Raw genomic sequence first — 56,016 nt, 5'->3', positions numbered from 1 at the left:
GGCCCTGGATGTCGCCCCTGTGCATGCGGGAGAAGATGTCGTTGATGCTCTCGAGCTGTTCGGTCTCGATTGTCGCCCTGACCTTGCCGTCCCCCGCAAAGTCCAGCGCTTCCTGCAGGTCGAGCCGTGTCCCGACGATCGAACCGCGGACGGTCACGCCGTTGAGCACGGTATCGAAGATCGACAGTGGGAAATCGCCTGGCGGCAGACCGTTGAGCGACACCGTCCCTCCGCGGCCGACCATTTCCGAGCGCCTGCTCGAAGGCTTTCGGCGACACGGCGGTGACAAGAACCCCCTGGGCGCCGCCGACCTCCTTCTTGACGAAGGCGGCGGGATCGGCCTGGCGGGCGTTGACGGCCAGCGCGGCGCCGAGGCGTTTGGCGAGGTCGAGCTTCGCATCGTCGATGTCGACGGCAATGACGTTCAGCCCCATCGCCTTCGCATATTGAACCGCCAGGTGGCCGAGCCCGCCGATACCCGAGATCACCACCCAGTCGCCAGGCTTGGTGTCCGTGACCTTGAGGCCCTTGTAGACGGTGACGCCCGCGCACAGGATCGGCGCGATCTCCGTGAATGATATGTTGCCCGGCAGATGGCCGACATAATCGGGATCGGCAAGGACGTATTCGGCAAAGCTGCCGTTCACCGAATAACCGGTGTTCTGCTGCTCCTCGCAAAGCGTTTCCCACCCGCCGAGACAATGTCTGCAGTGGCCGCAGGCGGTATAGAGCCAGGGCAAGCCGACGCGATCGCCTTCCTTGACGTGCTTGACGCTCGATCCAACCGCCACGACGTGCCCGACACCCTCATGTCCGGGAATGAAGGGCGGCTTGGGCTTCACCGGCCAATCGCCTTCGGCGGCGTGCAGATCGGTGTGGCACACGCCGGTGGCCGCGATCTTGACGAGGATCTGGCCGGCTCCGGGCGTCGGCACCGGAACCTCTTCGATCACGAGAGGCTTGCCGAACTGGCGAACGACGGCGGCTTTCATAGTCTTGGCCATAGGAATACTCCTGGGTTGTGAGTGGATCCTATTTCAGGAACTGGCGGAAGCGCCCGAGCGAGAACGCAAACAGGAGCGCGCTGATGACCAGCAGCGCCACGAGCTGCGGCCACACGACATCGAGGCCCGCACCGCGGAACAGCACCGCCTGTGCCAGCATGACGAAATGCGTGTTGGGCGCTGCGAACATGATGGCCTGGATGGGGAGGGGCATGCTCTCGCGCGGCGTGACGCCGCCGGACAGCACCTGCAAGGGCAGAAGCACCATCATCAGCAGCAGGCCGAATTGCGGCATGGACCCGGCGACGGTGGCAAGGAATATCCCGAGGCAGGTCATGGCGACTATGTCGAGCGCCGCGCCCACCATGAACAGCGTGATCGATCCATTGATGGGGACCGACAGCAGTCCCTGGATGACGAAGACGAGCGCAAGGCCGGATGCTGCAAGCACAACGATGCTCATCGACCAGATCTTGCTCGTCATGATCTCGAACGGGGTGACGGGCATCACCAGGAGATGCTCGATCGTACCGTGCTCGCGCTCGCGTATCAGCGCCGCGCCGGTGAGCACGATCGACAGCATGGTGATGGAGGAAATCGCGTCGGTGATGGCGCCGAACCAGCCCTTGTTGAGTTCGGGGTTGAAGCGCGCCCGCAGGTCGAGGTCGACGGGCAGGGAGGCCTCGGCACGGTAGTGGTCGAGGAATTCGTTCACTTCTCCGGAAACGATCGACTGGATATAGCCTCCGCCGGTAAAGGCCTGCGACATCCGGGTGGCGTCGACGTTGAGCTGAACCGTCGGCGAGCGGCCGGCCAGCAGATCGCGCTGGAAGTTCGGCGGAATATCCAGCGCGAAAGTATCCATGCCTGAATCCATCCGACGGTCCATCTCGGGCTGGGAGATGAGCAACGGTGCGGTGAAGTAAGGCGGATAAAATGCCGTGACGATACGCGACGAGACCGGCGACTGATCCTCGTCGACGATGGCGATCGGAGCGTGATTGAGCGTCTCGGGCATCGCCTTCGAGGCGGTGTAGATGGCGGCGGTGAAGGCATAGACGATCAGCACGAGCATCATCGGGTCCCGCATGAGACCGCGCAGTTCCTTTATGCCGAGATTGTATATGTTGGCGATGCGCATCAGCGGGCCTGTTTTTTCAAGAACGCCGCTCCAAGGCCGAGCAGCACCGGAATGGCGACGAGTAGCGGCACGAACGCGCCGGACAGGTCGGCAAAACTGAGCGCCTTGGAAAAGACGCCGCGCGAGATCGTCACGAAATAGGTGGTCGGATAGATCCGGCCGACGAATGCGCCCACGCCCTGGAGCGACGACACCGGGTCGATCATGCCCGAATATTGGGTGGCGGGGATCATGGTGATCAGCGCGGTTCCGAAGATTGCCGCGATCTGGCTGCTCATGAAGGTCGACAGGAAAAGCCCCATTGCCGTCGTGGCCGTGACATAGACAAGGGCGGCGGCGGCAAAGGCCGGAAGGCTGCCGGTCAGCGGCACGCCGAAGAGGAAGACGGCGAAGCCTGTCAGCAGCACGAAGTTGAGCATCGCGAGGGCGACATAGGGAATCTGCTTGCCGATCAGGAACTCCAGCCGGGTGACGGGCGTGACGTAGAAATTGATGATGGAGCCGAGCTCCTTCTCCCGCACCACGCTGAGCACCGCCAGCATCGCCGGGATCAGCAGCAGAAGCATCGGGATAACCGCCGGAACGATGGCATCGAGACTTCGGACGTCGGGATTGTAGCGGTAGCGGATGTCGAGCTGGAAGGCGCTGGCGGTGGCGGCGTCGCCATAGAGTTCACGCGCCTTCTGCGTCAGCCAGCCGGCATGCATTCCCGAAACATAGCCTTGCACGGTTTCGGCCCGTGTCGGCATGGCGCCGTCGATCCAGGCGCCGATCGTGACGTCGCGGCCGCGCGCGAGGTCGCGCCCGAAGCCGGGCGGGATTTCGATCGCGAGGCTGAGTTCCCCGTCCTCCATGCGCCGGTCGAGATCGGCATAGTCGATGATCGGCGCCTTCTCGGTGAAATAGCGCGAGCCGGCGATCTGCAGCACATAGTCCCGGCTGATCGTCGTGTCGTCGTGATCGAGGACGGCGAAGGAGAGGTTTTCGACGTCCATGTTGATGCCGTAGCCGACGACGAACATCAGGATGAGGCTGCCGACGGTCGCCAGCGTGGCCCGGATCGGATCGCGCAAGAGTTCAAGCGCCTCGCGCCGCGTGTAGGCGAACATGCGGCGCAAATCGAATGAACGGCCTGTGCCGCGCCTGCCAGGACGACTGGTCGGCGCTTCCGGGACCGGCATCGTCCCGGCCGCCACGCTCGGCGTTTCTGCCTGCGTGCCTGTCGCCTCCTCGAGATATCCGACGAAGGCTTCCTCCAGCGTTGCCGCCGACCGGCTTTTGACGATCGCGGCAGGCGTGTCGCTGACCAGGACCCTGCCGGCATGCATGAGCGAGATGCGATCGCAGCGTTCCGCCTCGTTCATGAAGTGCGTGGACACGAAGATCGTCACGTTGCGCTTGCGCGAGAGGTCGGCAAGAATCCGCCAGAAGCCGTCGCGGGCAACCGGGTCGACGCCGGAGGTCGGCTCGTCGAGGATCAGTATCTCCGGAGAATGGATCATCGCCACAGCCAGCGACAGCCGCTGGCGGATGCCGAGCGGGAGCGCTTCGGGTAGCGTGTCGACATTGGCGGCGAGGCCGAATTGCTGCGCGACCTCCTCGACCCGGGGCGGGATCGCCGCATCGGTCATGCCGAAGAGACGGGCATGGAGCTCGAGATTCTGCCGGACCGTCAGCTCGGAGTAGAGCGAGAACCCTTGCGACATGTAGCCGACGCGCCGACGCACCTCGATGTCGCGGGTGTCGATCTCGCGCCCGAACAGCCGTGCCTTGCCCTTGGACGGCTCAAGCAGTCCGGTCAGCATCTTCATCGTGGTCGTCTTGCCGCAGCCGTTCGATCCGAGGAAACCGAAGATCTCGCCGCGGCCTATGCGGAAGCTCACGTCGTCGACGGCGGTGAAATCGCCGAAGTGCATGGTGAGGTGTTCGGCCTCGATGGCAGGTTCGCTGTCGGCGTCGGCGGGCCGCGGAGGGATCACCACGGCCTCGTGGCTGTCCCGCTTCTCCGGCGGGAGAAGGGCTATGAAGGCGGCGTCCAGGTCGGGCGCGCCGGTTCTTTCGAGCAGGTCGGCCGGGGTTCCGGAGGCGAGCACGCGGCCCGCGTCCATGGCCACCAGCCAGTCGAAGCGCGCGGCCTCTTCCATATAGGCCGTGGCGATGATGACGCTCATGCCCTCGCGACCCTTGCGGATCTCGCCGACCAGTTCCCAGAACTGGCGGCGCGACAACGGGTCGACGCCGGTGGTCGGCTCGTCCAGGATCAGGAGGTCCGGATCGTGGATGAGGGCGCAGCACAGGCCAAGCTTCTGCTTCATGCCGCCCGAAAGCTTGCCGGCCTGCCGCTCGGCGAAAGGCGCCAGCCCCGTTCGCTTCAGAAGCTCGCCGATGCGGCGCTCGCGCTCGCGCCGATCATGCCCGAACAGGCGGCCGAAGAAATCGATGTTGTCGAAGACCGACAGCGTCGGATAGAGGTTCTTGCCCAGGCCTTGCGGCATATAGGCGATCCTGGGGTAGGCGCTCTGCCGGTGGCCGAGATCGGCCATGTCGCCGCCCAGCACCTCGACATGCCCCTGCTGGATCGTCCGTGCTCCGGCAATCAGGGAAAGCAGGCTGGATTTGCCGACGCCGTCCGGCCCGATCAGGCCAACCATGCGGCCGGCCGAGAAATCGAGCGTTATGGCATCGAGGGCCCTGACCTTTGCGTAAGCGTGGCCGACATTCTCCAGCCGTGCCACGTAGCTTGACGGAAGGGCCGCGCCGGCGTCCGGCCGCGCGTTCATTGCACGAGCTTTCCCTTGAGGCTCGCCGGCCATTCGGCCTGGGGATCGAGCCGCACATAGGCCACGCCGGGCAGGCCGGTCTTCACCTGCTGGATATATTTGCGGAGCAGCTCCGGTGCGATGTGCGCCTTGATCCGGAACATGAGTTTCAGGCGCTCCTCCTCCGTTTCGACCGTCTTGGGCGTGAACTGCGCGACGTCCGCGACGAAGGTCACCTTGGCGGGGATGATGTATTGCGGCGCCGCGTCGAGCACGAGGCGCACATCGGAGCCGATCGCGACACGTCCCGCCTGCGCGGTCGACAGGAAGAAGGTCATGTAGACATCGCCGAGGTCGACGAGGTTGAGCACGCGCCCACCGCCCGCCAGCACCTCTCCGGGCTCCGCCACGCGGAACTGGATGCGCCCGTCACGCGGCGACGCCAGCGTGGCGTCGCCGATATCGGCGTCGATGCTTTCGATCGCGGCCTGCGCCGCATCGACCGCGGCCTTGGCATCGACCACCTGCGCCCGCGCGGCGTTGATGGCTGCTTCACTGGCGGCGAGCTGGGCCTGCGCGGCGGCGACGGCGGCTTTCGCGCTCTGCTCGGCCGCGCGGTCGTTGTCCAGGACCTGCTGGGAGACGGTGTTGTTGACCGCAAGCTGCTGCGAGCGCGCCAGGGTCCGATCGGCGGCGTCGAGCTCGGCTTCGCGCTGCGCGACGACAGCGCCGGCCGCCTTCTTTTCAGCCTCGCGCTGCGTCACCAGGCTGCCAGCGGTCTCGACCCCGATGGTGGCGCGCTGAAACTGCGCCTCGGCCTGACGGCGCTGCGCCTCGAGCTGTGCTGTGTCCATGCGGGCAAGCATCTGGCCGGCCTTGACGAAATCGCCTTCGCCGACAAGGATTTCCTTGATCCGCCCCGCCGCCTTCGTCGAGACGTCGATTTCGACCGCCTCGATACGGCCATTGCCGCTGGCGATGCCTTCCGGCAGTTGCCCGTCCTTGGAGCGCTGCCACGCATAGTAGCCGCCTGCTCCGATGGCGATCAGGGCGCCGAGGATCAGCCATCGCGGGGAAACCTTCATAGCCGGCCTCCTGCGTTGCGCGACCCGTCCGGTTCGGCTGGCGTCAGGAACGACCCTTCGGCATAAACCGGTGCCGGAGACACCGGCCCCGAAGCGGAGAAGGGAAGGATCCTTGCCGAGGCAATCTCCCGCTGCCAGGCGCCGATCTGTTCGGCGCTTAAGGTAATGCCGTCCATGTCAGGGGAACTCCGTTCAGGCTGCCAAGTTGGCGCGACCAAAACAGAGACCGGCTGCGGCGACCTTGATCCACATCAATTATGGGGGAAGGGTCCGCTGTGAGCGTCGGGCCTGGAGCAATTTCAGCAAAAGTGTGACGCGGGTTTCCGTCAGGAATTGCGACAAAACCAGAGCCCGCGCCCTTCGCATTAAGCCAATGCAATATGGCGACGACGATGCCGTCTTGAGGGCAGTCGAGCGGAGCTGTTCGGCGGCCGCAACGTCAGACAAATCGCGGGAAAGCGTCCGCATCGGGCGCGTTCGCCCAGCTCTGCAATGTCTGTCCGCCGTCGAGAAGCCAGTCGACGCCGGTGACGTGGCGCGCATCGTCCGAAGCCAGGAAGGCCACGGCGGCGGCGACATCCTCGGGCTGGCCGATACGGCGCAGCGGAATGCGGTCGGCGAAACGGCGAATGCCGGCTTCATAGGCTGCCTGGTCCTGCGCCGGCACGCCGAGCCGGGTCTCGATGACGCCGGGGCAAATCGCGTTGACGCGAATGCCATAGGCGGCGGCGTCGAGGGCCGCGATCCTGGTCAGGCCGACCACGCCGTGCTTGGTCGAGGCATAGCCGGCGCCGCCGGACAGCACGTCCCAGCCGGCCATGGACGAGCCCATATTGACCACCGATCCCTTGATCTTGCCCGCGATCATGGTCGCCAGCGTCGCGCGCAGGACGTAGAACATGCCGTTGAGGTTGATGCCGACGATGCGTTGCCAGTCCTCGGTGCTCAGCTCGTGGACCGGCGCGACCTTTCCGGAAATGCCGGCATTGTTGAACAGCACATCGATCCGGCCGAAGCGCGTAACCACCGCCGTGACCATAGCGTCCACCGCCACGGGTTCGGCGACGTCCACCGCGAAGGCTTCGGCGCGGTCGCCAAAGGTCGCGGCCAGGGCCTGAGCACGAGGCCCGTCGAGATCGGCGACGGCGACTGTAGCGCCTTCTTCGACGAAGCGGCGCACCGCCGCGGAGCCGATGGCGCCGGCGGCGCCCGTCACCAGAACGATCTTGTCCTTGAAGCGCATCTCTTGTCTCCGATAGCCAGATGCCGGTCAGCGATAGTCGCGCCATGAGAAGCGCGGCTCGAATCCCAGCGCCGCTTTGGCCGCCGAGGTGTCGATGAAGGCGGCGTTGCCATCCAGCGGGCGCCTGATCGGAACGTCCGGATAGGCTTGCGCCGCGAGCGTTGCGCTGGGCACGTCCATATAGCTGTCGGCCGCGCTCAGAAAGACGCGCAGATGCGCGTCCGCCGGCCTTTCGACCGCCGCGACGAAGGCAGAGGCGGCATCCCGCGCGTCGAGATAGGCCCAAAGGTCGCGGGCGGCATCTGCCTGCTCCCGGCGCGGCCCGACGGCGGCTTGAAAGCTTTCCGGTGTCTGGATCCAGGGCATGCGCAGGCTCACGGCGGAAAACGCGCCGCGCCGCACCATGGCCTCGACCATCTCCTCGCCGAGCCACTTGGTCGTCGCGTAGACGTCCTGTGGCGCGGCGGGGTGGCCTTCGTCGACCGGCAGATAGGGCGGCACGACAGGTTGCTCGAAGAAGGGATAGCCCAGGACGCTGAAGGAGGACGCATAGACGAAGCGGCCTATCCCCATCAGCCGCGCCGCCTCGGTTACAGCATACATCGCGGCCATGTTGATGCGGAAGACATCCGCCGCCGCCCGCCCGGTCGGTCGCGGAATGGCGGCGATGTGCACCAGCGCCTGACAGCCCTTCACCAACTCGCAGACAGTTGCGAGATCCGTCGCGTCCGCGCTCACATGCCGCCACGCCGAGCCGCCTGGCGGCGGAGCCAGGTCCAGGCCGATGACGTCATGCCCCGCCTCGGCAAGCGCCGCGGCGACATGGCGGCCGAGCAGGCCGCTCGATCCCGTAACCAGGATGCCGCTCATGCCGCGGCCTCATTGAGCGCTCTTGCCGGGAGCGCCTTGATGATGCGTTCGGCAAGTTCGAGATCGTCAAGCCCGCCCTGAAGCGGCGTGAGCGGCATTGCCTCGCCACGCACACAGGCGATGAAATGCTGCCATTGGCGGCGGAAGGCGGTCTCCGGCGTGCCGGGTAGGATGCGCTCGCTCGGGCCTTCGCCCGCGGCTTCGCGCAGGCGCACGATGGCGGCGGCGTTGCGCACATACGGGTTCTGGAAGTCGATGCGCACCTCGTCAGCCTCGCCGTGGACTGTCATCCATTCGTCCCACCATTCATATTGCGCCCCGAACGCGACTTCCAGCAGCGCCGGCACGCGATCGGCAAAGCCCAGCACCGCCATCAGATGGGTGGGGCCGACCGCCTGCGCGTAGGATACGGTCTCGGCCACGCCGAATGCGCCGCGCAGCACGGCGAGGTCATGGCTGCCGAGCATCAGCAGCGTCATATAGAGATCGGCATAGGCTGTGTGTCCGCAGCCCAGCATCGTCGCGACGCGACCGGCCACCTCCTGCTGACCGGCCTTGATCAGGGCGGCGTCGACATCCTGGCCGCGCAGCTGGGTGTAGAGCTGCTGATAGCGGTCGAAGCGGCCGGCGAAATCATGCACCTGGATCATCTTTGGCCGGCCGATCGCCGCGATCTTCTCCAAGGCGAGCCTGTAGCCGGGATCATAGAGCTTCATGTAGCCGACCAGGGCTGTCAATCCGCTGGCAGTGGCCGCGGCCACCAGCGGGCGCGCCTCCTGCGCCGTGAAGGCCAGCGGCTTCTCCACGATGAAGTGCTTGCCCGCCTCGATGGCTGCCCGCACCACCGGTCCGTGGTCGAAGGTGCATATCACCACCGCGTCGACCGCCGGATCGCGAAACAGGTCGTGATAGTCGCGGTAGCGCGCCGCGACGCCGTAGTGATCGCCGAGGCCGTCGAGCACGCTTCGCGACAGGTCGCAGAGCGCGGCGATCTTGAGCTGCGGCAATTCGTGAATGATCGGCAGATGCATGAGCTGCGCGATTTCCCCGCAACCGATGACGCCGATGCCCAGCGGGCGCGTTTGGGGTGCGCTCATCGCAATCTCCGTTCAGGACTTTACCGCGCCGGCGGTCAGGCCGGCGATGAAATGCCGCTGCATCAAGAGGAACACCGCGATGACCGGCAGCGTCGTCAGTGTGAGCGCGGCGAAATACAGGTTCCACATCGAGCCGTATTGCTGAAAGAAGGCGACGAGGCCGAGCGGGATCGTCTGCACCGACGGCTCGCGCAGCAACAGGAAGGCAAGGAAGAAGTCGTTCCAGATCTCGATGAAGGCGAAGATGGTGACCAGCGCGATGCCCGGGCGGATGAGCGGCAGCATCACATGCCACAGCGTCTGCAGCCGGCTCGCGCCGTCCATGCGGGCGGCATCCTCCAGTTCCATCGGCAGCGTCAGGAAGAAGCTGCGCATGATGAAGATGGAAAGCGGCAATGTCGACGCGGCATGGATGATGGCGATACCGACACGGCTGTTGACGAGCCCAAGGTCGCGCGCCGTCATGAAGAGCGGGATCGCCATCACCTGCGGCGGCACCAGCATTGCGGCGACGATGAACGCGATGACGACGTTGCGGCCGCGGAACCTGATCCGCGACAGCGCGTAGGCCGCGGGCGTGGCCGCGAGCACGAGAAGCAGCAGCGCGCCGGCGGTGATGCTCGCCGAGTTGAAGATGCGGGCCCCCATGCCGGAAATCGTCCAGGCTTCCGCATAGTTCGACCACAGAAGCTGTGTAGGTGGTCCCCAGACATTGGTGATCACCTCTTCCTTCGACTTGAAGGAGCCGAACAGAACCCAGATCAGCGGATAGAGCGTTTCGATCAGGACAAGCGCGAGCAGGCCGTAGACGAGGACCAGTTCGCCAATGCTTTGGCCGAAGATGGCGCGGCGCCGCCACCGCATCGGAACGGAGGCGGCTTTGCCGATCGTGACGGCAGGGGCGGGCGCCGCCATCGTCACAGCTCCACCCTGGAGCGGCGCATGAGCGCCAACAACGCCACGCAACAGAGGCCGACGATCAGGAACAGCGTGAAGCCCATGGCGCTCGCATAGCCCATATTGCCGTCCTGGAAGGCGGTCTTGACCATCAAGGTCATCACCACTTCGGTGGCATGGTTGGGACCGCCCTGGGTTAGCACCTGCACGATGTCGAAGTTGCGCACGAAAGCACCCGAGAGGCCGAGGATGACGTTGATCAGCACCACCGGCATCATCAGCGGCAAGGTTATGTGGCGGAAGCGGTGAAACGCATTGGCGCCGTCGATGCGCGCCGCTTCGTATAGCTCGGCCGGAATGGTCTGCAGACCTGCGAGATAGATCACCGCGTGGAAGCCCAGCCACTTCCAGATGTCGACCGCAACGATGGCGTAGAGGGCGATCTCGGCATCGCCCAGCCAGGAGCGCTTCAGGCCGGCGAGCCCGGCAAGGTCCAAGGCCGCGTTGAGCAGGCCGAACACCGGATTATAGATCCATGACCATAGCAGGCCGGTCGCGGCAAAGGACAGCGTGACGGGGATGAAGACGGCGGCGCGGATCGGTCCGCGAAGAAACAGCGCGCGGTCGAGCAGCAGCGCGAGCCCCATGCCAAAGCCGTTCTTGAAGACCAGGATGAGGGCGACGAAGATCAGGTTGTTGATGAGCGCGCCCTGGAACAGTCCGTCGCCGAAGAGCCGGGCGTAGTTGGCGAAGCCGACGAAGACCGGCGCGGAAAAACCGTCCCAGCGTGTCGCGCTGATCCACAGGCCGCGCAGGAACGGCCAGACGAAGAAGAGGCCGAGAAGCAGAGCAGCGGGAGCGACCATGAGGGCGGCGGCGAAAGCATCGCCGCCCATCGCTTCTTTACGCCGCGCGCTGGCCGCCATGTCGCGGTTAGCCCTGTCCGGGGGCCAGCGCCAGACCCAGCGTGCCGGTGAGATATTCGATGCTTTCGAGCGCGCTCTGCTCGGCCGTCTTCTGGGATGCGTCCAGCTCGACGACGGCAAGTCCGTCATAGTCCGCGTCGAGCAAAACGTCGACCAGACCCGGCAGATCCACCACGCCGGCGCCAAGCTCGCAGAAGGCGGCGTAGCGCTCCGGCCCCTTCAGGTTGTCGTCAACATGAGAGTCCTTGAAGTGCATGTAGCGGACCGCCGAGACATAAGTCTTCAGCGCATCGACCGGATCGGAATGCGTTTGCACCAGATGGGCGGGATCGATGCAGAGCCCCGCGTGGCGAATATCGAGCTCGTCCATCATGCGGTCGAGTTGCTCGCGGCGCTCGATGAAAGTGTCGAGATGCGGGTGGTAGACGGTGGCGATGCCGAGATCGGCGGTGCGGCGCCCAATGTCTTCGAGCGCGCGGCAGAACGCCTTGTAGTCCTCGGCGCCATGCGCATTGCCGGACGCCACCGAAGGGCCGCCGCCCAGCACCAGAACCGGCGCGCCAAAACCTTTCAGCAGGCGCGCAAGCGCCACCAGGCAGTCGCGCTCATAGGCCCAAAGGTTGGGATTGATGAAGGTCGCGTTGACATAGAGCGAGGAGAGCTTGATGCCGAGATCGCTCTGGGCTTCCGACAGCAGCGCATAGCGGCGCAGGATGTCGGTGTCGGTGGTGACACCGGGGGGCGGCAGATCGCCGAGCTGCATGTATTTGCGCGCGAACTGGTCGGACAGGCTGGTGAAGGCGAGGATCTCGAACCAGCCGAAACCCTGGGCGGCGAGGAATTCGAGGGCGGGGCGCAGCGGTTGGCCGGTCAGGTCCCAACTGTTGAGATGGTAGCCGATGGAGAACCGCTGTCGGGCAGCGCGCGTCATGGAAGTGTCTTTCTGCCTGGAATGATGCCGCGGGCCGGCCCGAGTGCCCGGCCCGCGGCGGGGGGAGGATGGTTGCTGTGATTGGAAGGGTCCCGGCTCAGTCCTTGGGAGGCCAGTTGCCCTCGTCGACGAGCGTCTTGAACGCCGCCTGCACGCTGGCCGCGGCATCTTCGGGCGTCGTGGTGCCGCCGACGACGCCGGCGATGCCGGAGGCGACCGCCGTTGTCACCTCGCTCGGCCACATCCAGTCGAGGAACTTCACTGTGTTCGGGAAGGTCGTTTCACGCAGCGACGCGGCATAGGGTTCGTTCACGCCATCGACGCCCTTGATGGAGGTTGCGATCGGCTGGTCCGCCGCCAGGTAGATCTTTGCCACCTCCGGCTTGGTCAGATAGGCGATGAAGTCGAGCGCGGGCTTGACCTTGTCGTCCGGGATCGAGGCCGAAAGGCACATGCCGTTGTCGGCGCCGCCGCCATGCTTCGGCTCGCCCTTGGTTCCAGGCATCTTGGGGAAGGGGAACACGCCCCAGGTGAAGCTCTTCACGCTGTCCTTCAGCGACGGCACTTCCCACGTGCCGCCATAATACATCGCGCTCTTGCCGCTGGCGAAGGCGGCGCGCATGCCGTCCATGTCGACCGAGAGCGAATCCTTCGACAGGATGCCGTCATCCACCCACTGCTTGATCAGCCGGAAGGCTTCGACGCTGGCGGGATCGTTGAACGGTTCCTTGCCCTCGAGCTGCGCTTGCGTCAGGGCGATCGGATCGCCGCTGGACTGCGCCAGCGCCTCGAAATACCACATCGGCCACATCACCGCGTTGGCGCCCTGGTGCAGCAGCGGTATGACGCCGGCCTGCTGCAGTTTCGGCACGGCCGCCTTGAGGTCTTCATAGGTCGGCTTCTCGGGAATGCCGAGCTTCTTGAACAGCTCTACATTGTAGAAGATCGTCGAGGTCGACAGCGAGCTGATCGGCACGCCATAGAGCTTTCCATTGACCGTGAAGGCGCCGAGGCTGGTGGCGTCGACATTGCCCGCGAACGGCTTGACCTCGTCGGTGATGGGCTTGAGCAGGCCGCGCCGGACATAGGCGCCGTTGACCCAATAGGCGGAGCAGGCAATGAGGTCCATCTCCTGGCCGGAAAGCTTGGCCGTCACCGTCCGCTGCAGCGAACCCGATTGCGGTCCCTGCGCGTCCCATTCGACGCCGCTGACGTCAGGGTGCTCTTTCAGGAAGCCCGAGACGATCTCGTCGCGGATCTTTGTCTGGACTTCCGGCTTTTCGCGCGGAGCCAGCACGTCCAGCGAGGAGCCGCCGAACACTTTCAGCGTGACGCCATCGGCATGTGCCAGGCCGGAAAATCCCGGGCCGGCGAATGCTGTCGCCAGCGAGACGGCGAACACACCGGTCTTGAGCGACGCGGGGGTAAAGGCAAGGCGCAATCTGGGCATGAAATCAGACATTTCAGGATCCCCTCTGTTGATCCCCGAACCGTCCTGAAGTTCGAGAATTCATTGATTGTCATATGAGTAAGCGGCAAGGTTCTGGCCTTGTCAAGTTGCAAGTTTTGACCTTTTCGGCACTCAACCAGGTGTGATTTTTCGCGATTATCCGAGATTTACGCCGCTGAGCCAAAAATGGCCTTGACTTCACATCCATTCAGCGTCTTGTTTGATCATCAATGATAACCGCCAGACGGCGGCGAAAAGGAGAAGCCATGTCGGTGGATGTCTTTTCCGCGCATTTCCAGGATCGCCAGCTCAGGCTCGATCCCGCGCGCACCGCGCTCGTGGTCGTCGACATGATCAACGAGTTCTGCAAGCCGGGCGGCAAGATGGTGCTTCCTGGTTATGAACGGCTCGTCGCGCCGCAGCTGGCCTTGATCGAGGCCGCGCGGGCGGTCGGCGCGCCGGTCATCTGGGTGCACGACGCGCATCGCCCCGGCATGCGCCGCGAGCGCGAATGGGAAAAGCGCACGCCGCACGGACTGGAGAAGACGTGGGCGGTCGAGATCATCGAGGATCTCGGGGCGCGAGCGGACGAGATCCACGTGGTCAAACGGCGCTATTCGGCCTTCTTCCAGACGGATCTGGACCTCACCCTGAAGGACATGCAGGTGGACCAGCTGGTGATATGCGGGGTGGTGACCAACATCTGCGTGCGCTCCACGGTGCATGACGCGTTCTTCATCGGCTACGATGTGGTCGTTCCGGCTGACGCTTGCGCGGCGACGGGGCCGCGCGAACACGACAGCTCGCTGTATGACATCGCCACGCATTTCGGCGTGGTGTCGGATTCGGCCACCGTCGTCGCGGCGCTGCGCCAGGGCGCGCCGATCGCCAACATGATTGCCGCCTGAGACAACGACGTTTAGCTTCTGCAGTGGAGGGCTCGCGGCCTTTGAACGAACAGAAAAACATGGAAACCGCATTGAGTGGCGAAGAGGAGATAATCGAAGAGACCCTGCCCGCCGGTTCGGGCTCCGCGTTGGATTTGCCGGAATTGGGCCGCGAGGAAATTCTCGCCTTCTATGCGCGCACCGGATATTCGCTGGAGCACCATGCCGCGCATATCTTGCGCAGAGCGCATCAGCGGGCGACGGCCTGTTTCCAGGAAGTGATGCCGCATGCCGACCTGACACCGACGCAGCATGCGGCGTTGGCGACCTTGCTGCGCTATGGTGAGGTCTCGCAGAACCATCTCGGACGGCTGACGCAGATGGACCCCTCGACCATCAGCCTGGTGGTGAAGGCGCTGATGAAAAGGGGACTGATCGAACGCAAGCGCTCGGAGACCGACCAGCGCATGACGATGATCACGCTGACCAATGCCGGTGTCCATTACACCTTGCCCTTGCTCGACCGCAGCATGGAGGTGGTGCGCCGGCTGCTTGCGCCGCTGACCCCGGGAGAGCAGGCGACGCTGCTTGAACTCCTCAACCGCATCAGCGGGTCTGACGAAACGGCATAACACCCCAGGCGAGGGGCCGGCCGGTCCGGCTCTCGCTCCAATCGATACCCCGGCAGAGGTCAGGGTCCGCATGCCTGCATGCCGGACGATCCGTCTGCCTTTGCAAGTCAAGAACGAGGACTTCGGCAGCATGCAGCATTCATCCAAGCCCCGCGGCGCCGCGAGTCGCCTCGTCATCCGCAACCTCGGTCTGGTCCTGACCGGCGACATCGCCCGGCCGGTGGCGGACGCGGATATGATCGTCATCGAAAACGGCCTGATCGCGGCGGTCGGCCGCCAAAGCGCGATCGGGATCGGCTCCGCTGGCGCCGTCATCGACGCCAAGGGTTCGGCCATCATGCCCGGCATGATCGACAACCATTCGCATCCGGTGATGGGCGACTGGACGCCGCGGCAGAACCAGCTTGGCTGGATCGAATCCACGCTCCACGGCGGCGTCACCACGCTGGTCTCGGCAGGCGAGGTGCATGTGCCCGGACGTCCAGGCGACGTCGTCGGCGTCAAGGCGCTGGCGATCACGGCGCAGCGCGCCTTTTCGCGTTTTTCGCCGCTCGGCATGAAGGTGCTTGCGGGGGCGCTGATTCTGGAGAAGGGACTGGAGGAACGTGATTTCGAGGAGCTTGCCGCTGCCGGCGTCACGCTGGTCGGCGAGTTCGGGCTCGGTGCCGTCAAGGACGGTCCCACCGGCCGCAAGATGATCGAGTGGGCGCGCCGCAACGGCATGACCTCGATGACGCATACCGGTGGCCATTCCATTCCGGGCTCCGCGCGCATCGGGTCGGAGACTGTGCTCGAAGTCGATGCAGATGTCGCCGCGCATCTCAATGGCGGCCCCACCTCGCTGCCCGAGGCCGAATTGCGGCTGATCTGCGAGAAGAGCCCGCGCTACCTCGAGATCGTCCACAACGGCAACATGCGCGCCGCCCTTTTCGTGCTGAACGTGATCCGCGAGATCGGCGCGTTCGACCGGCTGGTGCTCGGCACCGACGGCCCGGCAGGATCCGGCGTGCAGCCGCTTGGCATGCTGCGGCTGGTGACCATGCTTGCCTCGCTGGGTGACGTCCCGCCGGAAGTGGCGATCTGTTTCGCCACCGGAAACGTTGCGAGAATGCGCGGGCTGAAGGATCGCGGCCGCATAGCCGAAGGCCTTGCCGCTGATCTCGTCTTTATTGACCAGGCCATGGGCGGCGCCGGCGAAGGCGTGCTCGACGCCATGACGCTCGGCAACATGCCCGGCATCGGCATGATCCTGGTCGATGGCGTCCAGCGGATCGGGCGCAGCCGCAACACGCCGCCTTCGATCATCGTGCCTGAATTCCAGGCTGCCTGACCGGCCTCGACGCGGCCACGTCCGAAATCAGAAAGCCGCTCTCGTTCCGAGCGGCTTTCTCGACCCTTCATCAAGCCTTCGGTCAGCCGGTCGTCAGACCATGCCGTCGACCCCGACGATCCGGTCCTTGGTCAGTCCGCCGACGCGCGGCAGCGGCCGGCCGGAATCGGTGACGGCGACGGCACCGCGATCTCGTCGGCCCGCGGCGCGTCGGCGACGCGAACTTCCATGCCGTCGAAATGGCTGCGCACGCGGGCCGCGTCCTTGTGGCCGAGCGGAATGTCAAAGGCCGCGCCCGGTGCGCCGCGTTTCTTGGAAGATGGAATGAGCGCGGCGCCGCCACCCAGCACATCGCGGAACGGGGCGCCGAGCTCGGGATGCAGCAGGGCGGCCGCGTGTTCCAGTTCGCCATCCTCGCCTACCAAGGCGGCCTTGCCGAAGCTCTCGACCTTGTCGCCCGGAATGCCGAGGGCGGCCACCGCGCGCTCCGGCAGGATGCGGCCGAGCGCCTTGCCGGTTGCCATCAGCGGCGACAGGTCCTCGTGATAGGCGCCGGCGAAAGGATTGGCGATGATCGCCACCGCGGCGGCGCGACGCGTCGGGGTTTCCAGAACACGGCCGCCTTCGATCAGTGTTTCCTCGACGATGGTGACGATGCGGCGCACGCCGATATTCCCGCTCATCGCAAGCCGTCCTCGCCCTTGATCTCGCTGGCCTTGAGGCCGCCGACACGGGCGTGCACGCGCGGGCCCGTGGTCATGGCGAGCGCGACAACCATCTCGCTTGCCCGCGGGGCATCGTTGATGCCCACCTCGATGGCATCGAAATGGCTGCGCACATAGGATGCGTTGATGTGGGTGATCGGCACGTCCAGCCGGGTCCCCGGTCCGCCCACCTTCTTGGTGGACGGAACGATCGCCTTGGCGCCGCCGAGAATCTCACGCATCGAATAGCCGCCGGGATTGTGCCAAAGCGCGGCGTGCTCGAGCTCGCCCGCGGCGCCGACGATCGCGCCCTTGCCGTAGCCCTCGATCGCCGCCGGGTCACCGCCGAGCGCATCGAGCAGGCGCCGGGCCATCTCCAGGCCGAGCGGCTTGAGCTTGTCCATGAACGGCATCAGCTCCTCGACATATCCGCCCGCGAACGGATTTTCGATGACGGCGAGGATGGCTCCGCGCCTGGCCGGGGTCTCGGCCGCCGGGCCGCCTTCATGAAAAATCTCATCGACGGAAACGACGAATTTCCGCACCGCGACCTCTGCCATGTTATGCTCCAGAATTCATTTGAGTAGCAACAGTCTTTCGACGCGCTGCCAAAGTCAACCCTGGTTTCGTTCCGGCGCGGAGCCGGCGCAGAAATCCCGGCCATCGCCTCAGGACCTCAGCGAGAGCCAAGGTTTTTTGCTGAGTCTCAGCGGTTTCATGACTTGCGGGGTCAATTCTAAGATTGCGGTGGGGGATTGACAACGCTTCCGCATTTTTCGATGGTCATATGACCATCAACAAGATCGGCGGTGAGAAGACCGAGTTGATGACACTGCCGACAGGCTACCAGAGGGTTGAACCAAATGAAGACATTCGCTCGCCTTTTGGCGGCCGGTATCGTGCTGGCCGCTTCCTCGCTCCCGTCGCTCGCGGCCGACAAGGTCCATGTGGCCGCGATCTCGGGTTATTTCGCGCAAGGGTTCGGCGTCTCGATCGTCAACGGCCTCAACAAGGCCAAGGACGATTTCGGCATCGATCTCAAGCTGGTCGATACCGGCAACCGCTCGCTCGACTATGAGGAGCAGTTCGCCAACCTCGCCAAGAGCGGGGAATACGACCTGATCTTCGTGATGGGCTGGGAGCTGGTCGACGCGCTGCAGAAGGTCAGCGCGCAATACCCGAACCAGCGTTTCATCTTCATCGACGGCGTGCTCGACAGCAAGTCGATGATCTATGCCAACTTCGCCGAGGAGCAGGGCTCCTTCATCGCCGGCGCGCTGGCCGGCATGGTCGAGGATCTGGGACCCTCCTTCGACAAGATCGGCTCCGGCAAAGCCATCGGTTTCGTCGGCGGCCGCGACATCCCGGTCATCCGCAACTTTCTCGGCGGCTATGAGCAGGGCGTGAAATACGCCGCTCCCGACGTCAAGGTGAACGCCGTCTTCGCCGGCACCTTCGACGATCCGGCCAAGGGCAGCGAACTTGCCCAGACGCTTTACGGCCAGGGCGCCGACATCGTCTACAACGTCGCCGGTCCGACCGGCGAGGGCGTCATGCAGGCGAGCGCCGCGGCCGACAAATACTCGCTCGGCGTCGACATCGACATGTGCTCCTCGGCGCCGGGCAACGTGCTTGCCAGCATGCTTAAGCGCGGCGACGTGGCCGTCTATTCGATCATCAAGGACGAGGTCCAGGGCAAGAAAGTGCAGCCCGGCGCCCGCACCTTCGACCTTGCCTCGGGCGGTGTCGAGGTGAAGCTTTGCGACGACGTCGCGGCGAAACTGCCGCAGGCGATCAAGGACAAGCTCGAAACCTTGCGCCAGGACGTGATCGCCGGCAAGATCACGATCGCCAAGGCGAAATAGGCCTGCCGAAACCGGCGGCCGGCGCCCCGGTGCGGCGTCGGCCCTTCATCTGCCAGCTTTCTTGTTTCGGCTCGTCTTCATTCATGGACATAGCGGTACAGCTTCAAGGCATCACAAAGCGCTTCGACGCGTTCACCGCCAACGACCGCATCGACCTGTCCGTGCGGCGCGGCGAAATCCACGCCATCATCGGCGAGAACGGCGCCGGCAAGACGACGCTCATGAACGTCCTTTTCGGGCTGCTGCAGCCCGATGAGGGCACCATCTCGGTCAACGGCAAGCCTCTCGTCGTCACCAGCCCGGCCGTCGCCATTGCCGAGGGGCTCGGCATGGTGCACCAGCACTTCAAGCTCGTGCCCTCGCTCACCGTTGCCGACAACATCTTTCTCGGCATGGAGATCCGCAAGCGTGGCCTGATCGACCGCAAAGCCCAGATCGAGCAGGCGCGGACGCTGTCGCGGAAATTCGGCCTCAACGTCGATCCCGCCGAGCGCGTCGCCGGTCTTTCTGTCGGCATCGAGCAGCGCATCGAGATCCTCAAGGTGCTCGCGCGCAACGCCCGCATCATCATCCTCGACGAGCCGACAGCGGTGCTGACGCCGCAGGAGAGCCGGGATCTGTTCGCCACGCTGCGCAGCTTCGTGGAGGACGGCATGACCGTCATCTTCATCTCGCATCACCTCGAGGAGGTGATGGCAGTTTCCGATACCATCACCGTGCTGCGCGATGGCCGCGTGGTGGCGACACGCGGCAAATCCGAGCTTTCCAAGCGCGAGCTCGTGCGGATGATGGTGGGGCGCGACGTCAGCTTTGACCGGCGGCCGCGCTCGCCGGGTTCCGGACGCGCGGTGCTGTCCGTCAGCGATCTGTGGGCACGCGACGATCGCCGGCTGCCGGCTTTGAAGGCGGTCAACCTGAGCGTGAGCGCGGGCGAGATCGTCGGTATCGCCGGCGTCGCGGGAAATGGACAGACCGAGCTTGCCGAGGTCCTGTCCGGATTGCGGCCGGCCAGCCATGGTTCGGCGCTGCTGCACGGCAAGGAACTGCTCGAGCATTCGCCGGCTGAGATCCGCGCCCGCGGTCTGGCCCACGTCCCTGGCGACCGCCTGGCGCGCGGCGTCGACGGCAACGCGACGCTGTCGGCCAACATGCTGATGGGGCGCCAGCGCAAGCAGCCCTACAGCCGTCGCGGGCTGATCGACTGGCGCGCCGTGGATCGCGAAACGAAAGCGCTGATGCAGCGCTTCGACATCCGCGCGCGCGGCCCGCGCGACCTCGCAAGCAGCCTGTCGGGCGGCAACATCCAGAAAGTGGTGCTGGCGCGTGAATTTACCGCCGGCGGCGATTTCCTGCTGATCGACCAGCCGACGCGCGGCGTCGATATCGGCGCCCAGGAGGCCATCCACAGCGAGATCATGCGCCAGCGCGCCGACGACAAGGCCATCCTGCTGATCTCGACGCAACTGGACGAACTGGCAGCACTTGCCGATCGCATCCTGGTGATGTTCGAGGGGCGCATCATGGGCGAGATCGACGGAGCGGCGATGGACGAGGAGAGCATTGGACTGATGATGGCGGGAATAGATCCGGTCGCCGCGGCGGAGGTTCAATGATCTCCTCGCTCCTGCCAAGAAACCTCAGGCGCACGCTTGCCGGTCAATTGCTGGCGCTGGCGATCGCGCTTGCGCTGGGCGCCGTCGTCATCCTGATGATCGACGAGAATCCGCTGCGAGTGTTCGCCACGCTGATGCGCGGCGCCTTCGGCGATTCCGAGAAGATCGCCGGCACGCTGCTGCAGACCACCCCGATCCTGATCTGCGGCGTCGCCGCCTGCATCGGCCTGCGCGGCGGCATGTTCAATGTCGGTATCGAGGGCCAGCTCTTTCTCGGCGGCTTCGCCGCGGCATGGGTGGGCTTCTCCTTTGCGCTGCCGCCGGTCCTGCATGTGCTTGTCGCGGTGGCGGCGGCGGTCGCGGCGGGTGCTGCCTGGGTCTCGGTGCCGGCCTATTTCCGTGTCCGGTTCGGCGCCAACGAAGTGGTGTCGACCATCCTGGCCAATTATGTCGCGGTGCTGCTGACGTCCTATTTCACCATCTTCCTGTTCAAGCGGCCGGGCGGCTGGTCGGAAACGCCGCCGATCCTGCCCAGCGCCTATCTGCCGGAGCTGTTCTCGTTCTCCCGGCTCAACATCGGCCTGTTGATCGGACTTGCGCTCGCGGTGGCGACCGCGCTGTTCTTCCGCTTCACCACCACCGGCTACGCCGTCACCATGGTGGGATCGGCGCCCAAATTCGCCGACTATGGCGGCATCAATGTGCGCCGCGCCGGCTTCGGCGTCCTGCTTGCCTCCGGCGCCGTCGGCGGACTGGCGGGCGGCGTCGAGACGCTGGGCGTGCATCACCGTTTCATGGAAGGGTTCGCGCCCGGCTTCGGCTTCGACGGGCTGATCGCGGCCCTTCTCGCCAACGGTTCGCCGATCGGCACGATCTTCACGGCGCTGTTCTTCGGAGCGCTGCGGGCGGGTTCGCTGCTGCTCGAGGTCGACACCACGGCGTCGCGCGAGATCATCACCGTCATCCAAGCCCTGATCATCCTGGCGGTCTCGGCCGATCTCCTGCTGCGCCGCAAAGGTGACCGCACCGGGGGGCGCCGATGGAAATTCTAGCCACCTTCTTCAATGTCGGGCTGGTCGTCGCCACGATCCGAACCACCACGCCCATCCTCCTGGTGGCGCTCGGCGGCTCCTTCACCACCAAGGCCGGCATCTTCAACATCGGCCTGGAAGGGCAGATGCTGATCGCCGCCTTCTTCGCCGTCATCGGCTCGATCTGGACCGGCTCCTCTTTCGGCGGGCTGTTGATCGGCGTGGCCGCGGCGCTCGCCTTCGCGCTGGTCTACGCCGTGCTGGTCGTCAGCTTCCGCGCCAATGAGGTGGTCGTCGGCCTGGCGCTCAACATCCTTGCCGGCGGCATGACGATCTCGCTGATGAAGGCGATCTTCGGCACGCGCGGGTCGGTCGTGGGGCGCGGCATTGTCGGCCTGCCGAAGGTGCAGCTTCCGGGCGCGCGCGACATCCTCGGGCCGTCCTATGCGCAGCTCATTTCCGGCTACACGCCGCTGGTCTATGTCGCCTTCCTCTCGGTTCCGCTGCTGGTCCTGTTCTACGCCCGCACGCGGCTCGGCCTTTATCTGCGCGTCGTCGGCGAGAAGCCTGAAGCCGCCGAGACGCTGGGAATCTCGATCGCCAGGGTCCGCTACATCGCCTCGCTGCTGTGCGGCCTGTTCGCGGGCCTCGCCGGCGCGCATATGTCGCTCGGCTACATCACCATGTTTACCGAGAACATGTCGTCGGGACGCGGCTTCATGGCGGTGGCGATCCTGATCTTTTCCGCCGGCGACCCGCTCAAGGTGCTGCTCGGCTGTCTGCTGTTCGGATTTGCCGACGCCTTTTCGCTGCGTCTGCAGATCCTCAATTTCCCCTCCTACCTGATCCTCGCCGTGCCCTATGCCGTGGCGCTGCTGGCGCTGTTCGCCCTGTCCTGGCGCACGCGTCCCAAGCTGATCCGCGAGACGCTGGAGACGATGCGCAACGCTCTGGCGGAGAAGCCGCAAGACAGCGGCGGCAAGCTGCCCGCCGACAACCGTCCGTAATGCCCTTCAACCTTTCGAGGCTCTTCATGCAACGCATCATCCTGGACGTGGATTCGGCTGGCGACGACATTCTCGCCGTGCTGTTCGCCGCCGCCCATCCGGACCTCAGGCTGGAAGGGGTGACCACGACCACCGGCGCCGCCGGACCGATCAAGCAAGTCACCGACGTGGTGCTCAACACCTTGTCGCTCGCCGGCAAGGACGACGTGCCGGTGCATGCCGGCGCCTGGCGCCCGATCGTCGGCAATTCCAAGCAAGACATGCTGGCGCCGGTCCATTTCGAAAAAAGGCTGACAGCGCGCTTCGGCGAGCGGCTGAAGGCTTTCAACCCGCCGGCGCCGGAGCCGAAGCGCAAGGCGACGCCTGGCCATGCGGTGGATTTTATCATCGATACGGTGAGGTCCGCGCCCGGCGAGATCACGCTGATTACGACCGGGCCGACCACGAACGCCGCGCTGGCATTCCTGCAGGAACCGAAACTGCCGTCGCTGCTGAAGAACATGCTGGTGCTGGGCGGCAATTTCTCGACGCCCGGCAATATGACGCCGCTGTCGGAGTACAACATCTGGGCCGATCCCGAGGCCGCGCGCATCGTGCTCAACGCTGAGGTCGACAAGATCCTCGTCCCGCTCGATGTCTGCGAGGACAACCGCGTCGCCGACTCGATGCTGACCCGCGACGACCTGGCCGACATGGAAGCCGCGGCCGCCGACAGCACCAACCCGGTGGTTGAGATGATCAGCGAGGTCTTTCCAATCTATATCGACATCTGGCGCGAGTTCTTCGGCCTGGTCGGCTTTCCGATGGACGACGTCATCACCGTGGCGCTGGCTGTCGATCCGGGCCTCGTCGAGGCAAGCGCGCCGCTCTTTGCCGACGTTGTGCTGGAGAGGGGCGTGGCGCGCGGCCAGGTCGTCGCCTATCGCGGCCACCAGATCCTGCCTGGCGGCGGCCCCAAGACGACATGCATCGCGACGGGGCTCGACGGCCGCCGCTTCCTTGACATGTTCAAGACCACCATGGCCCGCTACGGCCGGCCCGCAGCCTGAGAGTCCACGCCCATGCCGACACCGATCCTCTACGACTGCGACCCCGGCCATGACGACGCCATCGCGCTGGTCATGGCGCATCGCTCGCCCGACATCGAGCTTCTGGGCGTGACAACCACCTGCGGCAACGCCGAGCTCGAGAAGACCACCGACAATGCGATCCGCGTCCTCGATTTCGTCGGCGCGACCGATGTGCCGGTCGCCGCCGGCTGCGCGCGGCCGCTGGCCAGGCCGCTGGTTCTCGGCACCGCGGATGGGCCGAGCGGGCTCGAAGGCTCGCCCTATCTGCCGCAGCCCTCGCGAGGGCCGATCAAGCAGCATGCGGTGGACTTCCTTGCCGAGAGGCTCGCGGCATCTCCGGAACCGCTATTGGTGGTGGCGACCGGCCCGCTCTGCAACATCGGCTTGCTCGTGCTCAAGCACCCGCACGTGCTGCCCAAGATCAAGGAGCTGATCTGGATGGGCGGCGTGTTCTATCGCAAGAGCGAGATCATCACGCCGACCGAGTTCAACGCCTTCTGCGACCCCGAGGCCCTGAAGCTGGTGCTGGACGCCAGGGTGCCCATCACCATGATAGGGCTCGACGTGACCATGCAGGTGCTGATCGAGGCGCCGCAATATGAGGAACTGGCCAGGATTGACACGCCGCTCGGCCGCGTGGTCATGGACTGGCTGAAATTCTACGAGAAGCTGCACCGCAACTCGATGGGCGTCGGCGGCGCCATGCACGACCCGCTGGCGTTGGCGCTGGCGATCGATCCGACGCTGGTGCGCACGCGTCCGGCCCATATCGGCGTGGACCTGTCCGGCAGCTACACATTCGGCGCCACGGTGGCCGATTTCTGGCATGAGCGCGGTGAGGAGGACAATGCGCGCATCGCCTATGAAGTCGATGCGGATCGCTTCTTCAAGCTGATGTTTGACTTGCTCCGCTAAAGCATGTCTCCCGAAAGTGGGAATTGGTTTCGGAATAAAGACATGCGTAATCAAAAACCTAAAGCGCATGGAGCGAATCTGAAAGATCGCGACGCGCTTTAAGCCGTAGGAAGGCTCACCGCTGCAGGCAGATCGCGACACCCTGGCCGCCGCCGATGCAGAGCGAGGCAAGGCCCTTCTTCGCTCCACGCCGGACCATCTCGTGGAGCAGCGTCACCACGATGCGGCAGCCGGAGCCGGCCAGCGGATGACCGAGCGCGATGGCGCCGCCGCTCATATTGATGATGTCCTCGTTCCAGCCCATCTCGCGGTTGACCGCGATGGCCTGCGCGGCGAAGGCTTCGTTGATCTCCATCACGTCGAGATCGGCATGGCGCCAGCCGGCCTTGTCGAGTGCGCGGCGCGAGGCCGCGACTGGACCGAGGCCCATGTCCATCGGCTCGACGCCGGCGGAAGCGTAAGACGCGATGCGGGCGAGGGGCGTCAGGCCGAGTTCCTTCATCCGCGCCTCCGACATCACAAGCACCGCGGCGGCGCCGTCGTTGAGACCGGATGAGTTGCCGGCCGTGATCGTCCCCGCCGCATCGAAGACCGGCCTCAGCCGGCCAAGGCCCTCCATCGTGGTGGAGGGGTTGGGATGCTCGTCCCGCTCGATGACGAGATCGCCTTGCCTGGCCTCGATCGATACGGGGACGATCTCGTCGTCGAATCTGCCAGCCTGGATGGCGGCGTCCGCCTTCTCCTGCGAGCGCAGCGCGAACCTGTCCTGTTCTTCGCGGGTGATCTGGTAGCGCTGCGCCAGCGCTTCGGCGGTGACGCCCATATGCACCTGATGGAAGGCATCCCACAGCCCGTCAGTGATCATGGAATCCTTGACCGTGCGGTCGCCCATGCGGATGCCGCCGCGGACGCCGGAAATGAAATGCGGCGCCGAGGTCATCGAATCCTGCCCGCCGGCGATCACGCAGTCGGCGTCGCCGCAGCGGATGGCCTGGGCGGCGAGATGGATCGATTTCTGGCCGGCGCCGCAGACCTTGTTAACGGTCATGGCAGGCACGCCGACCGGCAGGCCGGCCTTCAGAGCAGCCTGCCGGGCGGGATTCTGCCCGGCGCCGCCGGTCAGCACCTGGCCCATGATCACCTCGCCAACGGCATCGGGCGCGAGATCAGCGTCGGCGAGCATGGCCTGGATAAGCTGCGCCCCCAGCTCCGCTGCCGACAGACCGGCGAACGCGCCGTTCAGCTTGCCGATGGGCGTCCGCTTGGCGGCAACGATGTAAACGGCGTCCATGTCTGTTCCTCCGGCAGCGCGGTTCGCTTGGGCGTGATCGCCGCTTGACATTCTGGTTATAACCAATAATCATGAAATGGATCGGCAGGCAAGGTCGCGGCATCGAGCCGGGCCTGCATTGCGGGAGGAAATCCATGTCATCCGTGCTTTGGACGCCGGCGCCGGCCGCGTTCCAATCGTCCAACCTTGCGCGCTTTTCGATGGCCAACGGCTTCGATCCGCGCGACTACGAGACGCTGCATCGCTGGTCGATCGGCGATCCCGGCGCCTTCTGGCGAGCGATATGGGATTTCGCCGAGGTCATCGGCGATCCTGGCGCGATCTGCTTCCTGCGCGACGACAATGCACCGATGACCGGGAGCCGTTTCCTGCCGGAAGCGACACTCAATCTCGCGGAAAACCTGCTGCGCGGCGATGAGGCGAGGGTTGCTCTCATCGAGGCCGACGAGAGCGGCCATTTCCGGGCCATCACACTGGGCGAATTGCGCCTGCTCGTCGCCAGGACGGCGCATGGCCTGCGCGCGGCCGGCGTCGGCAAGGGCGACTGCGTCGGCGGTATCCTGCCAAATAGGGTCGAAGGGCTCGTGGCGCTTTTGGCGACGCTTTCCGTCGGCGCCATCTGGTCGTCCTGCTCGCCGGATTTCGGCGCCGCGGCGATCGTCGACCGCCTCGGCCAGATCGGCGTCAAGGTGCTGTTCGCCGCGCCGCGCTACCGCTATGCGGGCAAGGAGCACGACATCTCCGGCAGGCTGGCCGAGATCGTCGCCGCGATGCCGACGGTAACGACGCTGGTGCTGACCGGCGAACCGGGCCCTAGGCCAGACTGCGCGGCGGATTGCATTTCGCTCGACGATTTCGGCCGCGACGCTCCACTCTCCTTCGAGCGCGTGCCCTTCGACCATCCGGCCTATGTGCTCTACACCTCCGGCACGACCGGCGCACCGAAGGCGATCGTCCATCGTACCGGCGGCGTGCTGCTCCAGCACCTGAAGGAGCACCTGCTCCACGGCGATGTCCGCCCGGGCGACGTCATGAGCTGGTACACCAACACCGCCTGGATGATGTATCACTGGCTGATCTCAGGCCTGGCCTGCGGCGCGAGCGTGGTGCTCTATGACGGCGCGCCGATCCTGAAATCGGCCGATGGTCTCGACCCCAGTCCGCTCTGGACGATGGCGGAGCGCGCCAGGGTCACGCATTTCGGCACCAGCCCGAAATATCTGGCGACACTTGCGTCCGAAGGCTACGCGCCGGCGCGCCTGCATGATCTCTCGTCGCTGCGCTCGCTGCTGTCGGCCGGTGCGCCTGTCTCTCCCGGGCAGTTCGACTGGGTCTACGATCATGTGAAGCGCGATATGATCTTCGCTTCGATCTCCGGCGGCACCGAGATCATCGGCTGCTTCCTGCTGGGATCGCCGATCCATCCTGTACGGCGCGGCGAACTGACCGTGAAAGGGCTCGGCCTCGCCGTCGGCGTCATGGACGAGCGCAATGCGCCGGTCATCGGCCGTCAGGGCGATCTCGTCTGCACCGAGCCGTTCCCGTCGATGCCGCTGACCTTCTGGGGCAAGGATGGCGACGAGCGCTATCACGCCACCTACTTCGCCGCGCGCCCGGAAATCTGGACGCATGGCGATGTCGCCGAGATGACCGCTTACGGCTCGGGCGTCATCCACGGCCGCTCGGACACAACGCTGAAGCCCGGCGGCGTTCGCATCGGCACCGCCGAGATTTACGCCGCCTGCGAGAATTTTGCCGAGATCGAGGATTGCCTGGTCTTTGGCGCGCCGGTCGAGGGCGACGAAGAGATCGTGCTCTGCGTCAAGCTCAAGGACGGTTATGCGCTGAGCCCAGAGCTTGCCGCGCGAATTCGCAAAGCGATCCGCGAAGGCGCCTCGCCCCGCCACGTGCCGCATCGCATCCACGCGGTGCAAGCCGTGCCCTACACGCTGAACGGCAAGCGCGTCGAGGGCGCTGCCCGCACCACGCTCGAAGGCAAGCCTGTCAAGAACATGGCTTCACTCGCCAATCCGGCCTGCCTCGAGGAATACCGCGTGCTCGACCGGAGCAAGGCGGCATGAGCCGGGCAAAGGGAGCGATCGTCGGCATCGGCGAGTTGAAGCCGCAGCGCCTGACGCAAGGTGTGACCACACTGGAGATGATCGCCGAGGTCTCGCGCCTGGCGGTATTCGACGCCGGCTTGGAGCCGGCGGCGATCGACGGGCTGCTGGTCGGGCCGCAGGTCGGCGAGACGCCGCAGCATGTTCCGGCGACCATTGCCGAATATCTGGGCCTCGCGCCGACCATGGCCAATGTCGTCGACCTCGGCGGCGCATCCGGCGCCGGCATGGTCTGGCGCGCGGCCGCCGCGATCGAGGCCGGCATGTGCGAGGCGGTGCTGTGCGTGCTCGCCAACAACCGCGAGGAGGTTGCGCCCCGCTCGCCCAACCGCAACCCAATCCGCGAGTTCGACGTGCCCTTCGGCGCCTCGGGCGCCAACATTTCCTACGCGCTGCTGATGCAGGCGCATATGGCGGAATATGGCTCGACCGCGCGTGATTTCGCGCTGATCGCCGCGGCGGCCCGCGCCAATGCGCAGCTCAATCCCGACGCCATCTTCTTCGGCAAGCCGGCAGATGTCGAAGCGGTGCTTGCCTCGCCGATGATCGCCTCGCCGCTGCACCTCCTCGAAATCGTCATGCCGGTCGCCGGCGGCGAAGCGGTCGTCGTCATCTCCGCCGAACGCGCGCGGTCGTTGCGCAGGCCGCCTGTCCATCTGCTCGGCGCCGGTGAGAAGGTCACGCACCGCGCGGTCAGCCAGGCCCCACACCTCACCTCCGGTCCGCTGAAGAGCGCCATGGCGCGGGCCTTCCAACAGTCCGGCACGCGGGCCGATGAGATGGACCTTCTGTCGCTCTACGACTGCTACACGATCATGGTCGCGACCACGATCGAGGATGCCGGCCTCTGCGCGCCGGGCGCGTTCGGCGCGTGGCTCAACGACCACGATCTTTCCCACAAGGGTGACAAGCCGCTCAACACGCATGGCGGCCAGCTCGGCTTCGGCCAGCCCGACCTTGCCGGCGGCATGACCCATGTCGTCGAGGCGGTGCGCCAGCTGCGTGGCGAGGCGGGCGAGCGCCAGATCGGCAACGCCGGGCTCGCGCTGATCACCGGCAATGGCGCGACGATGAGCGAAGCGACCGCGCTGGTGTTGGGAGCCGCCTGATGTCCGTCGATCTCAACACGCTGAAAACCCCTGGCCCGACGATCACCGCGCTGACCAGGCCGTTCTGGGATGCCGCCGCCAAGGGCCGGCTGACCATCCAGCACTGCGAGGATTGCGGCAAGGCCATCTTCTATCCGCGCCCGATCTGCCCGCACTGCTGGAGCAAGCGTCTGGTCTGGAAAGACGCATCGGGCGGGGGACGGCTCAAATCCTTTTCGGAAGTGCACAAGCCCGGCCATCCCAGCTGGCTGCCCGCCGCACCTTACGTGGTCGGCCTGGTCGAGCTCGCCGAAGGCCCGACGATACTGAGCTTCATCTTGCCCGGCACACGGCCGCTACAGGTCGGGGACATGCTGCTTCTTGCGCCGACTGCCATCGGCGGCCGTGTCCTGCCTGCCTTCAAACCAGTCGAACCCAGAGCAGAGGAGAAGCCGCAATGAGCACCGAAATGAAAGACGGTTGGGTGGGTGTCGTGAAAGGTCGTCCGCAGGTCGGCGATTTCGCCGAGCGCACGCGGCGCACGAGGGTGAGCGACATCGAGGCCTTCACCGACATCACCGGCGATCGCAATCCCCTGCATTACGACCGCGCGCTGGCCGAGAAGTCGGTGTTCGGCAAGCTGATCGTTCAGGGCGGCGTGACCTCCGGCATCCTCAACGCGCTGGTCGCCGAGGATCTGCCCGGCCCCGGAACCGTGTTCCTCGAAGTGGCCTGGAAGTTCGTCAAGGCGGTCGGCGTTGACGAGGAGATCACCGGCCGCGTGGAGGTCAAGGAAGTGCGCCCCGACAAGCCGATCTGCAAGATCGAGACCAGCGTGCGCAACGGCCAGGGCGAGCTTTGCCTGACCGGCACGGCCACGGTCTTCACCGTTCCGCTGCAAGGCGCATGAGCACGGCCGGCCGGCTTGGCGTGGCGGCCGACAGCGAACGCTGGCGCGTGCTGTCGCTGCTTTGCCTGGCGGTCGTCCTGTCGCTCACCACCTGGTTTTCGGCGACCGCGATACTCCCGGAACTGAAGCACGAGCTGGCGCTGGGCCCGAGCGCCGAGGCGTGGCTGACCAATGGCGTCCAGGTCGGCTTCGTCATCGGCGCGCTGGCGGCGAGCCTGGTCAATCTTCCGGACCTTGTACGGCTCAGCCGCTTGATGGCGGCCGCGGCCCTTGTTGCCGCTTTGGCCAACGCGACGCTTCTGCTTCATCTTGGGCCGAGCGGCGTGATCGCAGCGCGTATCATCACCGGCGCCGCACTTGCCGGGGTCTATCCGCCGGCGCTGAAGCTGGTCGCCACCTGGTTCACGCGCGACCGGGGGCTGGCGCTCGGCGCGGTCATCGGCGCGCTGACGGTCGGCTCGGCGCTGCCGCATCTCTTCCGCGCGGTCTCGACCGCGCTCGACTGGCGGCCGGTGGTCGCCGCCGCCAGCCTGGCGACGGCGGCGGGCGCGCTGCTCTTCCTGCTGTTCGCCAAGGAAGGACCCTATCCCTTCGGCAAGGCTATCTTCGAGCCCTCGCGCATCGGCCAGGTGTTCCGCGAAAAGCCGCTGCTCCTCGCCAATCTCGGCTATCTCGGCCACATGTGGGAGCTCTATGCCATGTGGGCCTGGCTGCTCGCCTATACGCGCGCGGCCTTCGAGGCTCAGGCGATCGGAACCACCGCCACCGCCTCGCTCGCGACTTTCCTTGTCGTCGCCTCCGGCATTCTCGGCTGTCTGCTCGGCGGCTATCTGTCGGACCGGATCGGCCGCACCGCCACTACCGCCGGCATGATGCTCGTCTCGGGAAGCTGCGCGCTGCTGATGGGCTTTCTGTTTACCGGACCGCTCTGGCTGTTCATGCTGGTGGCGATCGTCTGGGGCGTTTCGGTGATCGGTGATTCGGCGCAGTTCTCCGCCGCAGTCACCGAACTTGCCGACCGCCGCTTTGTCGGCACCGCCCTGTCGGTGCAACTCGGCGCCGGTTTCGCGCTGACGGTGCTTGCCATCTGGCTGACGCCGCGCTTCGCTGACTTCATCGGCGGCTGGCGCTGGGCCTTCCTGCTCCTGGTTCCGGGGCCGCTTCTGGGGGCCGCCGCCATGCTATGGTTGCGAAACTTGCCGGAGAGCGTGAAAATGGCGGGCGGCCTCCGGTAGGGTGGCGCTGCCGCTTTTTGAGTCGCGGCAAAACGATTTGCGGCGGGACCCGAATGGAACAGGCAACCAGAACGCGCGGGCGTCCTCGTTACGATCAGGAAGATGCCGAGGCCGCCGCAGCGTTCCGCTCGATCGGCTCGAAAGTCCAGCTCAATCGCGACGAGGCGGCCCCGCTCTGGGTGCAGCTGCGCAACCAGGTCGAGGAGGCGATCAACACCGGCCTGCTGGCAGCCAATTCGCGCATTCCCTCGGAACAGGCGCTTTGCGATTTCTTCGGCGTCTCTCGTCCCGTCGTGCGCGCCGCGATCGGATCGCTGTCCAATGAAGGCCGCATCATCAAGATGCCGCGCAAGGGCATGTTCGTCGCCGCTCCCCGCGAGCATGTCGACTTCATGACCGCCAATCTCGGCGTGTTCGACGATTTGACCGCCAAGGGCCACAAGGTCTCGACCCGCACGCTGGAGATCTACCGCTGCCCGCCGAGCGAGAAGGAGTCCAAGGTCTTCGGCATTCCCGCCAATGGCAGCGTGGTCCGCATCAGCCGCGTCTACATGACCGACGGCACGCCGATCACCATGACGCGCATCAGCCTGCCGGGGCATCGGGTGCCGGGTCTGGAGAACATCCTGTCGGAAAACCAGTCGATCTTCGGCACCATCCGCGCCGTCTTCGGCCTGACGGTGAAGCGTGCCGACCGCTGGCTGCGTGCCGCGCTTCCCACCAAGGAAGAAGCCGATGAGATGGGTGTCGCTGCCAACACGCCGCTGATCGAGATCGAGTCGATCGCCTATGATTCCGACGGCGCCGCGCTTGAATATTACGAGGCCTTCTACAACTCCTCCGTCGCCCGCATCCACATGGCGGTCGAGCAGCCGTCGGCGACGGTGAACGGTGTCGATCGCACCTGAATTGCACTCATCCAAAAAAGATTCCGTTTTCTGGTTATAACCAGATTGACTGACCCAGGAAGCTTCTGTAACGTCCTTGTCATGGGGTCGGGAGGAGCCTGACCCCGGAGGCATTATCAGGACTGGTCGGCTTGCGGCGCTGCTTCGGCGGCGAGGGTAGCGTTTTGCCCGCGCTCAAGCTCAAGTCCGTCCTGATGGAGGACGTGCATGGATTACCGGTCGCAATTCGACCTGACGGGCGAGGTTGCCGTCGTCACCGGCGGCGCCAGCGGGATCGGACTTGAGGCCGCCAAGGCGCTGGGGACTTGCGGCGCGAGGATCGTCCTGCTCGACATGAATGCGGATGGGCTGAAGGCCGCCGCCGAGGCGCTAGAGGCTGCCGGTGTCGCAAGCGTCGATGGCCGCGTGTTGAACGTTACCGATCCGCAAGCCGTCGAGGCGATGGCCGCTCAGATCGTCAGTGATTTCGGCAAGGTCGATATCCTGGTCAACAGCGCCGGCATCGCGCGCCTCAACACCGCGCTCGACACGCCGGACGAGGAATGGCGCCTGGTGATGGATGTCAACGTCAACGGCGTCTACTGGGCTTCTCGCGCCTTCGGCCGCTCGATGGTCGACCGCAAGAAGGGTTCCATCGTCAATCTGGGTTCCATGTCGGGGTTGATCATCAACCGTCCGCAGACCGCGCCGTCCTACATGGTGAGCAAGGGCGCCGTGCACATGATGACCAAGGCGCTCGCGGTCGAATGGGCGAAATCGGGCGTGCGCGTCAACGCGCTGGCGCCGGGCTATGTCGGCACCGAGATGACACTGAAGATGCGCGAGCGTCCCGAACTCTTCAACACCTGGATTGACATGACACCGATGGGCCGGCTGGGCACACCGCAGGAGATCGCCTCGGCGATCCTGTTCCTGGCGTCGCCGGCCTCGAGCTACGTGACGGGCGCGATCCTGTCGATCGATGGCGGCTACACGGCCTGGTGACGGACTGAGCAAGGATTGGAATATCGCATGACCGTTTCGGACCGAGATGTGCGCCAGGCCATCATCGACGCCTGTATCGAGATGAACGCACTCGGCATCAACCAGGGCACATCAGGCAACATCAGCTGCCGCCATGGCGAGGGCATGCTGATCTCGCCGACGAGCACGCCCTATGACACGCTGCAGCCGGAAGACATCGTCTTCATGGGTTGGGATGGCGAGGTCGACGGACGCCTGCCGCCGTCGAGCGAATGGCGCTTCCATCTCGACATCATGAAGGCGCGGCCCGAGGTCAACGCGGTCGTTCACGCGCATCCGACTTACTGCACGACGATCGCCATCATGGGCCGGAAGATACCGGCGATCCACTACATGGTCGCGGTCGCCGGCGGCAGCGACATACGCTGCGCGCCCTACGCCACCTTCGGCACGGCGGAGCTTTCGGCGCACGCGGTGGAGGCGCTGCGCGACCGCAAGGCCTGCCTGCTCGCCCAGCACGGCATGATCGCCGTCGGGTCGAGCCTCGCCCAGGCGATGTGGCTGGCCGTCGAGGTCGAGACGCTGGCGCGCCAGTATCACGGCGCCCTGCAGATCGGCGAGCCGCCGATCCTGTCCGACGAGGAGATCGAAAACGTCATCAAGCGCATGGCCAGCTACGGCCTGCGCGACAACGACGCCGCTGCCTGAGCGGAGGGCTCTGCCCGAAGCGACCAACAAGGGGCTGGAGCAGCAATTCAATGTTTCGCATATCCTCCGGGAAGGCCCGGAGCGATCAACAAGGGAGGAAATGAAATGAGGAATTCAATGAAAGGCCTCGTCAAGGCGCTCGCTCTGGGGTTGGCGGCGGCTTGCAGCCTGGCCGCCATCTCGGGCGCCAGCGCTGAGGAACTGTCGCTCAAAGGCAAGCGCATCGGCGTCTCCGCCATCGGCACCGACCACTATTGGGACCTGATGGCCTTCAAAGGCATCCAGGACCGTGTCAAGGAGCTCGGCGGCGAAGTCATCGCGCTCGACGCCGGCCGCAAGGACCAGCAGCAGATCGCGCAGCTGCAGACGCTGATCGCGCAGAAGCCCGATGCCATCATCGAGCAGCTCGGCAATCTCGAAGTGCTGAATCCGTGGCTGCAAAAGATCCGCGATGCCGGCATCCCGCTGTTCACGGTCGACACGGCCACCCCGCACGCCATCAACAACACCACCTCCAACAACTACAATATCGGCGCCGAGATCGCGCTGCAGATGGTCGCCGACATGGGCGGCAAGGGCAATGTGCTGGTGTTCAACGGCTTCTACAGCGTGCCGGTCTGCAAGATCCGCTACGACCAGCTGAAATATGTGCTGACCTCGTTCCCGGATGTGAAGATCGTCGAGCCCGAGCTGCGCGACGTCATCCCGAACACGGTGCAGAGCGCCTATTCCAACGTCACCGACATGCTGACCAAGTCGCCCGAGAAGGGTTCGATCGGCGCGGTCTGGGCCTGCTGGGACGTGCCGCAGATCGGCGCCACGCAGGCGGTCGAAGCCGCCGGCCGCAACGAGGTCAAGACCTACGGCATCGACGGCAGCCCGGAAGTCATCAAGATGGTGATGGACCCGAAGTCCTCGGCCGGCGCGGTCGCGGCGCAGCAGCCTTATGAGATCGGCAAAACCTCGGTCGACAACGCCGCCAAATATCTGGCCGGCCAGAAGGTGCCGCCGTTCACTTTCGTGCCTTCGGTGCTGATCAACAAGGAAAATGCCGCCGAAAAAGGAAAGCCGTTCCTCGACGCCGCCGAGAAGGCTGGCGTTAAATAGGACGGAACGAAACGTCGGGCAGCCGCGCCTCTGCGGCTGCCCGTCACATCCAACCAGGACAGATGGCCATGCAGACAGCAAAGCGTGACATTGCTGTATCGATGACAGGCATTTCGAAACGGTTCGGTCCGGTGCGCGCGTTGGAAAACGCGAACCTCGAGATCGCGCGCGGCTCGATCCTCGGCCTTGTCGGCCAGAACGGCGCCGGCAAGTCGACCATCATCAAGGTGCTGGCCGGCATCATCAAGCCGGACAGCGGCTCGATCCTCATCAACGGCGAGACCGTTACTTCGCTCACGCCGGCGTCGGTCGAAAAGCTCGGCGTGCACTTCATTCATCAGGACAGGCTGCTGGTGCCGACCGCGACTGTCGGTGAGGCCGTGTTCCTCGGCCATGAGATCGGCCTCGGCCCGTTCGTCAGCCGCCGAGCCATGGAGCGCAGGGCCGCCGACCTGCTGAAGCGCTTCTTCGGCATGGAGCTGCCGGCCGGAACGCTTGTGAAAGATCTCACCACGGCGCAGCAGAAGGTCGTGCAGATCACCCGCGCATTGGCGCAGAAGGCATCTGTGCTGGTGCTCGATGAGCCGACGGCGGCGCTCGTCAAGCGCGAGGTCGACAGCCTGTTCGACGTGCTGCGCCGGCTGCGCGACGACGGCATCGCCGTGGTCTTCATCTCCCACTACATGCAGGAGATCGAAAAGCTCTGCGACCGCGTCACGGTGATGCGCAACGGCACTGACGTCGGCACGGTCGACCCGCGCCAGACGCCGATCGACGAGATCATTGCGATGATGATAGCTCGCGATGTCGGCGAGATGTTCCCGAAGCGCTCGGTCACTTTAGGCGCGCCGGTGCTGGAGGTTTCCAACCTCCGTCTCGGCGGCAGCTTCGAGAATATCGGTTTCAACGTCCGCGCCGGCGAGATCGTCGGCCTCACGGGCCTGCTCGGCTCCGGCGCCAAGGAGATCGTGCAGTGCCTGTTCGGGCTTAAGACCGCCGATGGCGGCCAGGTCAAGGTCGAGGGCAGGGAGGTCGCGCTGTCGACGCCGGTCAAGGCGGTGCGCGACGGCATCGCCATGCTGCCGGAAGACCGCCGCGCCCATGGCGTGGCGCTCGGCCTTTCGGTGCGCGAGAACATTTCCCTGGCCAGCCTGCGCCGTTATTCCAAGAGCGGGTTGGTCAGCCGGAGCAGCGAGAACCAGGCGGTGGACGGCCTGATCAAGGAACTGTCGATCAAGACGCCGCATCGCGACGCGCTGGTGCGCGAGCTCTCCGGCGGCAACCAGCAGAAAGTGGCGATCGCCAAATGGCTGAGCTGCCAGTCGCGCGTCTATGTGCTGGACGAGCCGACGGTGGCCGTCGATGTCGGCGCCAAGGTCGAGATCTACAATCTCCTCAATCGTCTGGCGGGCGAGGGCGCGGCGATCCTGCTTCTGTCTTCCGACCTGCTCGAACTGGTCGGCGTCTGCGACCGCGTGCTGGTGGTCTATCGCGGCAGGCTTGCCGGCAGCTTCTCCGGTGCTGCGATGAACAGCGATGCGCTGCTGGCAGCTTCGTCCGGCGCGCGTTCGAGCATCGATGGAGTGGCTGCATGAGCGCGAGCGTTCTCCACTCGGAAGTCGGCGTGTCCGACGAAAAACAGGCCGCCGCCAAGAGCGCCGGCCGCCGCTTCGGCGCGCTCGTCGTGCGGCTTGGCGCGATCGCCGCCTTCGCCGCGATCATGGCCTATTTTGTCATCTTCGCGCCGGGCTTCACCTCGACCTTCAACCTGATCAATGTCGTCGAGCAGTCGGCGATCCTGGGCGTGCTCGCCTATGGCATGACTTCCGTCATCATCGGCGGCGGCTCCGATGTCACCGAAGGCGGCATCGATCTCTCCATCGCCGCCAATATGGGCCTGTGCGCCGCCGTGTATGCGACGCTGCTGTCGATGGGCTACGGAGACTTCCTCTCGGTGCTCGCGGCGATTGCCGTCGGCATAGCGGTCGGCGCGCTGAACGCCCTTGCCGTCGTCGGCCTCGGCATCCTGCCGCTGCTTGCGACGCTCGCCGTGCTCAACGTCGCAGCCGGCATGGAACTCACGCTCACCCAGAACACGGTCGTCGGCGCATCCTCCCCGCTGCTCGGCGTGCTGGTCTCCGGCAGCTTCCTCGGCATCTCCGCGCTTGCCTGGGCGCTGATCGTCTTCTCCGCCATCATGATCGTGATCGTTCACGGCACGTCGTTCGGGCTGAGGCTCTACGCGGCTGGCGGACACCCGGAAGCAGCGCGCGCGGCCGGCATCAGCGTGCCCTTCTACGTCTCCTTCACTTATGTGCTGAGCGGCTTCTGCGCGGCGGTGGCGAGCATCCTCACCGTCTCGCGCCTGTCGGCCAGCACGCCCGGCTCCGGCGAGTTGCTTCTGTCGGTGCTGGCGGCGGCGCTGCTCGGGACCGTCTTCTCGCGGCGCTTCGTGCCGACCATGGGCGGCACGCTGCTCAGCGTGTTGTTCATCGGCCTGCTCGCGAACGGCTTCCAGCTGCTCAACGTCTCCAGCTACTGGGTCAACGGCGTGCAGGGCGCGCTGATCCTGCTGGTGGTGGCCATCACATCCTTTGCCCGCGGTTCGGAGGGTTCGCGATGAGCGTCTCGGCCAACGACAACGCTGCCAAGGTCGGCCTGCGCAGCTTCCTCGCGAAGTACAGCGTGGTCATCGCCTTCGCGGCCATCGTGATCTTCTTCGCGATTGCGAGCCCGACCTTCCTGACGCCGGCCAACCTCTTCAACGTGCTGGTCAACAATGTCGTCATGCTGGCGATCGTGGCGCTGGGTCTCACCATCGTCATCTCCTCGGGCGGCATCGATCTCTCGGTCGGCGTCTCGGTCGACATGGCAAGCATGATCTTCGTCATGCTTCTCGCCGCCGGCTACAGCGGCGTGGTCGGCGTCGCGGGCGGGCTCGGCGCCGCGCTGATCGTCGGCGTGCTGAATGCGATCCTCATCACTAGGCTCAACATCAGTCCGTTCCTGGCGACGCTCGGCGTCCTCTTCATCGGCCAGAGCACGCAGCAGCTCGCCACCAGCGGCGGACAGCCGATCTATCTCACCAGCGGCTATGCTGCCGACCAGTTCAACGCCATCGCCCGCACCGCTCTGTTCGGCGCGCCGACCCCTGTGATCGTGCTGATCGTCCTTGTCGTCGCCGTTCATGTCCTGCTGCATCGCTCGGTCTTCGGCCGCTATGTCCAGGCGATGGGCGCGCAGCCGGGCGTGGCCTGGTATTCCGGCATCCGCGTGCCGCGCGAATTGTCGATGGTGCATGTTCTGTGCGCGCTGCTCGCCGGCGTCACCGGCATCCTGTTGTCGGCGACGGTGAAGTCCTACGTGCCGCTCTCCGGCAATGCTTTCCTGCTCGACGCTATCGGCGCAACCTTCATCGGCACGACGCTGAGCCGCGAGCGCAAGCCTTCGGTCATCGGCACGCTGCTCGGCGTGCTGCTGCTCGCCATCGTCAAGAACGGCCTGCTGCTGGTCGGCTGGAATTTCTACTGGCAGCAGGTCGGCATCGGCGTGCTGGTCTTCCTGGTACTCGCCGCAAGCTTCGGCCTGCGTCGCGCCGCCCATTGAGTTCGAAAGGTCAAGTCAGCCATGCCACAATTCGACGTCAGCTCGATCGGCTTCTACGTCCTCGACATCGTCGGACGGCCAGTCTCGCGCATCCCCGAAGGCGGCCGCGCCGACTATATCGAGGAGATTCGCATGACTGTCGCCGGCACCGCCGGCGCCACCGGCATGGACTGCGCCATCCTCGGCCTGAAGACGCGCGCCGTCACCACGCTCGGCACCGACGACATGGGCGACTGGTTCCTCGCAAAGCTGAAGAAATATGGCCTGGAGACCAGCCTCGTGCGCCGCGACGGCAGCGTCCAGACCTCGTCCACCATCCTGCCCGTGCGGCCGAACGGCGAGCGTCCAGCTCTGCATGTGCCGGGCACCGCCACCTTGTTCGAGGTCGCCGATGCCGATCTCGATGCGGCGCTCGATGCGACCGTCGTCCATGTCGGCGGCACCGGGCTCCTGAAGCGCTTCGATGGCGAACCGACCGTCAGGCTGTTGAAGCGCGCCAAGGAGCTTGGCCGCGTCACCACTTTCGATCTCATCCAGGCGACGCCGGAGACGTGGAAACTGGTCGAGCCGTGCCTTCCTTACATCGACTATTTCGTGCCCAGCATCGACGAAGCCGGCGAGATGGCGCATGACCGCGATCCGGCCCGCGTCGCCGCCTTCTTCAAGGCGAGGGGCGTGAAGAACTGCATTATCACGCTGGGCGCCGACGGCGTTTATGTCTCGCCCGAGCATGGCGAGGATTTCCATCTGCCGGCCTTCGAAGTCGAGGTCTTCGACACAACGGGCTGCGGCGATTCCTTCACGGCCGGCATCATCGTCGGCATCGTCAAGGGCTGGGACCTGAAACAGTCCGCGCGCTTTGCCAGCGCGGTTGCCGCCAAGGTGGCGATGGGGCTCGGCTCCGACGGCAAACTCGTTTCATTCGACGACACGGTCGCGGCGATGGACGCGCTTCCGGTCAAGACATCAAAGGTGGAAGCAGCATGACCATTCTCCCTGAGGCCAAGGGCAAGACGGCTCTCATCACCGGCGCCAGCCGCGGCATCGGCAGGGCGCTCGCGAAGGGGCTCGCCGAAGCGGGCTTCGATGTCGCCATCACCGATCTGCCCTCGCAGGCTGCCGAGCTCGACGTGACCAGGGGCGAGATCGAGGCGGCCGGCCGCAAGGCCTATGTCTATACGATGGATGTCAGCAAGAAGAAGGACATCGAAGCGACCGCGCAGGCATTGCTTGAAGCGGCGGGCAGCATCGATGTGCTGGTCAACAACGCCGGCATCCTCAAGCCCAGCCTGCTGCAGGATCTCGATGAAGCCAATTGGGACGCGCATTTCGACGTCAACGCCAAGGGCGTGCTGATGATGTGCCAGGCGGTGCTGCCGCATATGCGAGCCAGGAAGTCGGGCAGGGTGATCAACATCGCCTCGATCGCCGGCCGCCAGGGCGTGCCGACGCAGGGCCATTACGCCGCGACCAAGGCGGTGGTGATCACGCTCACCCGCGTGCTGGCGCAGGAGGTCGGCATGGACGGCGTCACCGTCAACGCGATCTGCCCCGGCATCATCCTGACCGAGATGGGCAAGAACAATCTGGGAAGCGAAGCCGCGATCCGCCACTGGGAAGAGGTCGCGGCGCTGAAGCGCCTCGGCGCGCCCGAGGATATCATCGGACCGGTGCTGTTCTTCGCCTCGGACCTGTCGGCCTTCGTCACCGGCCAGGCGCTCAACGTCGACGGCGGCATCTACTACCACTGAGGCTCGCAGCGGGCCTGCGCTATAGCCGTGGTCCCGCGACCATCCGGGCGACGCGCGCCATGTCGGCGCTCATCTCGCGGTCGTCGTCGAGCGGGGCGACGAGCGCCCGCACGGCTTCGTAGCTGCGCCGCGGGCCTTCGCCCATCGAGTCCAGCACGCCGCGCAGCTCCACGCCCGTGGCCGCGAAGATCAATTCCATCGCCACCAGATAGCGCAGGCGCTCGATGATCCCCGCGGTCTTCGCCACCACGCGTGGCGCCATCGACGACTGGTCCTCGACGCCGTCCGAGATGGCCAAGGGGCTAAGCGACATCGGATTGGCGAGGTGCCGGATCTCCGCTTCGAGCGCGGCGACCGGCTTCTGCAGTTCCGCATAGCCCTGGCGGCTGCCGCCCCTGGCCGACAGGAAGCGCGGCAGTTCCGCCACCGTCGGTGACATCAGCTTCATCGAGCGGTTGGCGGTGCCGACCGCGCAATGCGCCAGCGCCTGGCCGAGATTTTCCCAAGTCAGCGTGAAGGCAGTGAGGTCGAAATTGCCGTTGGAGATTACGCGCTCGGCCTCGGGCCGGATGACCGGATTGTCGCCGGAGTGGCTGAGCTCGATCTCGGTCGCCAGTTTCGCCTGCTCATAGGCATGGAGCAGGCCGCCCCATACTTGCGGCACGCAGCGGAAGCTGAGCGGATCCTGCAGGCGCCGCGCGGCGTTGTCTTGCCACAGCCCGCTGCCTGAAAGCTCGGCCCGCAGCCTTGCGCCGATCTCGATTTGGCCGAAAGCCGGTCGCGCCGCAAGCGCATCCTCCTCGATGGCCTTGAGCGACGCCCGGAACGCCTCGTAGTTGAGCGCGACAGCCGCCAGCGACCAGTCGATCAGGCAGGCGATCTCCTCAAGCGCGAGGCACGCGGTCCCAGTCGAAAGGCTGTTGGCGACGATGATGGCGTGGCCGTCCTTTTCGCGCAGGTCGAGCGGCTCGAGCCCGGCCAGCTTCAACGCCTCGGCCGACGGCATGATCCTGCCCTGATACTCGCTCTCGCCGTCGCCGCGCAACGCCCGCGCCAGATGGCCGAGCGGCGCGAGATCCGCGGCGCCCACCGAACCCCAGCTTGGAATGACCGGATGGACGCCGGCATTGAGCGCGGCGAGCAGGCCGAGCACCACGCCTTCCGAGGTGCCGGTGCCGCCCGCCGCCATGCCGCAGATGCGCGCGACCATCAGCGCCCGCACCGCCTCGGTCGGCAGCGATGGGCCGGCGCCCATCGAGTGGCTGAGCGGCACGCTGTGCTGGAAGGCGATCAGGTCGGCTTGCGCCAGCGGCGTGTCGACACAGGCGCCGAGCCCGGTGGTGACGCCGTAGAGCGGCTTGCCGAGCTGGGTCAAATGCTCGATCAGGGCGCGGCTTGCGCGGATGCGGCGCATGGCTTCCTCGCCGAGCATAAGCCGGGCGTTGCGCCGCGCGATCTCGGCTACATCTTCCGTGCTGAGCGGCTTGGCGTCGAGGACGATCACTCTGGCTGTCATCGGGCTATTCCTTGGGCCTCCGGGAATCGCGGCCGAACGAATGCAGGATAGCCGGCATAGGCGCCGGCCATTGTCGAAAATCCGCCGTCGCGATTGCCGTTATCTTTCTTGAGCTGGCTGTACGGTGCGAGAAATGCCCCATACGGGAACTTTTGCGCCGCCAGCGATTTTGGATATGCTGCGAATCCAAACTGCCGAAAGGTTGCCGTCGATGATGAAGTACCTGGCCCTCTCTGCTCTCGTGCTGGTCACGGCCGCCAGCATGTCCGCCTCGGCGGTCGCGGGCGAATGGCATCATCATCGCTACCATCGTCATCAGCCGCCGGTCGAGCATGAGCGCTACGTTCCAGCCAGCGACGATATCCTCTACCAGCTGTTCGGCGGTCCGCGCTATTACGACCAGCAGCTGTTCACCGCCGCGGCAGGCCCTTGTTCCTACGACCGCGTCGGACCGGATGCGAATGCGATAAACAAGATCAACGACCACCATTGCGGGAAGTAGCCTTCGGCCGGTCCCGATGGGTGCACACACTCTCGCGAAAGATTGTATACAATACCGAAGAAAGATGTTGACAATCTTTCGCAGCCGGTTTCCCTTAACACCATCCGCGCAGCCTATGAGCAAAACACAAAGCGCGATAACCAAGGGGAACTACCAATATGATCAACCGTCGCTCGACTCTGAAATCCATGGCGCTCGGCGCCGTCTCGACCCTGGCCATTGCCGCTCTCGGCATTTCGTACGCGCAGGCTGAAAACAAGGAACTGAAAATCGGCTTTGTCGGTGTCACCAGCGGCCCGGCCGCCGCCTGGGGAACCTCGAACGTGCGCTCGATGCAGACGCGCGCCGCCTGGCTCAACGAGACCGGCGGCGTCAAGATCGGCAACGACACCTACAACATCAACATCGTCACCTTCGACGATCAGAAGGACCCCAAGCGCGCCATCGCCGGCATGGAGAAAATGGCGCAGGAAGGCATCCACTATGTCGTCGGCCCGAATGTCGATGACGGCGCCGCCGCGGTGCGCCCGGTCGCCGAGGCCAACGGCATCATCTATTTCCCCTACGCCTTCCCCAAGGCGCTCTACCAGAAGCCCGCCTCCAACGCCGTGCTGGGCATGATCGCCAACTACCAGTCCGGCCCGGCAATCTATAAATATCTTAAGGAAAACAAGGGCGTGAAGAAGATCGCCTTTGTTGCGGCCAATGAATCCGACCCGCTCAGCCAGCGCGACTCCGGTGTCGAGGCGGCAAAGGCTCTCGGCCTGGAAGTCGTCGCCCAGAACGACACCTACCAGAACGACACGCGCGACTTCACCCCGGTGCTGACACCGATCGTTGCCTTGAAGCCCGACCTGCTCGTCCTGTCGGGCGTAGCACCCGCCAACGCGCCGCTGCTCATCCGCGCCGCCCGCGAGCTCGGCTATGAAGGCCTGATCTCGACGGAAACCGCGCAGGACGCCAAGGTGCTGGAAGAGGGCGCCGGCGAATATGCCAACGGCTTCATCTCCGTCGGCGGCGCCTCCACGCCGGAGATCGCATCGGACGAGATGAAGGAATTCGTCACCCGCTACACCAAGATGTTCGGCGAATACAACGACGAGTCCAACACCAAGGTCTACGCGCTGGAATACATCCTCGACACGCTGAAGGCCAATCCGGCGGCCATCAACGATGTCGCCGAATTCAAGAAGACCATGGACAGCTTCTCGGCGCCCAATCCCTTCCTGAAGGGCGACGCGAAGCTCAGCTATGTCGGCGCGACGTCCTTCGGCCAGAAGCGCCAGCTCTCGGTGCCGATGGTGGTCAACGAATACAAGGACGGCGCTTTCCAGACCCTGTTCGTCGGCTCCGTCGACTAGCATTACCTTCGAGCGTATTTCCTCAAGCTTGCCGCGGGGTCCGGTCGATAGGCCGGACCCGGCGGAAGATCGAAGGTATCCATGGAACAGGTCATCGCCAACGGACTGTATCTCGGTGCCCAATACGCGCTGATCGCGCTGGGGCTGACCCTGATCTTCGCCCTGATGAACGTGCTCAATTTCGCCCACGGCCAGATGTACGTGTTGGGCGGATTCATCACCTACACCGTCTACGGCCAACTCGGCCTGCCTTTCGTGGTGGCGCTGCTCGCCTCGGGCGTGACGCTCGCCATCATCGGCGCGCTGATGGAGAAATTCCTCTTCCGCACCGTCATCCGGCGCAGCCATCGCGAGGAAAGCACCATGCTGCTCGCCGCCGCGACGGCCTTCTTCTTCGATGCCGTCATCCTGCTTCTGTTCGGCGAAAAGCAGCGCGGCGTTCCCAAGATCGTCAAGGGCGTCTTCAACGACGTTGGCATCATCATGCCATACGACCGCATCGTCGTCGGCGCGCTGGCGATCGTCTTCATCGCCGCCTTCGTCCTCTACATGCAGTACAGCCGGGTCGGCCGCGCCATGCGGGCGCTCGCCCAGGACCGCGTCGCCGCCCAACTGATGGGCGTCCGCGTCGACCGCTATTCGATGATCGGCTTCGCCATGGGCGCCATGCTGGCGGGCGTCGTCGGCGGGCTGCTGGTCACCATCACTGGCGTCAATTCAGGTATCGGCGGGCCGATCTCGATCAAGGCCTTCCTGATGGTGATGATCGGCGGAGCCGGCGTCGTCGGCGGCGCGATCGCCGGCGGCTTCATCCTCGGCATGATGGAGTCGGTCGGCCTCACCGTGCTGCGCGAATATGGCGACGTAACCTATCTCGTCATCTTCGCCGCCCTGATGGTGTTCCTGTCGATCCGCCCCAACGGGCTGATGGGCAAGCCCTGGGGTTGATCGCGCCATGACCCTCAATCGCAACCTGAAGATCGCCGCGGTCGTCGCCTTCCTCGCGATCGTCTTTATCGCCGTGCCGGCCGCGATCTCGTCGAGCGGCCGCTTCGACCTCTATTACACGCTGACCTCGGTGGCACTGCTCAGCATCGCCAGCGCCGGCGTCTGGCTCACCTTCTACATCGGCCGCATCAACATCGGCCAGGGCGCCTATGCGCTGACGGGCGGCTACGTCTGCGCCATACTGGTGATGAACCATGGCTGGTCGTTCTGGCTGACGCTGCCGGTCGCCGGCCTGTTCTGCGCCGCCGCCAGCGTGCTGATCGGCCTGCCGATCCTGCGTCTGCGCGGCGTCTATTTCGCCATGGTCACGCTGGTGCTGACCGAGGTGGCGCGGCTGCTCGCGCTGGCCTTGCCGATCACCAACGGCGCCAAGGGCATCGTCAGCATTCCGCTGCCCGGTGCGCTGTCGGTCTTCGGCATCACGCTGATCCCGGATTTCGCCACCCTGCAGAATTCGCGGCTCGCCTTCTATCTGCTGGCGGTCACGCTGATGGTTGTCTGCTTCGCCATCATGTACCGGCTGGTCAACTCGCGCATCGGCAAGCTGTGCCAGTCGCTGCAGCAGAACGAGGAGCTCGCCTCCTCGATCGGCGTCAACATCGCCTATCTGCGCGTCATCGCCTATGCCGTCTCGTCCTTCTTCGGCGGTGTTTCCGGCGCCATCTTCGCCGCCATCTCGCAGTCGATCTATCCGTCGAGCTTCACCGTCACCGATTCCGTCAACTTCATGCTGAACTGCTTCCTCGGCGGCCTCGGCTATGTGTTCGGTCCGATGCTCGGCACGCTGGTGCTCTATTTCGGCTGGGACCTTCTGTTCCAGACCGGCCAGTTCCAGCTGCTCATCTATTCCGGCCTGATGATCGTCCTGATGCTGGTGCTGCCCAACGGCCTGCTCAGCCTTGCCGAAACGACCCGGAAGAAGGGTTGAGCCATGGCCGAAATGCTCGAGGTCTCCGGCATCACCAAACGCTTCGGCGGTCTGGTCGCGGTCAACAACGTCTCCTTTTCGGTGCGCGAGAAGGAGATCCTGTCGGTGATCGGTCCGAACGGCGCCGGCAAGTCGACTTTGTTCAAGCTGATCTCGTCCTTCCTCAGGCCGACAACCGGCGAGGTGCGCCTGAAGGGCGAACGCATCTCCGGCCTCGCGCCGCACATCGCCGCCCGCAGGGGCGTGGTACGCACCTTCCAGGAAACCACCATCTTCAAGAACATGAGCGTGCGCGACAACGTCATCATCGCGCACCATCTGCGCTCCAAGGCGAGCCTGTTCGGCTTCTTCCTAGGCACGGGCACGGCGAAGGCGGACGAGGCGGCCTTCGGGCAATCGGCCGATGAGATTCTGGCGCTGCTCGGCCTCTCCTCGCTCGCTTATGAGATTGCCCGCAACCTGCCGCATGGCCATTTGCGCGCGCTGGGCATCGCCATCGGTCTCGCCACCAATCCTTCCATCCTGCTGCTCGACGAACCCTTCGCCGGCATGAACCATGACGGGACCATGGGCATGGTCGAGATGGTGCGGCGTCTGCGCGAGCGCGGCCTGACCATCCTTCTCGTCGAGCACGACATGCCGGCCGTGATGAAGATCTCCGACCGCCTCGTCGTGCTCAATTTCGGGCAGAAGATCGCCGAGGGAACGCCGGCGGAGATCCAGGCCAACGACAAGGTGATCGAAGCCTATCTCGGCAGCGAAGACGAGGCGATCGGCCTATGAACCAGATCCTGAACTTCGCCAATGTCGAGCTCTATTACGATCACGTCTACGCGCTGAAGGGCGTCTCGCTCGAGGTCAACGAGGGCGAGACCGTCGCCCTGATCGGCGCCAACGGCGCCGGCAAGTCGTCGATCCTTCGCGCCATCACCGGACTGCGCAAGATCAGGTCCGGCGAGATCCATTACGGCGGCAAGCGCATCGACGGCGCCGGCCCGGACGAGATCGTCAAGATGGGGATCGCCATGGTGCCGGAAGGGCGTCGCGTCTTCCCCTACATGTCGGTCAGGGACAACCTCCTGATGGGCGCCTTCACGCGAACCAGCAAATCCGAGATCGCCGCATCCATGGAGATGGTGCTGGGCCGCTTTCCGCGGCTGAAGGAGCGCTTCTCGCAGGCCGCCGGCACGATGAGCGGTGGCGAGCAGCAGATGCTGGTCATCGGGCGCGCGCTGATGGCGAAGCCGAAGCTGTTGCTGCTCGACGAGCCGTCGCTCGGCGTCGCGCCAAAGCTCGTCCAGGACATCGCCCGCTCGATCGTCGCCATCAACCGCGACGAGAAAGTCAGCGTGCTTCTGGTCGAGCAGAATTCGCGCATGGCGCTGCGCATCTCGCAGCGCGCCTATGCGCTGACCACCGGCAGTGTCGCGCTGAGCGGCAATTCCGCCGAACTGCTGACCGACGACCGGGTCAAGCGTCTTTACCTCGGCGGCGAGATCTGAGGCTGATTGGAATGCGCATACTCGTCATCAACCCCAACACGACAGCGTCGATGACCGCCAAGATCGGCGAGGCGGCGGCAAGCGTCGCCTCCGGCGCGACAGAGATCGTCGCCGTCAATCCGGCCGACGGCCCGCCCAGCATCGAGGGTTACTTCGACGAGGTCTTCGCCATTCCGGGCATCATCGCCGAGATGGGCAAGGCACAGGCCGACGCCTATGTCATCGCCTGCTTCGACGATACCGGCCTCGATGCCGCGCGCTGCGCGACGGAGGCTCCCGTCATCGGCATCGGCGAGGCGGCGTTCCATATGGCGAGCCTTGTCGCCGGCAAATTCAGTGTCGTCACCACGCTTGCCCGCTCGGTGCCGGCGATCGAGCACAATCTGGCCAAATACGGCCTCGCTTCGCGCTGCGCCAAGGTGCGCTCGTCGGATGTCGCCGTGCTCGAGCTCGAACGTCCCGGCTCGAATGCGAGACATCGGATATCGCAGGAGATCGCGTGCGCTATCAGCGAAGACAGGGCTGAGGCGATCGTGCTCGGCTGCGCCGGCATGGCCGACCTTGCGCACAGCCTGTCCGAGGAGCACGGCGTTCCGGTTCTCGACGGCGTCGTCTGCGCTGTCACGCTGGCCGAGAGCCTGTTCAGAGTCGGCCTGAAGACATCGAAGATCGGCGGCTATGCCGCGCCACGCGGCAAGCGGTTCGCCGGCATGTTCGCGCCGCTGTCGCCGGCCGGCTGAGACGCGCCGTTTAAGGCCGGCTGCGCGGGATTGACCACCGCGCAAGCCATATTAGATTGAACCGACCTCTACCAATGGAGGCAAATCAGGCGGGCTGCGCCTGCGCGTTGAAGAGCATGTTGACGGTACTCAGGGAAGAAGATCGCGATGATAAGCCGGCGGCGCGCTGGTCGCCGATCTATTACGGGCTGAGGGACGCCATCGTCAGCCACCGTCTCGCGCCGGGCACCAAGCTGCCGGAAGACGAGTTGGCCTCGATCTATTCGGTGAGCCGCACCGTTGTTCGAGCCGCCTTGCAGGCACTCGCGCATGACCGGCTGGCGCGGCTCGAGCCCAATCGCGGCGCCTTTGTTGCCCAGCCCTCGAAGATCGAGGCGCGCGAGGTGTTCGAGGCGCGGGCGTTGATCGAGCCAAAGGTGGCGGCGCTTGCCGCCAAGGCGGCGGTGCCGTCGGACATCGTGCAATTGCGCCACCATCTCGAAAAAGAGCACGAGGCGCTGCATGACGGCCGCGACAGCGACGCCATCATGCTGTCGGCGCGCTTCCATGTCGGCATCGCCGAGATCGCCGCGCATTCGGTGTTCACCAATTTCGTGCGCGACCTTGTCTCGCACTCCTCGCTGATCATCGCGCTCTACTGGAAGCGCCGCGACGCGACCTGCGAGAAGCACGCCCATCACGCGCTGGTCGACGCCATCGAGGCCGGTGACAGCGCCGACGCCGCCGCCCTGATGAACAGTCATCTGGTCGACCTGCTCTCCGGTCTCGACCTCAGCGACAAGGTGGAAAAATCCGATAGCCTGGCGGATCTGTTGCAGACGGCGGTCCAGCCGGGTCGCTGAACCGCCGGAGGACTGGCTAGTGCGTTTCACCGTTTCACGGAAACGGTGAAACGCGCTAGCTCTTGTTTTTACGCAATTCCGGACGGAAAACCGCTCACACTTTTCCTGGAATTGCTCTAGGCCGCGGCGGCCCGCGAATAATCCATCCGCTCCAGGTCGGCGATAAGGCCGGGCCCGGTCGGCTGCCAGCCGAGATGAGCACGCGTCCATTCGCTCGACGCCGGCATGTCGAGGCCGGCGAAGATGGAAAGCCATCCGAAATGGTCGGCCGCTTCTTCCTGCGAAAGCGAGACCACCGGCACGTTGAGGCCGGCGCCGATCACTTCCGCGATCTCTCGCATGGGGATGCCTTCCTCGGCGACGGCGTTGTAGCGCACGCCGGCTTCCTGCTTGTCCAGCGCCAGGCGATAGAGCTTGGCGACGTCGAGCACATGCGCCGCCGACCACCGGTTGCGCCCCTCGCCGAGATAGGCCGAGACGCCCTTGGCGCGCGTCTGCGCGATCAGCGGGGTGATCAGGCCCTGCTTCACCGTGTCATGCACCTGCGGCAGCCGCACCACCGATACTTTGACGCCCTTCTCGGCCATTGCCGCGCCGGTGAGTTCCGACAGGATGCGCGGATTGGGATGGTCGGTGTTGAAGACGTCTTCCCTCGCCGGCTGACCGTGCTCGGCGGACCCCATGCCGACGCCCGATGTGATGATGAGCAGCCGGTCCGAGCCGGCGAGCGCCCCACCCAGCGCCTCGATGACGCGCTTGTCCTTCTCGCAATTGGCGACGAAATTCGAGAAATTGTGGTCGAAGGCGGTGTGGATCACCGCATCCGATTTCGCCGCGCCATCGCGCAGGCTGTCGAGGTCTTCGATGTCGCCGCGATGCGGCTCGGCGCCTGCGGCGACAAGCGACCGCGCGCCGGCTTCGGAGCGGGTCAGGCCTAGCACCTGATGGCCGGCGGCAAGAAGTTCGGGCACGATCCGGGAACCGATGAAGCCGGTCGCGCCGGTCAAGAATACACGCATGGGAGGTCTCCTGTGGTTGTTGGGAGGCCTTATTTGCGCTATAACTCATTCTGTTAAAGTAGTGACTTTATCATGGTATAATAATCAACAGGATCGCAATGCCCCAAGGGACCGCCAACAAGGAGACGACCAACAAGCTTGGCACCTTTCTTCGCGACCGCCGCATGCGACTTGATCCCGTAGCGTTTGGTTTCGCCACGGGGCGACGCCGCACCCAGGGGCTGCGCCGCGAAGAGGTGGCGCAGCGCGCCAATATCTCTCCGACCTGGTACACCTGGCTGGAGCAGGGGCGGGGCGGCGCGCCGTCCGCCGATGTGCTGAACCGCATCGCCACCGGCCTGATGTTGACCGAGCCCGAACGCGAGCACCTGTTCATGCTGGGGCTCGGCCGGCCGCCGGAAGTCCGTTACAGGAACGTCGACAGCGTCACGCCGCGCCTGCAGCGCGTCCTCGACGCCCTGGACCCCAGCCCGGCGATCATCAAGACCGCGACCTGGGATGTGGTGGCCTGGAACCGCGCCGCCGCGGCGATGCTGACCGACTATTCCAAGCTGCCGCGCGAGCAGCGCAACATCCTGCGCCTGATGTTCGGCAACACGCGCGTGCGCGACGCGCAGGATGATTGGCAGAGCGTCGCGCGTTTCGTGGTCGGGTCCTTCAGGGCGGATGCCACCAGGGCCGGCGCAGGAGCGGAAATCACCCAGCTCGTCGAAGAGCTTTGCCGGATCAGTCCGGAATTCGAGGCGCTATGGCGCGACAATGACGTCGTCCCCCCGCATGGCGAAGGCCTGAAGCGTCTGCGGCATCCCGAGATCGGACTGATCGAGCTGGAGTTCTCGGTCTTTGCGGTTGACGGCCGGCCAGAGCTCGGCATGATCGTCTACAACCCCGCGACGCCTGCTGACGCCGAGCGCATTCAATCGCTGATCGCGTCTCGCGCCGCAAAGTGATAGCCACCATCAAACAGACACAAAGGCAAACCGGTTAGGGTAATATCCGCTGTCCGACTCCTTCGTGGAAGATGTCTATGACCTTGAATGAGCCCAGTTGGTCGTCCTCCGAAAAGAAAGTTGCCCGTGCTGCCTATGACAAAGCTCTTGAGAGGGCTCTGGCCAGCATCATGGCCGAATTCAAAAGACGGGCGAACGCCGCGTCCACGGCCTCCGAATTTGGGAGGTTGAGGACTATCTGAAGGAGCAACGTCGAGATTTGGACCGGACGTTCGACTATCGCTATTCGCAGCTGACGATGATTTTCGCAATTCTCATCCGGCAAGGATATCTGGACGAGAATTTGCTCTCGGGTCTGACTGAAGAAAAACGCAATGAGATCCGCAGAATGCTAGCATAAGGGTTTCCGAGGCGGTCACCTTCGCACCGCCGCGCGCCTTAGCGCCTGCGGCGGTTGGCCAAAGCTCCTCATGAAAGCGCGGCGCATGCGCCCGGCGTCACCGAAGCCACTGTCCTCGGCGATGCGGTCGAGCGGCGCATTGCTGGTCTCGACCGCCACGCGCGCGGTTTCGAGGCGCAGCCGCTCCACCGCCTTGGCCGGTGTCGTGCCGGTCTCCGCAGTGAAGGCGCGAGCGAAGTTCCTCGGGCTCATCGCGGCCTGATCGGCGAGGCGCTCGACGGTCAGCGTCTCGGCGAGTCTGTCGCGCATCCATTCGATCAGTTCGACGAAACGACCCGAGCGTCCGCCGAATTCCACGAGGCCCGAAAATTGCGATTGACCGCCTGGACGGCGCTGGTGGACCACGAGCTGCTGCGCGGTGCGACGCGCGATCGCGGGGCCGAGATCGTCCTCGATCAGCGCCAGCGCCAGGTCGATGCCGGCAGAGATCCCGGCCGACGTCCACACGCTGCCGTCCTGGATGAAGATGCGCTCCGCGTCGAGCTTCACCTTCGGATAGCGGCGGGCGAAATCGTCGGTGCTCCACCAATGCGTGGTGGCGGACCGCCCGTCGAGCAGGCCTGCCTCCGCCAGCATGCGCCGGTGCACACGCTTGCCGTCCGGCGCAGCTTTGCACGCCGTAGCCAGGCGACGATCTCCTGTGCCGCGGCCATCGAGCGGATGATCTCACCGCCGGAAATGATGGCCGTGTCGAGCGGCTCGGCGTCGGACAGGGGCCGGGCCGCCAGCCGCATGCCGGATGAGCTCTCGATCTCGCCGCCGCCCGGCGCCAGCATACTGAGCCTGTAGCTGCCGGGCTGATAGTGCTCGGCCAGTTCGAAGGCTGCTGCGGGGCCGGCCACGTCCAGCAATTGGAAGCCTGGATGGATGATGATGCCAATCATGCGCATGGCAGCTTTTGCCCGATATATGTCATTTCGGCCAAAACCTATCGGAGCTAGCCTGCCGGTCAAGCGTTTGGAAGGATTTAGCCATGAGCCTGCGTATCGTGTTGTGGAGCGCCCTGGGCGTCCTCCTGATTTTCGTTACGGCCGGTGCCGCCTGGCTGCTGTCACTGCCCTCGGCATCGCTGGCCGCGGCGCAGCCGGCAATCGACGCCAAGGAGGCCGACGCCACGCTCGCGGCGTTGAAGCCGAAGCGCCAGCGCCCACTGATCGCGATCATCGGCGTCAACGATGGCACCGAGACCACCGACTATCTGATGCCTTACGGCATCCTGCGCCGCGCCGACATCGCCGATGTCGTCGCGCTGGCGACGCATCCGGGACCTGTGCAACTGCACCCGGCCTTGCGCGTCGAGCCGGATGCCACGACGGCGGTGTTCGATGCTCAGCATCCGGAAGGCGCCGACTACGTCGTCGTTCCCGCCATGATGCGCGACGACGATCCGGACATGCTGAAATGGATCAGGGCCCAGTCGGCCAAGGGCGCCATGGTGATCGGCATCTGCGTCGGCGCAACGGTGGTCGGCGCCAGCGGATTGCTCGACGGCAAGCGCGCGACGACACACTGGTATTCGCTGAGCGAGCTGCGCCAGAAACATCCGTCGGTCCGCTATGTCGCCGACCGCCGCTACGTCGTCGACCGGAATGTCGCGACCACGACCGGCATCACCGCGTCGATGCCGATGATGCTGACCCTGATCGAGGCGATTGCCGGCCGCGACAAGGCCAAGGCCGTCGCCCGCGATCTCGGCCTCGTCCATTGGGACGCGCGCCACGACAGCGGCGCCTTCAGATTCACGCGGCCTTTCGCGCTGACGGCGATCGGCAACACGCTCGCCTTCTTCAATCATGAGCAGCTCGGCATTCCGCTGACGCCGGGCATGGACGAGGTATCGCTGGCGCTGGCGGCCGACGCCTGGTCGCGGACCTTTCGCTCCCGCGCCGTCACCTTTGCCGCCAAGGATGGCGCTGTCGTCAGCCGCGCCGGCATCCGCATCCTGCCCGATCAGGTTGCGAGCGATTGGCCGGTAGATCGGAAGGTTTCAGCCATGTCGGATACGCCGCCGGCAAAAGCGCTGGACCGGACGCTCGAGGATATCACGGCGCGCTACGGAGCGCGCACCACCGATTTCGTCGCCATGCAACTCGAATATCCGCGGACACAGCCGGCCCAGTAAACCGTCGGATTTGAAGCATCAGCTTTGCCGCTGCCTGCCCGATCGCTTCGCGGGAGCCTCGGCTCCACCCGGCTGCCTTATGTGGTCGATGAAAGCGCGCAGCTTCGGCAGCACCTGGTGTCGTTCCGGGTAATAGAGAAAAACGCCCGGTGTGGTCACCGCGAAGCGGCCGAGCAGCGCCTGCAGGCGCCCGTCGGCGATCGGCGCTTCGGCGATTGGGCTCGGCACCTGCGCCAGCCCCACACCCTGGATCGCCGCGCCGAGCAACGACGGATAGTCATGCGCGATCAGCGGTCCGGAGACGATCGCCTCGACAGCCTTGTTGCCGTCGACGAAGGACCATGGCGCGACCGAGCCGTTCGAGCGACGCAGGCGCAGGCAGGCATGGTCGCGCAGATCCTCGATGCGCTCCGGCGCCGCGCGCCGGCGCAGATAATCGGGACTGCCGACGACCACCATCGGGAAGGAGGGCGTCAGCCGGACCGCGACCATGTCGGGCGCGATCAGATCGCCCATGCGGATGCCGGCATCGAATCCTTCGGCGGCGAGATCGGCCAGTTCGCCGCTGGCGACAATTTCCAGCTCGATCTCGGGATAGGTCTGGCAGAAGGAGGCGATCATCGGCTCCAGCAGCACCGGCACCACCGCTGGCGGTACCGAAAGACGCAACAGCCCGACCGGCCGCTCGCCCATCCCGCGGGCGATCTCGCTCGCGGCGATCAGCTCCTCGAAGGCCGGCCGGGCGCGCGCGAAAAACCGTTCGCCGGCTTCGGTGAGACCGACGCTGCGTGTCGTGCGGATGAAAAGGGCGGCGCCGATGCGCCCCTCCAGCGTGCGTATCGCCTGGCTGATCGCTGACGGGGTGACGGCGAGCTCTGCCGCTGCCTTGCGGAAATTGCGATGTTTCGCAACACTCAAGAAGGCTTCGACGCCGTCGAGCGCGCCATGCCTGACTGTGAAGTTCTGCTTCATGACCCATCGACATTATCGCGGATAGTTGCCGGCAGAAAGCGGTCGTATCTCTTGCTGACCTGGAAGCCTGAAGGGAAGTGGCAATGACCGACGAACTCGATCGCGTGCGCGATCACTACCGCGCGACCGGCCTGACCGATCGATTGAAGACCGCGCTGGCGGTCTTTGGACCGGAGGAACAGCGGTTGAAGCCCGAGCAATTGGCGTCGCTAGACCAGTTCCACACCCGCGGGCTCGCCGCGACGGCCGAGCTCGCCAATCTGGCGGTCATCACCGCCGACATGTCGGTGCTCGACGTCGGGTCGGGCGTCGGCGGTCCCGCCCGCTTCCTGGCGGCGACCCATGGCTGTGAGGTGACCGGCGTCGATCTCAGCGAGCCCTTCGTCGAAGCCGCGCGCTATCTGACCGCGCGGACCGGGCAGGACGGCAAGGTGTCGTTCAAAACCGGCAGTGCGCTGGAGCTGCCCTTCGAGGATGGCCGCTTCGACGCCGTGCTTCTGCAGCATGTGGCGATGAACATCGCCGATCGGCCGCTACTCTACCGCGAGATCAAGCGCGTGCTGAAACCGGGCGGAAAATTCGCCACCTTCGACGTCGTGCTGAATGGCGGCGATCCGCTCTATCCGGTTCCGTGGGCGAAGACGCCGGGCGAAAGCTTCCTGCTGACCGCCGAAGCGACTTGCGAGGCGGTTGAAGCCGCCGGCTTCGGCACGCTGGTCCGCCGCGACGACACGGCCATAGCCAAGGCCTGGTTCGCCGAACTCCGCGCCTCCGGTCCGACGTCGCTCAATCTCGGCGTCGTCATGGGGAAGGGTTTCGCCGAACTCACCACCAATCTCGGGCGCAATCTCATGGAAGAGCGGCTGGGCATTCTGACAGCAGTGTTCGAAGCCGTTCCCACCAAGGCTTTATAGGAGGTGCGGATGTCACCGGCGATGATCCTGAACATCCAACTTGGGCTCGGCTACGTGCCATGGCTGCTTTGCTTCGCCGCCTATATCTGGCCGAGACTGAGGTCGATGGAACCGATAGAAGCGCAGCGCGTCATCGCAACGTTGCACAGCTTTCGCTTCTTCGGGCTCGTCTTCCTGATCCCAGGCGTTGTCGGCCCCGACCTTGCTCCTGGCTTCGCAAGCTTCGCCGCCTATGGCGACTTCGCGACCGGGCTCATCGCCATGCTGGCGCTGCTCGCGGTGGCGAGGCCCGCGATCTTCTGGCCCCTCGTCGTCGCCTTCAATGTCGTGGGCGTGATCGACCTTGTCGGCGATTACTATCATGGCGTCATGCTCGACCTTCCCAGCCATGCCGGCCAGTTGGGCGCGACCTACGCGATCCCGGTCATCTACGTGCCGCTGCTGATGATCACGCATGTCGCGGCCTTATATCTGCTGGCGCGTTCCAGGCGCCATCAGCCGGCGACGGCCTAATACATGGGCGTCGCCATATGTTTCGGCGCCGGCCATTCGCTGGTGATCTCCGGCTGCACCGGACGCTCGAGATAGGTCGACAGCACGACATAGCTGCGCGTCGAGGTGACGCCGGGCGTGTCGTAGAGACGGGCGAGCAGGCCTTCGAGCGCCCGCGTGTCCTCGGTGCGCACCTTGAGCAGCATGCAGGTGTCGCCGGCAACCGTGTGGATCTCCTCGACCTCCGGATATTTGGAGACCGCCATCAGCTCCGGCGTCTTGCCCCAGCCTCTGGTGTCGATATGCACGAAGGCGAGCAGCGGCTTCTTCACCGCCCTTGGATCGATGATCGCCGAGGTGGTGCGGATGGCGCCGCTGCGCTTCAGCCGCTTGACCCGCTCATGCGCCGCTGGCGGCGACAGGCCGACGCGCTCGCCCAGATCGGCGTAGCTGATGGTCGCGTCCTCGACGAGAACGCCTAATATTTTTCGGTCGATCGGGTCGATGTCACGGGCCGGTTGCTTGTTCCGCTGAATGTCATCTG

General features: G+C 65.2%; 53 protein-coding genes and 3 pseudogenes (2 of these 56 running past the window's edge). 36 read left to right on the top strand and 20 right to left on the bottom strand.

Translation table 11 applies throughout. From position 1 onward, the window contains the following. The 12 genes and pseudogenes from adhP to E5X34_RS15545 form a co-directional block, all read right to left on the bottom strand. A pseudogene (gene adhP, locus E5X34_RS15600) lies at nt 1-1,004 on the bottom strand (alcohol dehydrogenase AdhP) (it extends 32 nt beyond the left edge of the window). Between the two features lie 28 nt (nt 1,005-1,032). Continuing rightward, nucleotides 1,033-2,145 carry an ABC transporter permease gene (locus E5X34_RS15595; protein ID WP_292566252.1) on the bottom strand — a complete coding sequence of 371 codons (1,113 nt, stop codon included), beginning with the start codon at nt 2,143-2,145 and terminating at the stop codon, nt 1,033-1,035. Beyond that, nucleotides 2,145-4,925, bottom strand: a complete 2,781-nt coding sequence (rbbA, locus tag E5X34_RS15590; protein ID WP_292566249.1) for a ribosome-associated ATPase/putative transporter RbbA — start codon at nt 4,923-4,925, stop codon at nt 2,145-2,147. Before rbbA ends, E5X34_RS15595 begins: the two co-directional genes overlap by 1 nt. After that, complete coding sequence (locus E5X34_RS15585) at nt 4,922-5,989, bottom strand: HlyD family efflux transporter periplasmic adaptor subunit (RefSeq protein WP_292566246.1); 1,068 nt, start codon at nt 5,987-5,989, stop codon at nt 4,922-4,924. Before E5X34_RS15585 ends, rbbA begins: the two co-directional genes overlap by 4 nt. Further along, the gene (locus tag E5X34_RS15580; RefSeq protein WP_292566244.1) at nt 5,986-6,165 is read right to left on the bottom strand and encodes a hypothetical protein; all 180 of its coding nucleotides are present in this window, start codon (nt 6,163-6,165) and stop codon (nt 5,986-5,988) included. The genes E5X34_RS15585 and E5X34_RS15580 overlap by 4 nt, the downstream gene beginning before the upstream one ends. 263 nt (nt 6,166-6,428) lie before the next feature. After that, complete coding sequence (locus E5X34_RS15575) at nt 6,429-7,232, bottom strand: SDR family NAD(P)-dependent oxidoreductase (RefSeq protein WP_292566241.1); 804 nt, start codon at nt 7,230-7,232, stop codon at nt 6,429-6,431. Nucleotides 7,233-7,259: 27 nt separating this feature from the next. Next, a complete protein-coding gene (locus tag E5X34_RS15570) occupies nt 7,260-8,102 on the bottom strand; it encodes an NAD(P)-dependent oxidoreductase (protein WP_292566238.1) in 843 nt (280 codons plus the stop codon). Continuing rightward, nucleotides 8,099-9,199, bottom strand: a complete 1,101-nt coding sequence (locus E5X34_RS15565) for a Gfo/Idh/MocA family oxidoreductase (RefSeq protein ID WP_292566234.1) — start codon at nt 9,197-9,199, stop codon at nt 8,099-8,101. The genes E5X34_RS15570 and E5X34_RS15565 overlap by 4 nt, the downstream gene beginning before the upstream one ends. Nucleotides 9,200-9,211: 12 nt before the next feature. Then, on the bottom strand, nt 9,212-10,114 hold the full coding sequence (locus tag E5X34_RS15560) for a carbohydrate ABC transporter permease (RefSeq protein ID WP_292566231.1): 903 nt from the start codon (nt 10,112-10,114) through the stop codon (nt 9,212-9,214). A 2-nt stretch (nt 10,115-10,116) separates the two neighbouring features. Further along, entirely contained in the window at nt 10,117-11,022 is a 906-nt protein-coding gene (locus E5X34_RS15555) for a sugar ABC transporter permease (RefSeq protein ID WP_292566228.1), read from the bottom strand. 7 nt (nt 11,023-11,029) lie between these two features. Continuing rightward, nucleotides 11,030-11,953 (bottom strand): sugar phosphate isomerase/epimerase, encoded by a 924-nt coding sequence (locus E5X34_RS15550; protein WP_292566225.1) that lies wholly within the window; start codon nt 11,951-11,953, stop codon nt 11,030-11,032. Nucleotides 11,954-12,050: 97 nt separating this feature from the next. Further along, a complete protein-coding gene (locus tag E5X34_RS15545) occupies nt 12,051-13,415 on the bottom strand; it encodes an extracellular solute-binding protein (protein WP_292566222.1) in 1,365 nt (454 codons plus the stop codon). 254 nt (nt 13,416-13,669) lie between these two features. On the opposite strand from E5X34_RS15545, the gene E5X34_RS15540 reads away from it, so the two are divergent. The 3 genes from E5X34_RS15540 to E5X34_RS15530 all read left to right on the top strand — a co-directional run bounded on the left by E5X34_RS15540 (nt 13,670) and on the right by E5X34_RS15530 (nt 16,252). Next, complete coding sequence (locus E5X34_RS15540) at nt 13,670-14,311, top strand: isochorismatase family cysteine hydrolase (RefSeq protein ID WP_042638814.1); 642 nt, start codon at nt 13,670-13,672, stop codon at nt 14,309-14,311. 41 nt (nt 14,312-14,352) lie between these two features. Then, nucleotides 14,353-14,922 carry a MarR family transcriptional regulator gene (locus tag E5X34_RS15535; protein WP_292566218.1) on the top strand — a complete coding sequence of 190 codons (570 nt, stop codon included), beginning with the start codon at nt 14,353-14,355 and terminating at the stop codon, nt 14,920-14,922. Between the two features lie 130 nt (nt 14,923-15,052). Further along, nucleotides 15,053-16,252, top strand: a complete 1,200-nt coding sequence (locus E5X34_RS15530) for an amidohydrolase family protein (RefSeq protein WP_292566215.1) — start codon at nt 15,053-15,055, stop codon at nt 16,250-16,252. Between the two features lie 93 nt (nt 16,253-16,345). On the opposite strand, the pseudogene E5X34_RS15525 reads toward E5X34_RS15530, so the two are convergent. After that, nucleotides 16,346-16,935 (bottom strand): annotated as a pseudogene (locus tag E5X34_RS15525) (amino acid synthesis family protein). Then, the gene (locus tag E5X34_RS15520; protein ID WP_292566212.1) at nt 16,932-17,516 is read right to left on the bottom strand and encodes an amino acid synthesis family protein; all 585 of its coding nucleotides are present in this window, start codon (nt 17,514-17,516) and stop codon (nt 16,932-16,934) included. The pseudogene E5X34_RS15525 and the gene E5X34_RS15520 overlap by 4 nt, the downstream one beginning before the upstream one ends. Nucleotides 17,517-17,819: 303 nt before the next feature. On the opposite strand from E5X34_RS15520, the gene E5X34_RS15515 reads away from it, so the two are divergent. The 6 genes from E5X34_RS15515 to E5X34_RS15490 all read left to right on the top strand — a co-directional run bounded on the left by E5X34_RS15515 (nt 17,820) and on the right by E5X34_RS15490 (nt 24,457). Beyond that, the gene (locus E5X34_RS15515; protein WP_292566209.1) at nt 17,820-18,821 is read left to right on the top strand and encodes a BMP family ABC transporter substrate-binding protein; all 1,002 of its coding nucleotides are present in this window, start codon (nt 17,820-17,822) and stop codon (nt 18,819-18,821) included. Nucleotides 18,822-18,904: 83 nt separating this feature from the next. Then, on the top strand, nt 18,905-20,434 hold the full coding sequence (locus E5X34_RS15510) for an ABC transporter ATP-binding protein (RefSeq protein ID WP_292566206.1): 1,530 nt from the start codon (nt 18,905-18,907) through the stop codon (nt 20,432-20,434). Further along, entirely contained in the window at nt 20,431-21,486 is a 1,056-nt protein-coding gene (locus tag E5X34_RS15505; RefSeq protein ID WP_292566204.1) for an ABC transporter permease, read from the top strand. The genes E5X34_RS15510 and E5X34_RS15505 overlap by 4 nt, the downstream gene beginning before the upstream one ends. Continuing rightward, a complete protein-coding gene (locus tag E5X34_RS15500; RefSeq protein WP_292566201.1) occupies nt 21,474-22,472 on the top strand; it encodes an ABC transporter permease in 999 nt (332 codons plus the stop codon). Before E5X34_RS15505 ends, E5X34_RS15500 begins: the two co-directional genes overlap by 13 nt. Nucleotides 22,473-22,498: 26 nt before the next feature. Then, nucleotides 22,499-23,521: a nucleoside hydrolase gene (locus tag E5X34_RS15495; protein ID WP_292566198.1), complete on the top strand. Its 1,023-nt coding sequence runs from the start codon at nt 22,499-22,501 to the stop codon at nt 23,519-23,521. A 12-nt stretch (nt 23,522-23,533) separates the two neighbouring features. Continuing rightward, nucleotides 23,534-24,457: a nucleoside hydrolase gene (locus E5X34_RS15490; protein ID WP_292566195.1), complete on the top strand. Its 924-nt coding sequence runs from the start codon at nt 23,534-23,536 to the stop codon at nt 24,455-24,457. A 115-nt stretch (nt 24,458-24,572) separates the two neighbouring features. Here E5X34_RS15490 and E5X34_RS15485 read toward each other — a convergent pair whose 3' ends face one another. Next, the gene (locus tag E5X34_RS15485; protein WP_292566192.1) at nt 24,573-25,748 is read right to left on the bottom strand and encodes an acetyl-CoA C-acetyltransferase; all 1,176 of its coding nucleotides are present in this window, start codon (nt 25,746-25,748) and stop codon (nt 24,573-24,575) included. Nucleotides 25,749-25,882: 134 nt separating this feature from the next. Here E5X34_RS15485 and E5X34_RS15480 point away from each other — a divergent pair, with 134 nt between their 5' ends. From E5X34_RS15480 to E5X34_RS15415, 14 genes are all read left to right on the top strand, one after another. Further along, nucleotides 25,883-27,829: an acetoacetate--CoA ligase gene (locus tag E5X34_RS15480; protein WP_292566189.1), complete on the top strand. Its 1,947-nt coding sequence runs from the start codon at nt 25,883-25,885 to the stop codon at nt 27,827-27,829. Continuing rightward, nucleotides 27,826-28,977 carry a thiolase family protein gene (locus tag E5X34_RS15475; protein WP_292566187.1) on the top strand — a complete coding sequence of 384 codons (1,152 nt, stop codon included), beginning with the start codon at nt 27,826-27,828 and terminating at the stop codon, nt 28,975-28,977. The genes E5X34_RS15480 and E5X34_RS15475 overlap by 4 nt, the downstream gene beginning before the upstream one ends. Continuing rightward, nucleotides 28,977-29,417 carry a zinc ribbon domain-containing protein gene (locus E5X34_RS15470; protein WP_292566184.1) on the top strand — a complete coding sequence of 147 codons (441 nt, stop codon included), beginning with the start codon at nt 28,977-28,979 and terminating at the stop codon, nt 29,415-29,417. The genes E5X34_RS15475 and E5X34_RS15470 overlap by 1 nt, the downstream gene beginning before the upstream one ends. Next, nucleotides 29,414-29,866 (top strand): MaoC family dehydratase, encoded by a 453-nt coding sequence (locus E5X34_RS15465; protein ID WP_292566181.1) that lies wholly within the window; start codon nt 29,414-29,416, stop codon nt 29,864-29,866. Before E5X34_RS15470 ends, E5X34_RS15465 begins: the two co-directional genes overlap by 4 nt. Further along, the gene (locus E5X34_RS15460; protein ID WP_292566178.1) at nt 29,863-31,101 is read left to right on the top strand and encodes an MFS transporter; all 1,239 of its coding nucleotides are present in this window, start codon (nt 29,863-29,865) and stop codon (nt 31,099-31,101) included. The genes E5X34_RS15465 and E5X34_RS15460 overlap by 4 nt, the downstream gene beginning before the upstream one ends. A gap of 53 nt (nt 31,102-31,154) precedes the next feature. Then, nucleotides 31,155-32,009: a GntR family transcriptional regulator gene (locus E5X34_RS15455; RefSeq protein WP_127304669.1), complete on the top strand. Its 855-nt coding sequence runs from the start codon at nt 31,155-31,157 to the stop codon at nt 32,007-32,009. Between the two features lie 207 nt (nt 32,010-32,216). After that, on the top strand, nt 32,217-32,993 hold the full coding sequence (locus E5X34_RS15450) for an SDR family oxidoreductase (protein ID WP_292566173.1): 777 nt from the start codon (nt 32,217-32,219) through the stop codon (nt 32,991-32,993). A 27-nt stretch (nt 32,994-33,020) separates the two neighbouring features. Next, nucleotides 33,021-33,680 carry an L-fuculose-phosphate aldolase gene (locus E5X34_RS15445; protein WP_292566171.1) on the top strand — a complete coding sequence of 220 codons (660 nt, stop codon included), beginning with the start codon at nt 33,021-33,023 and terminating at the stop codon, nt 33,678-33,680. Between the two features lie 117 nt (nt 33,681-33,797). Further along, nucleotides 33,798-34,787 (top strand): sugar ABC transporter substrate-binding protein, encoded by a 990-nt coding sequence (locus tag E5X34_RS15440; protein WP_292566168.1) that lies wholly within the window; start codon nt 33,798-33,800, stop codon nt 34,785-34,787. 68 nt (nt 34,788-34,855) lie between these two features. Further along, on the top strand, nt 34,856-36,382 hold the full coding sequence (locus E5X34_RS15435; RefSeq protein WP_292566165.1) for a sugar ABC transporter ATP-binding protein: 1,527 nt from the start codon (nt 34,856-34,858) through the stop codon (nt 36,380-36,382). Next, nucleotides 36,379-37,410 (top strand): ABC transporter permease, encoded by a 1,032-nt coding sequence (locus tag E5X34_RS15430; protein ID WP_292566162.1) that lies wholly within the window; start codon nt 36,379-36,381, stop codon nt 37,408-37,410. Before E5X34_RS15435 ends, E5X34_RS15430 begins: the two co-directional genes overlap by 4 nt. After that, complete coding sequence (locus tag E5X34_RS15425) at nt 37,407-38,393, top strand: ABC transporter permease (RefSeq protein ID WP_292566160.1); 987 nt, start codon at nt 37,407-37,409, stop codon at nt 38,391-38,393. The genes E5X34_RS15430 and E5X34_RS15425 overlap by 4 nt, the downstream gene beginning before the upstream one ends. Nucleotides 38,394-38,414: 21 nt before the next feature. Then, the gene (locus tag E5X34_RS15420) at nt 38,415-39,380 is read left to right on the top strand and encodes a carbohydrate kinase family protein (protein ID WP_292566158.1); all 966 of its coding nucleotides are present in this window, start codon (nt 38,415-38,417) and stop codon (nt 39,378-39,380) included. Continuing rightward, entirely contained in the window at nt 39,377-40,144 is a 768-nt protein-coding gene (locus tag E5X34_RS15415; RefSeq protein ID WP_292566155.1) for an SDR family NAD(P)-dependent oxidoreductase, read from the top strand. The genes E5X34_RS15420 and E5X34_RS15415 overlap by 4 nt, the downstream gene beginning before the upstream one ends. A 19-nt stretch (nt 40,145-40,163) precedes the next feature. Here the strand turns inward: E5X34_RS15415 and hutH are convergent, their stop codons facing one another. Then, on the bottom strand, nt 40,164-41,660 hold the full coding sequence (gene hutH, locus E5X34_RS15410) for a histidine ammonia-lyase (RefSeq protein WP_292566152.1): 1,497 nt from the start codon (nt 41,658-41,660) through the stop codon (nt 40,164-40,166). A gap of 211 nt (nt 41,661-41,871) precedes the next feature. Here hutH and E5X34_RS15405 point away from each other — a divergent pair, with 211 nt between their 5' ends. From E5X34_RS15405 to E5X34_RS15370, 8 genes are all read left to right on the top strand, one after another. Further along, nucleotides 41,872-42,162, top strand: a complete 291-nt coding sequence (locus E5X34_RS15405) for a hypothetical protein (protein ID WP_292566149.1) — start codon at nt 41,872-41,874, stop codon at nt 42,160-42,162. Between the two features lie 158 nt (nt 42,163-42,320). Further along, complete coding sequence (locus E5X34_RS15400; RefSeq protein ID WP_292566147.1) at nt 42,321-43,523, top strand: ABC transporter substrate-binding protein; 1,203 nt, start codon at nt 42,321-42,323, stop codon at nt 43,521-43,523. An 81-nt stretch (nt 43,524-43,604) separates the two neighbouring features. Then, entirely contained in the window at nt 43,605-44,471 is an 867-nt protein-coding gene (locus tag E5X34_RS15395) for a branched-chain amino acid ABC transporter permease (RefSeq protein ID WP_112126056.1), read from the top strand. 7 nt (nt 44,472-44,478) lie between these two features. Beyond that, nucleotides 44,479-45,459 carry a branched-chain amino acid ABC transporter permease gene (locus E5X34_RS15390; RefSeq protein WP_292566144.1) on the top strand — a complete coding sequence of 327 codons (981 nt, stop codon included), beginning with the start codon at nt 44,479-44,481 and terminating at the stop codon, nt 45,457-45,459. Nucleotides 45,460-45,462: 3 nt separating this feature from the next. Further along, on the top strand, nt 45,463-46,242 hold the full coding sequence (locus E5X34_RS15385; RefSeq protein WP_292566141.1) for an ABC transporter ATP-binding protein: 780 nt from the start codon (nt 45,463-45,465) through the stop codon (nt 46,240-46,242). Beyond that, nucleotides 46,239-46,961, top strand: coding sequence for an ABC transporter ATP-binding protein (locus E5X34_RS15380; RefSeq protein ID WP_292566138.1), 723 nt, complete (start codon nt 46,239-46,241; stop codon nt 46,959-46,961). Before E5X34_RS15385 ends, E5X34_RS15380 begins: the two co-directional genes overlap by 4 nt. An 11-nt stretch (nt 46,962-46,972) precedes the next feature. Continuing rightward, nucleotides 46,973-47,701 carry an aspartate/glutamate racemase family protein gene (locus E5X34_RS15375; protein WP_292566135.1) on the top strand — a complete coding sequence of 243 codons (729 nt, stop codon included), beginning with the start codon at nt 46,973-46,975 and terminating at the stop codon, nt 47,699-47,701. Between the two features lie 116 nt (nt 47,702-47,817). Then, nucleotides 47,818-48,543 (top strand): GntR family transcriptional regulator, encoded by a 726-nt coding sequence (locus E5X34_RS15370; protein WP_292566132.1) that lies wholly within the window; start codon nt 47,818-47,820, stop codon nt 48,541-48,543. Between the two features lie 116 nt (nt 48,544-48,659). On the opposite strand, the gene E5X34_RS15365 is transcribed toward E5X34_RS15370, so the two are convergent. Beyond that, on the bottom strand, nt 48,660-49,562 hold the full coding sequence (locus E5X34_RS15365; RefSeq protein ID WP_292566129.1) for an SDR family oxidoreductase: 903 nt from the start codon (nt 49,560-49,562) through the stop codon (nt 48,660-48,662). A gap of 98 nt (nt 49,563-49,660) precedes the next feature. Between E5X34_RS15365 and E5X34_RS15360 the strand changes: the two genes are divergently transcribed. Both E5X34_RS15360 and E5X34_RS15355 read left to right on the top strand, forming a co-directional pair. After that, the gene (locus E5X34_RS15360; RefSeq protein WP_292566126.1) at nt 49,661-50,512 is read left to right on the top strand and encodes a helix-turn-helix transcriptional regulator; all 852 of its coding nucleotides are present in this window, start codon (nt 49,661-49,663) and stop codon (nt 50,510-50,512) included. Nucleotides 50,513-50,771: 259 nt separating this feature from the next. Beyond that, nucleotides 50,772-50,912, top strand: coding sequence for a hypothetical protein (locus tag E5X34_RS15355; RefSeq protein ID WP_292566123.1), 141 nt, complete (start codon nt 50,772-50,774; stop codon nt 50,910-50,912). A gap of 15 nt (nt 50,913-50,927) precedes the next feature. On the opposite strand, the pseudogene E5X34_RS15350 reads toward E5X34_RS15355, so the two are convergent. Continuing rightward, nucleotides 50,928-51,856 (bottom strand): annotated as a pseudogene (locus E5X34_RS15350) (GlxA family transcriptional regulator). An 89-nt stretch (nt 51,857-51,945) separates the two neighbouring features. On the opposite strand from E5X34_RS15350, the gene E5X34_RS15345 reads away from it, so the two are divergent. Beyond that, entirely contained in the window at nt 51,946-53,094 is a 1,149-nt protein-coding gene (locus tag E5X34_RS15345) for a DJ-1/PfpI family protein (protein ID WP_292566120.1), read from the top strand. 18 nt (nt 53,095-53,112) lie between these two features. Here the strand turns inward: E5X34_RS15345 and E5X34_RS15340 are convergent, their stop codons facing one another. Continuing rightward, nucleotides 53,113-54,066 carry a LysR family transcriptional regulator gene (locus E5X34_RS15340; RefSeq protein ID WP_292566117.1) on the bottom strand — a complete coding sequence of 318 codons (954 nt, stop codon included), beginning with the start codon at nt 54,064-54,066 and terminating at the stop codon, nt 53,113-53,115. A gap of 83 nt (nt 54,067-54,149) precedes the next feature. Here E5X34_RS15340 and E5X34_RS15335 point away from each other — a divergent pair, with 83 nt between their 5' ends. Continuing rightward, nucleotides 54,150-54,980, top strand: coding sequence for a class I SAM-dependent methyltransferase (locus E5X34_RS15335; RefSeq protein ID WP_292566114.1), 831 nt, complete (start codon nt 54,150-54,152; stop codon nt 54,978-54,980). A 9-nt stretch (nt 54,981-54,989) separates the two neighbouring features. Continuing rightward, nucleotides 54,990-55,493 (top strand): hypothetical protein, encoded by a 504-nt coding sequence (locus E5X34_RS15330; RefSeq protein WP_292566111.1) that lies wholly within the window; start codon nt 54,990-54,992, stop codon nt 55,491-55,493. On the opposite strand, the gene E5X34_RS15325 is transcribed toward E5X34_RS15330, so the two are convergent. Beyond that, on the bottom strand, nt 55,490-56,016 hold the 3' portion of the coding sequence (locus E5X34_RS15325; protein ID WP_292566108.1) for an Lrp/AsnC family transcriptional regulator. 13 nt of this gene lie beyond the right edge of the window; only the last 527 of its 540 coding nucleotides appear in the window; its start codon lies beyond the right edge, outside the window — the gene reads right to left on this strand; its stop codon occupies nt 55,490-55,492. The two genes, E5X34_RS15330 and E5X34_RS15325, sit on opposite strands and share 4 nt — an antisense overlap.

It is taken from the genome of Mesorhizobium sp. (assembly GCF_004963255.1).
Classification (GTDB): Bacteria; Pseudomonadota; Alphaproteobacteria; order Rhizobiales; family Rhizobiaceae; genus Mesorhizobium.
This window is presented reverse-complemented; position numbering and strand designations above follow the sequence as displayed.

Coding starts and splice junctions, on each gene's coding strand:
- E5X34_RS15395 (WP_112126056.1), top strand. CDS start 43,605: ATGGAACAGGTCATCGCCAACGGACTGTATCTCGGTGCCCAATACGCG.
- E5X34_RS15495 (WP_292566198.1), top strand. CDS start 22,499: ATGCAACGCATCATCCTGGACGTGGATTCGGCTGGCGACGACATTCTC.
- E5X34_RS15595 (WP_292566252.1), bottom strand. CDS start 2,145: ATGCGCATCGCCAACATATACAATCTCGGCATAAAGGAACTGCGCGGT.
- E5X34_RS15510 (WP_292566206.1), top strand. CDS start 18,905: ATGGACATAGCGGTACAGCTTCAAGGCATCACAAAGCGCTTCGACGCG.
- E5X34_RS15575 (WP_292566241.1), bottom strand. CDS start 7,232: ATGCGCTTCAAGGACAAGATCGTTCTGGTGACGGGCGCCGCCGGCGCC.
- E5X34_RS15360 (WP_292566126.1), top strand. CDS start 49,661: ATGCCCCAAGGGACCGCCAACAAGGAGACGACCAACAAGCTTGGCACC.
- E5X34_RS15515 (WP_292566209.1), top strand. CDS start 17,820: ATGAAGACATTCGCTCGCCTTTTGGCGGCCGGTATCGTGCTGGCCGCT.
- E5X34_RS15380 (WP_292566138.1), top strand. CDS start 46,239: ATGAACCAGATCCTGAACTTCGCCAATGTCGAGCTCTATTACGATCAC.
- E5X34_RS15385 (WP_292566141.1), top strand. CDS start 45,463: ATGGCCGAAATGCTCGAGGTCTCCGGCATCACCAAACGCTTCGGCGGT.
- E5X34_RS15435 (WP_292566165.1), top strand. CDS start 34,856: ATGCAGACAGCAAAGCGTGACATTGCTGTATCGATGACAGGCATTTCG.
- E5X34_RS15485 (WP_292566192.1), bottom strand. CDS start 25,748: ATGGACGCCGTTTACATCGTTGCCGCCAAGCGGACGCCCATCGGCAAG.
- E5X34_RS15420 (WP_292566158.1), top strand. CDS start 38,415: ATGCCACAATTCGACGTCAGCTCGATCGGCTTCTACGTCCTCGACATC.
- E5X34_RS15490 (WP_292566195.1), top strand. CDS start 23,534: ATGCCGACACCGATCCTCTACGACTGCGACCCCGGCCATGACGACGCC.
- E5X34_RS15440 (WP_292566168.1), top strand. CDS start 33,798: ATGAAAGGCCTCGTCAAGGCGCTCGCTCTGGGGTTGGCGGCGGCTTGC.
- E5X34_RS15445 (WP_292566171.1), top strand. CDS start 33,021: ATGACCGTTTCGGACCGAGATGTGCGCCAGGCCATCATCGACGCCTGT.
- E5X34_RS15330 (WP_292566111.1), top strand. CDS start 54,990: ATGTCACCGGCGATGATCCTGAACATCCAACTTGGGCTCGGCTACGTG.
- E5X34_RS15560 (WP_292566231.1), bottom strand. CDS start 10,114: ATGGCGGCGCCCGCCCCTGCCGTCACGATCGGCAAAGCCGCCTCCGTT.
- E5X34_RS15550 (WP_292566225.1), bottom strand. CDS start 11,953: ATGACGCGCGCTGCCCGACAGCGGTTCTCCATCGGCTACCATCTCAAC.
- E5X34_RS15335 (WP_292566114.1), top strand. CDS start 54,150: ATGACCGACGAACTCGATCGCGTGCGCGATCACTACCGCGCGACCGGC.
- E5X34_RS15400 (WP_292566147.1), top strand. CDS start 42,321: ATGATCAACCGTCGCTCGACTCTGAAATCCATGGCGCTCGGCGCCGTC.
- E5X34_RS15585 (WP_292566246.1), bottom strand. CDS start 5,989: ATGAAGGTTTCCCCGCGATGGCTGATCCTCGGCGCCCTGATCGCCATC.
- E5X34_RS15345 (WP_292566120.1), top strand. CDS start 51,946: ATGAGCCTGCGTATCGTGTTGTGGAGCGCCCTGGGCGTCCTCCTGATT.
- E5X34_RS15430 (WP_292566162.1), top strand. CDS start 36,379: ATGAGCGCGAGCGTTCTCCACTCGGAAGTCGGCGTGTCCGACGAAAAA.
- E5X34_RS15480 (WP_292566189.1), top strand. CDS start 25,883: ATGTCATCCGTGCTTTGGACGCCGGCGCCGGCCGCGTTCCAATCGTCC.
- E5X34_RS15465 (WP_292566181.1), top strand. CDS start 29,414: ATGAGCACCGAAATGAAAGACGGTTGGGTGGGTGTCGTGAAAGGTCGT.
- E5X34_RS15405 (WP_292566149.1), top strand. CDS start 41,872: ATGATGAAGTACCTGGCCCTCTCTGCTCTCGTGCTGGTCACGGCCGCC.
- E5X34_RS15540 (WP_042638814.1), top strand. CDS start 13,670: ATGTCGGTGGATGTCTTTTCCGCGCATTTCCAGGATCGCCAGCTCAGG.
- rbbA (WP_292566249.1), bottom strand. CDS start 4,925: ATGAACGCGCGGCCGGACGCCGGCGCGGCCCTTCCGTCAAGCTACGTG.
- E5X34_RS15370 (WP_292566132.1), top strand. CDS start 47,818: ATGTTGACGGTACTCAGGGAAGAAGATCGCGATGATAAGCCGGCGGCG.
- E5X34_RS15390 (WP_292566144.1), top strand. CDS start 44,479: ATGACCCTCAATCGCAACCTGAAGATCGCCGCGGTCGTCGCCTTCCTC.
- E5X34_RS15415 (WP_292566155.1), top strand. CDS start 39,377: ATGACCATTCTCCCTGAGGCCAAGGGCAAGACGGCTCTCATCACCGGC.
- E5X34_RS15455 (WP_127304669.1), top strand. CDS start 31,155: ATGGAACAGGCAACCAGAACGCGCGGGCGTCCTCGTTACGATCAGGAA.
- E5X34_RS15530 (WP_292566215.1), top strand. CDS start 15,053: ATGCAGCATTCATCCAAGCCCCGCGGCGCCGCGAGTCGCCTCGTCATC.
- E5X34_RS15450 (WP_292566173.1), top strand. CDS start 32,217: ATGGATTACCGGTCGCAATTCGACCTGACGGGCGAGGTTGCCGTCGTC.
- hutH (WP_292566152.1), bottom strand. CDS start 41,660: ATGACAGCCAGAGTGATCGTCCTCGACGCCAAGCCGCTCAGCACGGAA.
- E5X34_RS15425 (WP_292566160.1), top strand. CDS start 37,407: ATGAGCGTCTCGGCCAACGACAACGCTGCCAAGGTCGGCCTGCGCAGC.
- E5X34_RS15500 (WP_292566201.1), top strand. CDS start 21,474: ATGGAAATTCTAGCCACCTTCTTCAATGTCGGGCTGGTCGTCGCCACG.
- E5X34_RS15375 (WP_292566135.1), top strand. CDS start 46,973: ATGCGCATACTCGTCATCAACCCCAACACGACAGCGTCGATGACCGCC.
- E5X34_RS15475 (WP_292566187.1), top strand. CDS start 27,826: ATGAGCCGGGCAAAGGGAGCGATCGTCGGCATCGGCGAGTTGAAGCCG.
- E5X34_RS15580 (WP_292566244.1), bottom strand. CDS start 6,165: ATGGACGGCATTACCTTAAGCGCCGAACAGATCGGCGCCTGGCAGCGG.
- E5X34_RS15365 (WP_292566129.1), bottom strand. CDS start 49,562: ATGCGTGTATTCTTGACCGGCGCGACCGGCTTCATCGGTTCCCGGATC.
- E5X34_RS15505 (WP_292566204.1), top strand. CDS start 20,431: ATGATCTCCTCGCTCCTGCCAAGAAACCTCAGGCGCACGCTTGCCGGT.
- E5X34_RS15545 (WP_292566222.1), bottom strand. CDS start 13,415: ATGTCTGATTTCATGCCCAGATTGCGCCTTGCCTTTACCCCCGCGTCG.
- E5X34_RS15555 (WP_292566228.1), bottom strand. CDS start 11,022: ATGGCGGCCAGCGCGCGGCGTAAAGAAGCGATGGGCGGCGATGCTTTC.
- E5X34_RS15570 (WP_292566238.1), bottom strand. CDS start 8,102: ATGAGCGGCATCCTGGTTACGGGATCGAGCGGCCTGCTCGGCCGCCAT.
- E5X34_RS15460 (WP_292566178.1), top strand. CDS start 29,863: ATGAGCACGGCCGGCCGGCTTGGCGTGGCGGCCGACAGCGAACGCTGG.
- E5X34_RS15470 (WP_292566184.1), top strand. CDS start 28,977: ATGTCCGTCGATCTCAACACGCTGAAAACCCCTGGCCCGACGATCACC.
- E5X34_RS15340 (WP_292566117.1), bottom strand. CDS start 54,066: ATGAAGCAGAACTTCACAGTCAGGCATGGCGCGCTCGACGGCGTCGAA.
- E5X34_RS15520 (WP_292566212.1), bottom strand. CDS start 17,516: ATGGCAGAGGTCGCGGTGCGGAAATTCGTCGTTTCCGTCGATGAGATT.
- E5X34_RS15565 (WP_292566234.1), bottom strand. CDS start 9,199: ATGAGCGCACCCCAAACGCGCCCGCTGGGCATCGGCGTCATCGGTTGC.